Source organism: Streptomyces sp. NPDC029159, assembly GCF_055564055.1.
The window spans coordinates 1,570-42,332 of sequence record NZ_JBVHWT010000026.1; the positions used below are offsets into that span (position 1 = coordinate 1,570).

The following is a 40,763-nucleotide window of genomic DNA, read 5'->3' on the forward strand; positions in this document are numbered from 1 at the left end:
GCCGGGGGCGGGCCTGCGGGCGGGGCGAAGGCGGGTGCGGCCGGTGCGGGCGCGGGGGGGGGGGGGGGGGCCCCCCCCCCCCCCCCCCCCCCCCCCCAACCCCCCCCCCCCCCCCCCCCCCCCCCCCCCCCCCCCCCCCCCCCCCCGGCCCGGTGCCGTCTCAGCCGCCCAGCAGCCCCCGCGCGTACGCCGCCTGCCCCACGTGCTGGAGGTCGTCACAGATCACGCTGATCAGCCGGGTGGCGAGCGTGACCGGCGGGTCCCAGGACCGGTCGATCACCTGCGTCAGGTCCTTGACCTGGAGATCCTCGACGAAGCGGAGAGTCACCGCGTACACCGCGTCGTGGTAGCCCAGCAGTTGGAGCGCCGTCAGGTCGTGGACCGCCGCCACCTCCCGCCGGGAGTGGCCGTAGCCGGTGTCGTGTGCGGGCAGCGTCAGCCCGAAGCGGTGCGCCCAGCCCTGCGCCGTCCACACCTGTTCGGTGCCGGCCGCATCGGCGATGTGGTCGTCCTGCACCCGGGTGAGGTGCCACACCAGCCAGCCCACCGGATTGCCGCCGCCGGGGGACGCGGCCAGCTCCTTGGGGCTCAGCCCGGTGACCACCTCCTCGACGGACTCCCGGATCCGGCCGAAGGCATCGATGAGCAGGTCCGTTCCGGCGCTCATACGCGGCTCCTGAAGGAAGGGCGGGACCGGGCACGGCGCCGGGCCCCGCAGGGTCGGCCCGTTCCATGATGCGCGGGCCCCGCCGGGCCCACCACCGGGGGAACGCCACCACCCGGTCGCGCACGTAGCGTGCCCCTCGGGTTACCACGTGTGGCGGGGCCCGGCGCCCGCCCATAGCGTCGCCTCATGGTGAAACGACAACTGACAGCAACCGGCTGCCTGGTCACGACGCTGATCACCGGAGTGGCCGCCGCCCCGCCCGGCCAGGCCGACTCCTGGCACACCGTCCACCCGGGCGAATCGATCCAGAAGGCCGTGGACGCCGCGAAGCCCGGCGACACCATCCGCCTCGCCCCCGGCACGTACCGCGAGAGCGTCCGCATCGACAAGCCGGGCCTGACGCTGCGCGGTGCGGGCGAGCGCACCGTGCTGCGGCCCGCCGCCACCCGCGCCGCGAACGACTGCGGCAAGGACGGCAACGGCATCTGTGTCCTGGGCAGCCCCGGCCACCGCGTCGCCGACGTCGCCCTGCGCTCCCTGACCGTCGAGGGCTTCCGCAAGAGCGGCATCTGGGCCTCGGGCACCGACCGGCTCAGCGTCCGCGGCGTCACCGCCCGCGACATGGGCCAGTGGGGCATCGCCCAGCAGGAGTCCGTCCGGTCCTCGGTCCGCGGCAACACCGCCACCGGCAACGGCGACGCCGGGATCTTCCTCGCCAACACCGTGGACGAGGAGGGCGGCGCCCTCGACACCCTCGGCACCGACATCCGCGGCAACACCGTCACCGGCAACCGCATCGGCGTCACCGCCCGCCGCGTCCGCCACCTCGACATCGCCCTCAACGACATCACCGGCAACTGCAGCGGCGTCTTCGTCGTCGGCGACGAGTCCCGCCCCCGCGGCGGCGATCTGACCGTCCGCGACAACAACGTCTCCGAGAACACCAAAAAGTGCGCCGCCACCAAGCGCCTGCCCGCCCTCCAGGGCGTCGGCATCGTGCTCACCGGCGCCGAGGGCACCCAGGTCACCGGCAATCTCGTACGCGACAACGTCGGCGAGTCCCCGCTGGCCGGCGGCGTCGTCCTCTTCCACAGCTTCGTCGGCGTCCGCAACGAACGGAACGAGGTCAGCGGCAACATCCTGTCCGGCAACAAGCCCGACCTCGCCAACCGTGACACCGCCACCAGCAACCACTTCACCCGCAACACGTGCCGCACCTCGCAGCCCGCGGGGCTGTGCTGACCCGCGCGCCCCACCTCACCAGGAGAGACGAGACTCCATGACCACCGTCAGCGCCCGACCCCAGCCCCCGGCGGAGCAGCCGCCCGCACCGCCGGCGGCGATGCGGCTCCGGGAGATCATCTTCGGTGCCGCGCCCGCCGCCGCCGTCCGCGCCGCCGCCCGGCTCGGCGTCGCCGACGCACTGGGCGACACCCCGGCCACCGCCGAGGAACTCGCCGCCGCCGTCCGCACCGAACCCCGGCCCCTCGCCCGCCTGCTGCGCGCCCTGACCTGCTACGGCATCTTCACCGAGACGGACGAGAACACCTTCGCCCACACCGACATGTCCCGCCTGCTGCGCGACGACACCGCGCACAGCCTCCGCCACATCTCCCTGTGGTGCACCGAACCGTGGACCTGGCAGGCATGGCCCCTGCTCGACCAGGCGGTCCGCTCCGGCCGCGACGTCTTCGACACCCTCTACGGCAAGGACTTCTTCACCTACCTCCACCAGGACGCCCGCGACTCCGCGCAGATCTTCGACCGGGCCATGACCACCTCCAGCCGGCAGTCGGCCCAGGACGTCGCAGCCCTCCTCGACCTCTCCGACGCCACCACCGTCGCCGACATCGGCGGCGGCCAGGGCCATGTCCTCGCCGCCCTCCTGGAGAAGCACCCGCACCTGGAAGGCACCCTCGTCGACCTGCCCGCGGTCGTCGCCGGCGCCGACCCGCGGCTGCGCGACGGCGGACCGCTCGCCGACCGCGCCACCGTCGTCCCCGGCGACTGCCGCACCGCCATCCCGGTCCGCGCCGACGCCTACCTCATCAAGAACATCCTGGAGTGGGATGACGAGTCCACCCGCCGCACCCTGCGGAACGTCATGGACGCCGCCGCCCCCGGCGCCCGCGTCGTCGTCATCGAGAACCTCGTCGACGACAGCCCGTCGATGAAGTTCACCACCGCCATGGACCTGCTGCTCCTCCTCAACGTCGGCGGCGCCAAGCACACCAAGGACAGCCTGGTCCACCGGGTGACCGAGGCCGGGCTGGTCCTCCACGACATCCTGGAGGTCAACCCGTATCTGCACGCCTTCGAATGCACCGTCCCGCACTGACGCGGCCGCGCCGCCGCCACGACAACGGGCCGCCCGCCGGGGAACTACCCCGGCGGGCGGCCCGTTGTCGTGACGGCCGGTCAGCCCCGGCCCTCCCGCTCCCACCGGTAGAACTGATGGGCCATCGCATCCTTCGGCCCGCGCCAGGTCTCGGGGTCGTACGGGCTGACGAACGACGACAGCCGGTCGCTGATGGCACGGAACTCCGGGTGCGAGGTCACCTTGGCGATCTCCGGTCCGGGCGGCTGCTCCGACTCGATGAGGTGCAGATACACGTCGCCGAACTGGAACAGCGTCCGCCGGGTGACGCCGACCAGATGCGGCAGCTCCGTCCGGTCGGACGCGGCGAACACATCCGCGATCTTCGGCGCCGACTCCGGGGACATCCGGGCGACGATCAGTGCGTGGTGCATCGGTCAGACACCTTTCCCGCCGCCCCGAAGGCGGCGTGGCGAACGGGGGACGGCGGTCCGTCAGTTGGCGGGGACGGCGCCGCGCAGCTCCCGGGCGCGCTGCTCGATCTTGTCCCGGATCAGCTCCAGCTGGACGCGGGAGTTGCGGTTGATGTGGTCGGTCATGCCCTGGTCGTCGACGGGCGCCTGCGGCTTCATCGCGAAGTCCTGCGTCCAGTGCATGGTCGTGCCGGTCTTGTTCGGCGCGTACGTCCAGTGGATGTCCATGAACTCGAACGGACCGGTCTCGACGCGGCGCGCCCGCACACTCAGCGCCTCGCGGTCGGCGGTCCGCTCCGACACCCAGCTCCAGACCTTGCCGTTGTCGTCCGGATGCATCGTCAGCCGGAAGGTCGTGCTGTTGCCCTCCCGGGAGAGGATCTCGACCGACGCGTACTCGCTGAAGAGCTGCGGCCAGTTCTCCAGGTCGTTGGTCATCTCCCAGACCAGGTCGAGCGGGGCGGCGATGGTGATGGCGTTCTCGGTGTGGCCGGGCATGTCAGGCTCCTGTCGGGGATGCGGTGTTGACGAGGTCGAGGAAGTCACGGGGCGAGCGGCAGCGCTCGGCGTCCTCCGGCAGAGGGCGCTCGTAGCGGTTCTCCAGCTCACCCACGATGCCGAGCAGGCCGAGCGAGTCGAGACCCAGCTCGGCGAAGAGGACGTCGGGGTGGGCCGCCAGCTCCTTCGGATCGGCGGTCACCCCCGCGGCCGACTTCATCAGCGCGGCGAGTTCGTCGAAGGTCAGTCGGTCGGTCATGGCAGTTCTCCTTCTCATGAGGGGGAGCCGTCGGCCCGCCGCAGCACCAGCGCCGCGTTGGAACCCATCAGCCCCCGGCTCAGGACGAGCGCGGTGCGCAGTTCGGCGGGGCGCGCCCGGCCGGTCACCACGTCCAGGTCGTGGCAGACGTCCACGACGTTCGGCGTCGGCGGCACCACCTGGTGCTCCAGGGACAGCACCGCCGCCGCCGTGTCCAGGACCGGAGCGCCGCAGTACGCCCGCCCCGTCCCGGTCTTCGGCGCGGTCACCGGCGTCCGCGCCGCGTGTCGGCCGAGCGCGTCGGCGAGTGCCAGCGCCTCGGCGCGGTCGGCCGCCGGAACGCCCAGTGCGTCGGCGAAGACCACATCGATCTCCTCCGGCGCACAATCGGCCTCCGCCAGCGCGACCTCGATGGCCCGCGCCAGACCGGCCCGGGACTCGGCCCACCGGGACGCGCCGGTGAACGTCGCCCCGTGCCCGGCCACCACGGCACGCACCGCGGCGCCGCGCTCCCGCGCCGTCCGCTCCTCCTCGACGACGAGCATCGCGCCGCCCTCGGCAGGCACGAACCCGCAGGCCCGGGAGGTGAACGGCCGGTAGGCGCGGTCCGGGTCGGGCACCAGGCTGAGATCTTCGTACCCGAGCTGGCAGACGATCGAGTACGGCGCGAGCGGCGCCTCCGCGGCGCCCACGACCACGGCGTCGGTGCCGCGCGCGAGGGTGCGGGCGGCGTGCGCCAGCGCGTCCAGACCGCCGGCCTCGTCGCTCGCCACCACCCCGCACGGCCCCTTGAAGCCGCCGCGGATGGAGACCTGACCGGTGCTCGCCGCGTAGAACCACGCGATCGACTGGTACGGGCCCACATGGCGCGGGCTCTTGCCCCACAGCTGCTGGAGCTCCCGCTGGCCGAACTCGCCGCCGCCGGAGCCCGCGGCGGTCACCACACCCACCGCGAACGGCGAGCGGTCGTCGTCGGGCACCAGACCGGCGTCCTCCAGGGCGAGGTCCGCCGCCGCCATCGCGAAGTGCGTGAAGCGGTCCGTCTGGATCAGGAACCGCTCCTCCACCAGCCCGCCGGGGTCGAAGTCCCGGACCTCGCCGGCCACCTTCAGCGGCAGCTGCCCGCACCCTTCGCGGGTGACGCGGTCCAGGACGCTGATGCCCTCCCGGGTCGCCTTCCAGAACGGTTCGGTGCCGGTGCCGTTGGGGGCCACCACACCGATTCCAGTGACGGCGCAGCGGCGTCGCTCACCTGCGCTCATGACGCTCTCCCTCCCGGGTCGGTCAGGACCACGGCGGACTGGAAGCCGCCGAATCCGCTGCCGACCGACAGCACGGACCGCAGCCGGGCCTCCCGGGCGGTCCGCGGGACGTAGTCCAGGTCGCACTCCGGGTCCGGCGTCTCGTAGTTGGCGGTGGGCGGCACCACCTGATGGGTCAGCGCCAGCACCGACGCGACGATCTCGATCGCGCCGATCGCGCCCAGCGAATGGCCCACCATCGACTTGATGGAGCTCATCGGCACCTTGCGGGCGTGCGCCCCCAGGGACCGTTTGACCGCGGCGGTCTCGTGCCGGTCGTTCTGCTTGGTGCCCGACCCGTGCGCGTTGACGTAGTCGACCGCCGAGGCGTCGAGCCGGGCGTGGTCGAGGGCGTGGTTGATCGCCTCGGCCATCTCCAGGCCCTCCTGGGTCAGCCCCGTCATGTGGTACGCGTTCCCGAAGGTCGCGTAGCCGCCGATGACGCAGTGCACGGTGGCGCCGCGGGCCCGCGCATGCTCCAGCTCCTCCAGGACGAGGACGGCGCCGCCCTCACCCATCACGAAGCCGTCGCGGTGCGCGTCGAACGGCCGGGAGGCGTGCTCGGGGTCGTCGTTGTTGGCCGAGGTCGCCTTGATCGCGTCGAAGCACGCCACCGTGATCGGGGAGATGGGGGAGTCCGACGCGCCCGCGACGCACACATCGGCCCGGCCCTCCTCGATCGTGTGGAACGCGTACCCGATCGCGTCCAGACCGGAGGTGCACCCCGTCGACACGGTCTGCACCGGCCCGTGGGCGCCCACCTCCTCGGCCACCGCGGACGCCAGCGAACTGGGCGCGAACGCCCGCTCCAGGTACCGCCCGGACGGCCGGTGGTCGACGTCCCAGCGGGAGCCCGCGGCGCTGACCGCCACGTAGTCGTTCTCCAGCCGGGTGGTGCCGCCGACCGCGGTGCCCAGCGACACCCCGACCCGCCACGGGTCCTGCGCCGCCATGTCCAGACCGGCGTCGCGCAGCGCCTCGGCGGCCGCGACCAGCGCGAACTGGATGTACCGGTCCGAGCGGGCGATCTGCTCGCCGCTCAGGCCGAGCGCCACCGGGTCGAAGTCGCACTCGGCGGCGATCCGGGAACGGAACCCCGTCGCGTCGAAGAGCGAGATCGCCCGGGTCGCCGTGCGCCCGGCGGACAGCAGGTCCCAGAAGGCCGGGACCCCCACACCGCCCGGCGCCACGATCCCCATGCCGGTGACCGCGACACGGCGGCTCATGAAATCGCCTCCGTTCGTTCGGGTGGGCCCGCCTGCGCGGCCGCGCCGGTCACCTCCGTGACCTCCGTGACCTCGGTGTCCACGTGGCCCAGCTCCGGACGCGGCGCCAGCGGGCCCAGATGGAACACCATCCGCGCCTGGACGTCCCCGACGTTGCGGAAGCGGTGCCGCATCCCGAGGGGGATCAGCAGCGCCTGGTCCGGCACCAGCGAGAACGTCTCGTCGTCCAGATCGACCTCCAGGGCGCCGTCCACGACGTAGACGAACTCCTCGGAGTAGGGGTGGTAGTGCTCGCCGATGCGCTCGCCCGGCTCGACGAGGGCCATGCCCATGAAGCCGCTGGTGGCGCCGACCGCGCTGGGCGTCAGCATCGCCCGCAGGTCACCTCCGCGCCGGCGGTTGGGCTGCGTCTCGCCGAGGTCCACGATGCGTGGGCGGTGGGTGCTCATGGCTGTCTTCCTCCAGATGGGTGCGGGATGGTGTGGGGGCCGCCCCGCCGCGCGGCGGCGGGCGGCGGGCCGGTGCGGTCAGGACCGCGGGGACCGGCGGTCGGTGATGAGCCGCATGTCGCAGCGGGCGAGGAACCGGGCCAGCTCGCGGTCGTCGGACAGGTCACCGGCCTCCCCGGTGTCCAGCAGCCGCCGCAGCACATCGGTCTTACGGGGGCCGCGCACCCCGAGCACCGCCGCCGGATCGCGCTCCGGGGGAGCGGTCAGGTCGACGAGGCGGACGACGACGTCGTCCCGCTGGAAGACGGTGGAGGCGGCGACGGGGCTCGCCGGGTCGCCGGCCGCCGCCTCGTCCTGCTGCGCCAGCAGCCGCGCCAGCGCCATCCCGCAGCCCTCCCGGGCCGGGTAGAACAGCGCATGGCGGGAGACGTCGGCGGGCGTCGCGGCGCCGGCCGCCACATGGTGCACGGCGGGCAGCGCGGCGCGGGTGAAGAACATCCGCGCCGAGTTCGGGTCCGACAGATCCCGGTCCTGCTCCAGATACGGGTTGATCGCCTCCTCGACCCGCCGGATCTCCGGCTGCTGGGCGATGTACCGCAGTGCGGCGACCAGGTCGCCCTGTACCTCGACGGCCCGCACCACGCGGTTGCCGTGCAGGAAGAGGGTGGTGCGCAGCAGCCGGGTGGTGTCGTCGACCCGCGCCTCGGGCGAGGTGTAGCCCGCCAGGATCTCCGCGACCTTCGGTTCGCTGCCCGGCTTGACGGTGAAGGTCAGGGCGTGACGGACGATGCCGTCGCCGACGCGGGGGGAGGCCGGGAAATTGCCCTTGACGGGCTCGGGGGTGGAGTCCGCGCCGTGTGCCGTCTCCCGCATCACGCTGAACCGCAGCGAACGGGTGTCACGGACACAGCCGTGCAGCGGCTGCACCATCTCGACGTGTTCCTCGCTGTTGACCCAGGCGAGGAACGGCGGGGCGCTCTCCCATTCACTGGTGATCAGCCACTGCGAGGGGTTCTCGATGGACTGGCACAGCTGGTCGGAGAGGTGGCCGGGGACGGAGGCGACCTGATTGCAGAGGTGTTCGTACGCTTCCAGGAATCGCTGCTGGGCACCGTCGTGAAGGTCCAGGAGGAGAACGACCCGCAGGCGCGAGCCGTCGAAGGCGGACTGAGATATTCGTTCCGACAGCATGGTCATCGCTGTGCAACTCCTTGCGGCAGATCGTGTGACGGGCCCTCAGGCCCAGGTGCACCGGGGCGTCGTGCCCAGCGGTCGCCGACGGCACCGCGCCTGGGGTGGCCGTCTTGTCGATCGTGGAGGGGGTGCGCGAGGTCCGCGAGATCTGTGACCCATGCGGGTGAAGCATGATCGAATCGCCTGTCATCAGGGGAAATCCAGCTCCGTACGCGTCGCCGTAGGAGCTGGAGCACGCAATGAAATCAACGGCAACCGTCAGGGTTCCGGTCCTGGTCGTCGGCGGATCCCTGGTGGGTCTGTCGGCGTCGCTGTTCCTGGGACGTCTGGGCGTCGAACACCTCCTGGTGGAGCGGCACTCGGACACCTCGCGCCATCCACGCGGACGCGGCAACAACGTCCGCACCATGGAGCTGTACCGCACCGCGGGGGTCGAGGGCCGCATCCGCGAGGCGGCCTCCGTCCTCGCCGACAACCACGGCATCCTTCAGGCACCCTCCCTGACGGGTGAGGAGCAGCAGTGGCTGTTCCGGGAGATGGACCCGGGTGGCGGACTGGCCCGCTTCAGCCCCGCCGGCTGGTGCCTGTGCAGCCAGAACGACCTGGAGCCGGTCCTGGTGCGCGCCGCCCGCGAACTCGGCGGCGATCTGCGCTTCTCCCACGAGCTGCTCTCCTTCGACCAGGACCCCGACGGGGTGACGGCGCTGGTCAAGAGCAGCGAGACCGGTGAGCACCTGACCGTCCGTGCCGACTACGTCATCGCCGCCGACGGCCCCCGCAGCCCCGCCCGTGACCGCCTCGGCATCGAGATGGCCGGGCCGGGCGCCCTCTTCCACAACGTCAGCATCACCTTCCGCGCCCCGGGCCTGGCCGAGGTCGTCGGCGACCGCCACTTCATCGCCTGCTATCTCACCGACCCGGACGCCGACGGCGCCCTGCTGCCCGTCGACAACCACACCCACTGGGTCTTCCACGCCCCCTGGCACCCCGACCGTGGCGAGACCCTGGAGGACTTCACCGACGAACGCTGCGCCGACCACATCCGCCGCGCCACCGGCGCACTCGACCTGGACATCGAGATCACCGGCAAGGCCCCCTGGCACGCCGCCGAACGGGTCGCCGAACGGTACGGCTCCGGCCGGGTCTTCCTCGCCGGGGACTCCGCCCACGAGATGTCACCCACCGGCGCGTTCGGCTCCAACACCGGCATCCAGGACGCCCACAACCTCGCCTGGAAACTCGCCGCCGTCCTCGACGGCTCGGCCGGACCCGGCCTGCTGGAGAGCTACGAGGCGGAGCGCCGCCCCGTCGCACAGGCGACCAGCGCCCGCGCCTCGGCCCGCTCCGCCGAACACGCCCACCCCGGCTACGATCCGGCGCCCGCGGCCACCGGCGCCCGCCAGAAGGGCGTCCTGACCGTCGCCCTGGGCTACGCCTACCCCCGCGGCGCCGTGGTGGGCGCCGCCCCTGACCTGCCCGTCGTCCCCGACCGGATGCAGCTCACCGGCGCCCCCGGCACCCGCGCCCCGCACCTGTGGCTGCGCTCCGGCGCCACCCGCCGCTCCACCCTCGACCTCTACGAGCGCTCCTTCGTGCTGCTCACCGGCTCCGCGGGCACCGCCTGGCGGATCGCCGCCGCCGCGGTCGCCGCCGAGTGGTCGCTCCCGCTGGACTGCTACGCCGTCGGCGACGACCCCGGGGACGACTTCGCCCCCGAGGACGGCGCCGACTGGGCCGAGGCCCACGGCACGACTCCCGCCGGCGCCGTCCTCGTACGCCCGGACGGCTTCGTGGCCTGGCGCGCCCCCGGCCCGGTGGACGATCCGGAGGCGGTGCTCCGCGACGCCCTGGGACAGCTCCTCCACCGCACCTGACGGCGCCCGCCCGCGCCCGCACCCCACGGCGCCCGCCACGGTCCACCCGGCCGCGGCGGGCGCCGTCACGTGCGGACCGCCGCAGGGAGGCGTCCAACGCATCTTTGCGAAAAAGAATATGACGTAGCATCAGGTTGGTGATTCCGAGGGGCCGGTGCGCGGCGGGACGGCGCCGGAGGCCCGCACCGGGCCCGGAACGGGGCCCGATTCCCCCCGGGTGAGCGGGGGTTGCTCCACTGCGGTGACGTGCGGCGACGTCCGATGCCGTCCAACGGGTGAGGAACGGGCCCCGGACCACTCGATGAGCCCACGGTGTCGCTCGAATGCGGCCCTCTCCGGTGGTGCGCCCCCGGATTTCGGATGACGGTGATCACGTCGCCACCGCGAATCCGATGCGCCGACGACCTGTCTGCCTTCGCGGTGCCGTACGTGAAAGGACACACGTTTTCATGCGCACTTCCCGCACCCTGTTCGCCTCGGCCGCCATCAGCGCGGTCCTCGCCATCACGACTCCCGCCGCGTACGCCCTCACCGTCACGGGCGACGACGGCGGCTCCTCCCACTCCAGCAGCGAAAGCCGCGACAACGACCACGACAAGGGCGACCGTGGGGACCGCGGTGACCGCGGTGACCGCGGCGACCGTGGGGACCGGGGCGACCGCGGTGACCGCGGCGACCGGGGCCACGGCGACCGCGGTGGCCGCCACCACCACGGCGACCGCGGCGACCGCGGCGACCGCGGCGACCGCGGCGACCGCGGCGACCGCGGCGACCGCGGCGACCGCGGCGACCGCGGCGACCGCGGCGACCGCGGTGACCGTGAAGACGGCCCGCGCGGCGGTATGCACACCGGCGGTGGCTTCCTCGCCAAGGTGACGGGCGACGAGGGCAACGACCGCGGCGACCGTGGGGACCGCGGCGACCGCGGTGACCGTGGGGACCGCGGCGACCGTGGGGACCGCGGCGGCCGTGGGGACCACGGTGACCGTGGGGACCGCGGCGGTCGCGGCGACCACGGCGGCCGTGGCGACCGCCCGCACGGTGGTATGCACACCGGTGGTGGCTTCCTCGCCAAGGTGATGGGCGACGACGAGGGCTCCGGCCGCGACCACGACAAGGGCGACAAGGGCGACCGCGGTGACCGCGGTGACCGCGGCGACCGTGGGGACCGGGGCGACCGCGGCGACCGTGGGGACCGTGGGGACCGGGGCGACCGCGGTGACCGCGGCGACCGGGGCCACGGCGACCGCGGCGGCCGCCACCACCACGGCGACCGCGGCGGTCGCGGCGACCGCGGCGACCGCGAGGGCGGCCCGCGCGGCGGTATGCACACCGGCGGTGGCGCCCTTGCCAGCGTCGTCGCCAACGAGTGGGGCCAGGGCAACGACTCCGGCCGCGACCACGACAAGGGCGACAAGGGTGACCGGGGCGACCGCGGTGACCGCGGTGACCGTGGGGACCGCGGCGACCGCGGCGACCGCGGCGACCGCGGCGGCCGTGGGGACCGCGGTGACCGCGGCGGCCGTGGGGACCACGGTGACCGTGGGGACCGCGGCGGTCGCGGCGACCACGGCGACCGCGAGGGCGGCCCGCGCGGTGGTATGCACACCGGTGGTGGCGGCACGGCCCTCTCCGGCAGCGGCCTCGCCGCCGGTTCGGTCCTGCTCCTCGGTGGCCTCGGCGCCGGCGCGTACGTCCTGCGGCGCCGCAACTCCGGTGCGGCCGCCTGACCCCTCCCGCCCGGCGTAGATCGCTGAGCTGTCGCGGCCACCGTCCTCACCGGCGGTGGTCGCGGCGCTTGCGTTGCGCCCCGATGGCCACCCGTACGCGCGACGGACGCCCCGGCCCCCCGGTGCGCCGCCCGTACGCGGGCCGGAACAGCTCACCTCGTGTGGAAGAAAGGCACGTCCGATGGCTCCCGCGACTCCTCCCCGGCATCAGCCTCCGTCGACCCCGCGTCAGACCGGCGCCGCTCCCCGCCCGTTCGCCCGGGCCCTGATGTGGCCGGCGGCGGCCGTGGGCGTGGGGGCCCTGCTCGTCTTCAACTCCCTCGACACCTCGGCCGACTCCAAACCGCCCGTCCCGCCCGCGGCTCAGGCACCCGTGGCGCCGGACATCGCCGCGCCGACGACCGCGCCGAAGACCTCCGCGGAGCTGCCCCGCTCCGCCCCGACCCGCATCCGCATCCCCCAGATCGGCGTCGACGCGCCGTTCACCCCGCTCTCCCTCGGCTCCACCGGCCAGCTCAACGCCCCACCGCCGAACAACAGCAACCTCGCCGGCTGGTACAAGGACGGCGCCACCCCCGGCGAGAACGGCGCCGCCATCGTCGCCGGCCATGTCGACACCAAGACCGGTCCGGCCGTCTTCCTCGAACTCGACTCCCTCAAAAAGGGCAACACCATCGACATCACCCGCGCCGACAAGACCGTCGCGACCTTCACCGTCGACGGCGTCGAAACCTTCAACAAGGCCCAGTTCCCCAGCGACCGGGTCTACAACGACACCGCCAACCCGCAGCTCCGGGTGATCACCTGCGGCGGCGCCTACGACAAGGCCGCCAAGGACTACACGGCCAACGTCGTGGTCTTCGCCCACCTCTCCTCGTCCAAGAAGGCGTCCTGAACCGGCCCGGCACCGGATGACCCGACCGGTACGGAGGGCGGGCGGACCCCACGGCCCGCCCGCCCTCCGCCCGTAGGCCCCGCCGAACGGGTGGCCCGCCCGCAGCAGCTCACTCCGGTGCCCCGCCCCACTCCGGGCCGACCCGCTCCCACCCGCGCTCCCACTGCGCATCGCGCCGCCGGTCCAGCAGCAGCCGGACACCGCGCGCCGCCCCGAGGAGCAGCAGCGCGCCGGACGCGGCGGTCATCACCCCCACGGCGATGCTCTCCGCCGCCGCCCGCGCCGGGTCCGCCGGGCCGTGCAGCAATCGGCCCGAACCGTCCAGCCGGGCCGTGGTGTGCGCCCCCGCCCGCGCCGAGGCCGGAACCGCGACCCGGCCGCGGTGGACCGAACCGTCGGGCGCGGTCCACCGCACCGCCGTGGAGACCCGCACCCCCGCGACGGCCGCCGCATCCACCCCGATACGTGCCGGGGGATCCTCGATCAGCACCGCCCGGACGCTCTGCGTACCCCGGGCGAGCGGGGCCCGGGCCTGCACCGCGTACGCCGCCGCGACGCCCGCGGCCGGGGCACCCACCGCGATCAGCACCGCGGTCACCGGCGCCAACCAGAACTCCGCGACATCCGTCCCGCGCCGCAGCGGTCCCCGCCGCACCCGCCCGAAGCGCCCCGCGCCCCGCATGGTCCACCTCGCCCACGTCGCCCGGCCCCCCACGGCCGACGGTCGCACACCACCGCCCCGCCCGGATCCCCCGAACGGCCCCGCCGCCCTTCCGCGCCGCACCGCCGGAGGTGTCCGAACCGTGTACGAGCGCGGAGTCCGCGCCGTGCGGGAGCCGTGTACGGCGCGGGCGCGGGGGCACGGGCCGGCCCCGATACGGCGGTGACCGGCAGGGATGCCGTCCCTCCGGGAAGCTCTCCGCCCCTACCGCTCAGGCCGACGCATCCGCCCACCCGTACACCGTCGGGCGGCGGGCCGGGGGAGGTGGTGCCCCGACTCCGGCCAGATCCCGGTCGGCCTCCCGCAGCAGCCGTCCGGCGAGGTCCTTCAGGGCCCGCCCGGACGCCAGCTCGTCGCCGATCTCGGGGATGTCCACGTCCTCGGGGTTGCAGTGGGCCGCGCCCCGGCCCGTGAGCGTGGCCGAGCCGGTGTCGAGCACCGCCCGCGCCTTCGTCGTCCCGTCCTCCTCGAAGACCACGATCCGCACCGTCCATTCGGTGGTTCGCGTCATGACGCACCTCCGCTTCTCGGATCATCCGCCGGACGACGGTGGGGTGCGCGCCCGGCCGGGTGACATCACTCGTGCGGGACGACCGCCACCGGGCACGGCGCGTGGTGCAGCGCCGCCTGGCAGAGGTGGCCGATCCGCGACGGGATTCGGGGCCGGCGGTGGCGGCGGCCGACGACCAGCAGCCCGGCCCGCCCGGCCTCGTCCAGCAGCGCCTGCGCCGGGCTCTCCAGATCCACCCGCTCCGCCACCTGCACCGCGGGATACCGCGACCGCCAGGGCCGCAGCGCCTCGGCCAGTTCCTTCCGGGCGTCCTGCGCGGTCTGCTCCACCACGTACGGCTCCACCCCGCCGCCCCGGTTGTAGGCGTGCGCGGGCAGATGCCGCCCGTGCACCGCGCGCAGGGTGACACCGCGCCGGGCGGCGGTCGCGAAGGCGAAGTCCAACATCGCCGCGCAGGGCTCGTGCAGGCTCACCCCGACCACCACGTCGCCCTTCCGCCCGTCCCCGGCGGCGCCCTGCCGGGCCCGGACCAGCACCGTCGGCACATTCACCCGCGTCACCAGCTTCAACGCCACATCGCCCAGCACATACCGGGCCACCGGGCCCAGATTCCGGGAGCCGAGCACCAGCAGGTCCGAACGGTCCGCCGCCCCGGACAGCGTCTCCAGCGGGTCGCCCGGCACCAGCTCCTCGTCCACCGGAAGATCCGGGTGGCGGGTCTGCACCGCGGCGCGTGCCTGGTCGACGATCCGGTGGGACCACTTGTTCTGCTCCGCCGCCCGGGACTTCCGGCCCGGGCGGATCCGGCGCAGCGACGCCCCGGCCGGCTGCCGGGGTTCCGGCCCCGGAGCCTCCGCGGCCGCTTCCGCGCCCGGCTCCGGCTGCTCCGGCGCGAGCATCGTCCAGGCGTGCACCAGTCGCAGCCGTGCGCCGCGTACCTCGGCCTCGTCCGCCGCCCACACCACGGCCGCCAGCGACTCGGCGCTCCCGTCCAGCCCGACCGTCACGGTGCCCGCCGCGGCGGTCGCCCCCGTCACGGCGCCGCTCCGCATCCGGCGGCGGGGCCACCCGGCCGCGACCGCACCGCTCCCCGGCGCCTGGGGCCGCCTCGTGTACGGCTCTGCATCACGGCACTCCCTTCCGGACGGCGTCCTCCCGGCGGAGCGACGCACTCTCTCCCTTCCAGGGTGGCCGGATCCGCCGCTTCCGGCATGTGCCCACCGGACGTGGCGCCCCGAAGGGGCACAGGGAGGGGCCGGGGACGGCGGGTGGCCCGCCGTCCCCGGCCCGTCGCAGTGCGCGCCTCAGCTGTCGAAGTCGACCGTCAGCTCCTCGGACACCGGGAAGCTCTGGCAGGTCAGGACGTACCCGGCGGACACCTCGGCCTCCTCCAGCGCGTAATTGCGCCGCATGTCCGCCGTGCCGTCGGTGACCAGCGCCCGGCAGGTGCCGCAGACCCCGCCCTTGCAGGCGAACGGGGTGTCCGGGCGGACCCGCGCGGCGCCGTCCAGGATCGTGGTGTCGCGGGGGAGCGGGGCGGTGGTGGAGCGGCCGTCCAGGACCAGCGTGACCCGGCTGACCGGGCCCTCGGCGGGCGCGTCCTCGTGGCGGACCGCACGGATCGGCTCGTCGTCGGCGAAGAACAGCTCCTGGTGGACCCGCTCCCCGGGGACCCCGAGATCCGCCAGCACCCGCTGGGCGTCGCGGACCATGCCGTGCGGACCGCACAGCCACCAGTGGTCGGCCGACGGGACGTCCACCAGCCCGCCGATCAGCGCGGCCAGCCGCTCCGCGTCCAGCCGGCCCGACAGCAGCTCCGCCTCGCGGGGCTCCCGGGAGAGCACATGGCCCAGCTGGAACCGCGCCGGATGCAGATCCTTCAGATCGGCCAGCTCATCGGCGAACATCACCGAATCCGTCCGGCGGTTGCCGTAGAAGAGGGTGACCTGCGAGCGGTCGTCGGCGGCGAGCACCGACTCCGCGATCGAGACCATCGGAGTGATACCGGAGCCCGCCGCGATCAGCACATGGTGGCCGGGGTGCGCCAGATCCGGGGTGAACGCGCCCGTCGGCGCCATCACCTCGACGGTGTCCCCGGGCCGGACCTCGTGCACCAGCCACGAGGAGAACAGCCCGCCGGGCACCACCCGCACCCCGATCCGCGGACGGGAGCCCACCGGCGCGCAGATCGAGTACGAGCGCCGCTCGTCGCGCCCCTCGACCTCCCGGCGCAGCGTCAGCGACTGACCGGGACGGAACGCGAACTCCGCCGCCAGCTCCTCGGGCACCTCGAAGCCGATCGCCGCGGCGTCGTCGCACAGCGGCTCGACCTCCGCGACACGCAGCCGGTGGAAGACGGGGCGCCGCCGCCGCGGGAGGGCGCCGGGCCGCTCGGCCGCCGGCGCCTCCGGCGGCGTCGCCTCGGTCAGCTCGGACGAGGTCGGGGCCATCAGATCTCCTTGACGTACTCGAAAGGCTCGCGGCAGCTCCCGCACCGCCACAGGGACTTGCAGGAGGTCGCGCCGAAACGGGAGGTCTCCCGGGTCTGAGCCGATCCGCAGTGCGGGCACCGCACCGCGCGCCGCACCCCGGACAGCTCCAGCGGAACCGGCCCCGAGGTGCGCCGGGGCGCGGGCCCCGGCGGGGCGATGCCGTGCTCGGCGAGCTTGCGGCGGCCCTCGGCGGTGATCCAGTCGGTGGTCCACGCCGGCTCCAGGGCCGTACGGATCGTGACCTCGGGGAACCCGGCGGCCCGCAGCCGTGCCGCGACCGCGGCGCGCATCTCCGCCATCGCCGGGCACCCCGAGTACGTCGGCGTGAGCGTGGCCGTGACCGCGCCGTCCGCGGCGACCTCCACGCCCCGCAGCACCCCGAGATCGGCGAGGGTCAGCATCGGCAGCTCCGGGTCCGGCACCTCCGCCGCGACCCGCCGGGCCAGCGCGGTGTCGAGACCGGTGACGGTCGCCATGGTCACCACACTCCCTCCGGATGGGCCCGCGCCACGCTCTGCAACTCCTCCAGCAGCGGCGCCAGATGGTCGGTATGGTCTCCGTCGCGGCCGCTGCCGGGCAGCGGCTCCGCGTCCGGCAGCTCCAGCCCCGCCGCGTCACAGACCTGCCGCAGCACGCCGGTCACCTCGTCCCGGAGGTCCGCCGGGGCGACCCCGCACACGGGGGCGCCGGTGAACAGCTCACCGGTGTACGGGGCGATCGCGGCGAGCGCCGCGCCCATCCGGCGGTGCGACTCCTCGGTGCCGTCGCCCAGCCGCACCGCCCAGTCCGCGGCGTACTGACGGTGGTACGTCAGCTCCTTGACGCCCTTGTCGGCGACGGCGGCCACCACCGGGTCCGGCGTGCCGTGCGCGAGCCGGGTGAAGAGCGCGAGCCGCCAGCTCGACAGCCACAGCAGCCGTACGACGGAGAACGCGAAGTCGCCGTTGGGGAGTTCGGCCAGCCGGAGGCTGCGGAAGGCGTCGGCGTCGCGGAAGTAGGCGAAGGAGTCCTCGGCCCGGCCGGAGCCGTCGGCCTGCCCTGCGCGGGTGTAGAGCAGCCGGGCCTGACCCAGCAGGTCGAGACCGATGTTGGCGAGCGCCACCTCCTCCTCCAGCTCCGGGGCGCGGGTGCACCATTCGGCCAGCCGCTGCGCGCCGACCAGCGCGTCGTCGGCGAGGGCCGCGCAGTCGGCGGCGAGGTGCGCCGCGTCCACCCCGGCGGGCACGGCCGTCTCCACGCCGTGCAGCGGGTCCTCGAAGCCGGTGCCGAACGCCCAGCGGGCGTCGCCGTCGCCGTGCTCCTCGGCCAGGGACAGGTAGATGTGGTCGTCGTCGGTGTCGGCCATGTCCAGCTCCTCTCCGGCCTCAGATGTGCGGGACGTCATCGGGTATGTCGTAGAAGGTGGGATGGCGGTAGATCTTGTCGGCGCTGGGCGCGAAGAACGGGTCCTTCTCGTCGCGGGTGGAGGCCGTGATGTGGGAGGAGGGGACCACCCAGATGCTGACCCCCTCGTTGCGCCGGGTGTACAGATCGCGGGCGTGGGTGAGGGCCATCCGGTCGTCGGCGGCGTGCAGCGAGCCGACGTGGACGTGGTTGAGACCGCGCTTGCCGCGGATGAACACCTCGTACAGCGGCCAGCCGGCCTTCGGGTCGTCGGTGTCGCTCATGCCGCCGTTCCTTCCTCGGTGTGGGACCCGCGCGGGCCGCGGGCCGCCTGCTTGGCCGCGTGGGCGGTGGCCGCCTCGCGCACCCAGGCGCCGTCCTCGTGTGCCGTCCGGCGGCGTGTCATCCGCTCGGCGTTGCAGGGCCCGTCACCCTTGATGACGCGCTGGAGTTCGGACCAGTCGGGGGTGCCGAAGTCATGGCGTCCGCGCTCGGGGTTCCAGCGCAGCTCGGGGTCGGGCAGGGTCACGCCGAGCCGCTCCGCCTGCGGGACGGTCATGTCGACGAACCGGCTGCGCAGCTCGTCGTTGGTGTGCCGCTTGATCTTCCAGGCCATCGAGGCCGCGGAGTTGGGGGAGTCGCCGTCGGGCGGGCCGAACATCATCAGCGACGGCCACCACCAGCGGTCCACCGCGTCCTGGACCATCTGCCGCTGCTCCTCGGTGCCGCGCATCATCGTCATCAGCAGCTCGTAGCCCTGCCGCTGGTGGAACGACTCCTCCTTGCAGATCCGCACCATCGCACGGGCGTAGGGGCCGTACGAACTGCGGCACAGCGGCACCTGGTTGCAGATCGCGGCGCCGTCCACGAACCAGCCGATGACGCCGACGTCGGCGAAGGTCGGCGTGGGGTAGTTGAAGATCGAGGAGTACTTCTGGCGGCCCGAGATCAGCCGCTCGGTCAGCTCGGTGCGCTCGGCGCCCAGCGTCTCGGCCGCGGAGTACAGATACAGGCCGTGCCCCGCCTCGTCCTGGACCTTGGCGAAGAGGATCGCCTTGCGGCGCAGCGAGGGCGCCCGGGTGATCCATGCACCCTCGGGCTGCATCCCGATGATCTCGGAGTGCGCGTGCTGCGCGATCTGCCGGACCAGGGTCTTGCGGTAACCGTCGGGCATCCAGTCGCGGGGCTCGATGCGCCGGTCCTTGGCGATCGAGGTGTCGAACCGCTCCTGCAGCTCCTGCTCGGCGCCGCCGGTGGCCGACGGGGCGGAGTCTGTCGTGGTCATCGATACCAACTTCCCTACCGACCATTCGTTCGGTTCATATTCTGACGAGTTTCCCCGGCGCGGGCAAGCCCTTGGCGGGGGAGGCGGCGGACGCCGGGCCCGCCGTGGGCGCCGGCGCCGGACGAGCCGGACGCCCGGCCTCCCCGGAGCCGCCCGCAGCCGTACGGGCCGGACGGCCCCGGCGCCCGCGGGCCGCCCGTCACTCCCAGCTGTAGAACCCCTGGCCCGCCTTCCGCCCCAGCTCGCCCCGCGCCACCTTGGCGCGCAGCAGCTCCGGCGGGGCGAAGCGCTCGCCGAGGGTGGCGTGCAGATGCTCGGCGATGGCCAGCCGGACATCCAGCCCGACCAGGTCCGTCAGACGCAGCGGCCCCATCGGGTGGCGGTAGCCGAGCGTCATCGCATCGTCGATGGCTTCCGGGGCGGCCACGCCCTCCTCCACCATCCGGATCGCCTCCAGGCCCAGCGCCACCCCCAGGCGGCTGCTGGCGAACCCGGGGGAGTCCTTGACCACGACGTCCTTCTTGCCCAGTGCCCGCGTCCAGCCCAGCGCCCGCTCGACCGTCGCCTCCTCGGTGGCCGGGCCGACGACGATCTCCACCAGCGCGGAGGCCGGAACGGGATTGAAGAAGTGCATGCCCAGGAAGCGGCCGGGGCGGTCGAGCGCCGCCGCCAGCTCGGTGACCGGCAGGGAGGAGGTGTTGGTGGCCAGCACCGCCCCCGCGCCGACCGCCCGCTCCGCGGCGGCCAGCACCTCCGCCTTGAGCCGCGCGTCCTCCGGCACCGCCTCGACGACCAGCGCGGCCTCCGGCGGCAGCGCCCCGACCGACGCCACGGTGGCCACCCGGCCGAGCACCTCCTCGACCGGCTCCGCGAGCTTGCCGCGCTCGGCGGCGCGCCGCAGCCCCGTGGCGACCCGCTCCACGGCGGCGGCCGCCGCCCGCTCGTCGCTCTCCACGACCGTCACCGACGCCCCGGCGGCCGCGAACGACTGCGCGATCCCCGCGCCCATCCGGCCGCCGCCGATCACCCCGACGACGTCCGGCGCCGATGCCTCGGCAGCTGTGCTGGTCATGCCCGTCTCCTTAGCTCCGCACCCTGTGTCACCCGGGCCTGCCCGGGGCCTTTTCGTACGCCGCTCACACCCGCTCCACGAGCATCGCCACGCCCTGGCCGACGCCCACGCACAGCGTGGCGAGCCCGCGCCGGGCGCCCTCCCGCTCCAGCCGCCCCAGCAGCGTCAGCAGGATCCGGGCGCCCGAGCACCCCAGCGGATGGCCCAGCGCCAGCGCCCCGCCGTCCGCGTTGACCCGCGCCTCGTCCAGCTCCAGCCGCCGGATCACCGCCAGCGCCTGCGCGGCGAACGCCTCGTTCAGCTCGACCGCGTCCAGCTGCGCCGTCCGCCACCCCGTCCGGGCCAGCGCCTTCTCGGTGGCCGGCACCGGGCCCAGGCCCATCAGCTGCGGCGCCACCCCGGCCGCCGCCGAGGTGACGATCCGGGCGCGCGGCGTCAGCCCGTACCGCTCGACGGCGGCGGCGCCCGCCACCACCAGCGCGGCCGCGCCGTCCGAGAGCGGCGAGGCGGAACCGGCCGTCACCACGCCCCCGGCGCGGAAGAGCGGACGCAGCGCCGCGAGCTTCTCCGCCGTCGTCGACGGGCGCGGTCCCTCGTCCCGCGTCACCACACCGTCCGCCGTCTCCACCGGCACGATCTCCCGGTCGAAGCGGCCCGCCTCCTGGGCGGCGACCGCCCGCCGGTGGCTGCGCAGCGCGAAGGCGTCGGACGCGGTGCGGTCGATGGCGTCGAGCCGTGCGACCTCCTCCGCCGTCTCGCCCATCGACAGCGTCACCCGCATCTCCTCGGGCCCCGCGTCCGCCGCCACCGCACGATCGGCCGCCGCGAAGCGCGGATTGGTGAACCGCCAGCCCAGGGAGGTGTCCCGGATCTCGCCGGGCTTCGCCCACGGCGTCCCCGGCTTCTCCATGACCCACGGGGCGCGGGTCATCGACTCCAGGCCGCCCGCCACGACCAGCTCGGCCTCGCCCGCCCGCACCGCCTGGGCCGCGGAGGCGACCGCGGTCAGCCCCGAGGCGCACAGCCGGTTGACGGTGTGGCCGGGCACCGTGTGCGGCAGACCCGCCAGCAGCACGGCCATCCGCGCCACGTTGCGGTTGTCCTCGCCCGCCTGATTGGCGGCGCCGAGGATCACCTCGTCCACCGCCTCGCCCGGTATCCCCGCGCGCCGCACCGCCTCGCCGACCACCAGGGCCGCGAGATCGTCCGGCCGCACGGAGGACAGCGCGCCGCCGAAGCGGCCCTGCGGGGTGCGGGCACCGTCGATGAGATAGACCTCGTCAGCCACGGCCGGCCTCCTTCGCACAGCGGGCGCCGCCCGGGAGGCGCACCGCTCCCGGCACGCGGTGCGCGGCGGCCGCGGCCGGCCCCTGCGGCGGGCGGCGGCGGGCGGGGGAGCCGGGGCTTCCCGGGGCGTACTGGGGCATGCGTTCCACCTCTTGACAGGCAGTGCTGATGCTTGATTATTTGACTGGGCCGCACGCTAACCGAATGTTCGGTCGGTACACAAGATGCGGAGAGGAGCTGTGGACAGGTGAGGCAGACCGCTGACGCCGCCCCCGGCCCGGTCGAGCGCATGCTCGCCGCGGACCAGGCGTCCCGCGCCATGGGTATCGAATTGCTGACGCACGGCGAAGGGCACGCCCTGCTGCGGATGACGGTGACCGCGACGATGGTCAACGGCCACGGCACCGCACACGGGGGCTGTCTCTTCCTGCTCGCCGACACCGCGTTCGCCTGCGCCTGCAACAGCCACGGCCCGGTCACCGTCGCGGCCGCCGCCGACATCGACTTCATCGCCCCCGCGCACGAAGGCGACGTCCTGCACGCGACCGCGGTCGAACGCACCCGCTTCGGCCGCAGCGGCCTCTACGACGTGACCATCCGCCGTGGTGACGAGGTGATCGCGGAATTCCGCGGCCGCAGCCGCAGCATCCGCAGAACGACGACGAAGGAGCCGCGATGAGCAGCGAACCGACGGCCCGGGCCACCGACAGCCCCCGTCTCGGGGAGCCCCTGCCGGACGCCCTGCTGGACGACGGCGAGCGGATGACCCGCGAGGAGCTGCGCGCCGTCCAGCTCCGCCGGCTGCGCGCGACGCTGCGCCACGCGTACGACAACGTCGAGCTGTACCGCACCAAGTTCGACCGCGCCGGGGTCCGCCCCGAGGACTGCCGCACCCTGGAGGACCTGACCCGCTTCCCGTTCACCACCAAGGCGGACCTGCGGGACACCTACCCCTTCGGGATGTTCGCCGTCCCGATGGACCGGGTGCGCCGCGTCCACGCCTCCAGCGGCACCACCGGCCGCCCCACCGTCGTCGGCTACACCGACAACGACCTCTCCATGTGGTCCGACGTCGTCGCCCGCTCCCTGCGCGCCGCGGGCGCCCGCCCCGGCGACAAGGTCCACATCTCCTACGGCTACGGCCTCTTCACCGGCGGTCTCGGCGCCCACTACGGCGCCGAGCGGGCCGGCTGTACGGTCATCCCGGCATCCGGCGGGATGACCGCCCGTCAGGTGCAGATCATCCAGGACTTCCGCCCCGATATCATCATGGTCACCCCGTCCTACATGCTCACCCTCCTCGACGAGTTCGAGCGGCAGGGCATCGATCCGCGCACCACCTCGCTGCGCGTCGGAGTCTTCGGCGCCGAGCCGTGGACGGAGGGCATGCGGCGCGAGATCGAGGAGCGGATGGACCTCCACGCCGTCGACATCTACGGCCTCTCCGAGGTCTGCGGCCCCGGCATCGCCCAGGAGTGTGTCGAGACCAAGGACGGTCTGCACGTCTGGGAGGACCACTTCTACCCGGAGATCGTCGACCCCGTCACCGGTGAACCGGTGCCCGACGGCGGCGACGGCGAGCTGACCTTCACCTCCCTGACCAAGGAGGCGCTGCCGATCATCCGCTACCGCACCCACGACCTGACCCGCCTGCTGCCCGGCACCGCCCGCCCGGCCTTCCGCCGCATTGAGAAGATCACCGGCCGCTGCGACGACATGATCATCCTGCGCGGGGTCAACGTCTTCCCCAGCCAGATCGAGGAGATCGTCCTCGCCGCCCCCGGCGTCGCCCCGCACTTCCAGATACGACTCAGCCGCCGCGGCCGGATGGACCACATGGCCGTCCTCGTCGAGGCCCGGCCGGACGCCACCCCCGAGGCATGCACCGCGGCCGCCGCGCAGATCGCCAAGGGCGTCAAGGACGGCGTCGGCGTCACGGTCGAGGTGACGATCGTCGCCCCGGAGACCCTGGAGCGCTCGGTCGGCAAGATCCGCCGCATCAAGGACCTCCGGGGCCACGAAGGCTGAGCCCCGCCCGCCCGGCACCGTGGCCGCACGGCGCCGGGCGGACGTGCGGACCGGAGCGCCGTACGGGCCGGTCCGGCACACCGCGACGCACCGGACCCGCACCTCCCCGGCGGGTCCGGAACCGCCTGCGCCCGGCGGGTCGTACCGCGCGCCGCCGGACCGCCGCCTCAGCCCGCGTCCGCGAGGATCATCTCCGCCGCCTTCTCCCCGACCATGATCGTGGGGGCGTTGGTGTTCCCGGACGGCACCGACGGCATCACCGACGCGTCCGCCACCCGCAGCCCCGCCACGCCGTACACCCGCAGCGACGGATCGACCACCGCCTCCGCGCCCCGCCCCATCCGGCAGGTGCCCACCTGGTGGTGGTACGTCCCCACCGCCCGCCGCACATAGGCCCGCAGGTCGTCCCGGGTACGGGCCTCCGGCCCCGGCGCCACCTCCGCCTTGCGCCAGACGTCGAACGCCCGCTGCCCGCCGATCTCCCGGCTCAGCTCCACCGCATCGACCAGCGCCTCCAGGTCGTACGGATCGTCCAGGACGTTCGGATCGATCAGCGGCACCGCCTCCGGGTCCGCGGAGGCCAACCGCAGCGTGCCGCGCGAGCGGGGCCGGACGAGCCCCGGCGCGATCGTGTAACCGTGTTCGGGCGCCGGATAGGACTCCGCCGGATACACCAGGTGCATGAAGAGCGGCTGGAGGTCGGGCCCGGGCAGCGTCGGGTCGGACGAGGCGAACAGCTGCGCCTCCAGCAGGTTCGCGGTACCGGCCGGCAGCGGCCCGGTGGCCTCGTAGACGTTGCTCACCAGCAGATGGTCGTGGAGGTTGGCCCCCACGCCCGGCAGGTCCACCACCGCCTCCACCCCGACCGCGCCCAGTGCGTCCGCCGGGCCGATGCCGGAGTGCAGCAGCGTCTGCGGCGACCCGAGCACCCCGCCGCAGAGCAGCACCTCCCGCGCGGCGCGCGCCCGGTGCAGCCGCCCGTCGGCCGCGTACTCCACGCCGACGGCCCGGCCCTTCTCCAGCACCACCCGGTGCACCCGCGCACCGGTCGTCACCGTCAGATCCGGGCTGCCCAGGACGGGCGCGGCAAAGCTCTGCCAGGCGCTCATCCGCAGCCCGCCGCGGACCGTGACGTGGTTGTAGCCGACGCCGGTCATCCGCGCGCCGTTGAAGTCGTCCGTGACGGGGTGGCCGAGACCGGCCGCCGCCTCGACGAACGCGGCGGCCGTCGGGTGCGGTTCGGTGATCCGGCCGACCGGCAGCGGCCCGCCCGCGCCGTGCCAGTCACCCGCGCCGTCCACATGGTCCTCGGACCGTTTGAACAGCGGCAGCACGCTGTCCCAGTCCCATCCCGGGCAGCCGTCGGCGGCCCAACCGTCGTAGTCGCTGCGGTGTCCGCGCATGTAGATCATGCCGTTGAGGGAGCTGGAGCCGCCGAGCACCTTCCCGCGCGGCCAGGCCAGCCTCCGGTTGCCGGCGTGCCGCTGCGGGACGGACACCGCTGCCCAGTCCAGCGCCGACCCGAGCAGCGCGGGCCACCCCTGCGGACTGTGCACCAGTGCGTCGTCGTCCGGCGGCCCGGCCTCCAGCACCTGCACGGAGTACCCCTGGTCCAGCAGTCTGCGGGTCAGCACACTCCCGGCCGAACCGGCTCCCACCACAAGGAAGTCGTGCTCCGTACGCGTCGGCGCCATGGCAGCCCTCTCTCGTCCCGCGACCGGCCCGGCGGGCCCGAAGTCGTCGCTCCCCAGGGACGGTAGAGGCCGCGCGCGCCCCACGGGGACGGAACACCGAGGACGGCCGGGAACGGAGGCGGTACGAGGCGGGGCCCGGGCGGCGCGGGCAGCGGCCACCGGCCCCGGGCGCGCCGTACCGCCCGGCCGGACCGACCGGGCGGTACGGTGCGGACGCTACCGCTGCCGCTCGAAGAGCCGCTGCAACTCCCGCTCCGCGTCCTCGCCGCCGCGCACCGCCTCCACCACCGCCTGGTGGAAGCTGCGGCTGTCCTCCTCGGAGAAACAGGGGACGGGACTGCCGACCATCGTGAACCAGTCCGCGGAACCGGTGTACTGCACCGTCACATCCGCCTGCTTCTCCGACCAGGTCGTATGGATGGTCACATCGCCGTTGAGGTCACGCCCCTCCACGGTGTGGACGGTGCCCGGCCGTGCATGGATGCCGACGGTGGTCCAGGAAGCCCAGGTCATGAATTCCCCCTCGGGTGACGGGGGCACCGGCCGGCGGCCGGGCGCAGTTCCTCAAGTCTGGCACCGGCGGCCGGTCGCCGCAGGGCGGCCCGGCGCCCCTGGGAACGGCGGCGTTCACTCCGGTGGCCGTACCCGTGCGGACAGCCGCCGGATTCCGGGGCACAGGAGGAACATGAGCAGTCACTCCGCACCGCACGACGCCGACCGGCCCGGCCCGGACGCCGCCCACCGCAGGCCCGAGGGGGTCGGCGACGCCACGGTCCGGGCGCTGGGCACCCTCTCGGAAGCCCTGGAGACCGTCGAACGGGCCCGCGGCCATCTCTACGCCTTCCACCAGCTCACCGGAGGCGCCGACCGCACGGTGGGGGAGAGCGTCCACCAGCTGCGGGCGGCCGGCCACCTCGAACTGGCCGATCTCGTCGAGCGCGAGATCGTCGGCCGGAACGTCCTCCCGGGCCGCTGGACGTTCCAGGTGGTCGAGGAGTTCAACGCCACCTACTACCGGCCCTTCACCGCGATCGAGGCGCAGGTACGCGGCGAGCTCGTCGCAGGCCGCGAACACCTCAACGAAGCAGAACTCAAGGAGATCCGCCGCACCCACGGCCACCCCGACCACACCGCCACGCCCTGACCCGGCGCCGGTGTCAGCCGGTGGCCGGGCCTGCCGCGCTCGGGGGGCGGCTGCCGATCCGCATCCCGGGGCGGCGGCGGTGCACGGTGAGGTACGACAGGCCCGCCGCGCCCGCCACGAGGGCGCGGGTGGAGCCGTGCGGCAGCCACACCAGCCCGCCCGCGGCCAGCGGCTCGTCCGGACCGGCGGACTCCAGGGTGCCGTCCCCGGCCAGGACGAGGAGGAGAACGTCCAGATCCGGTTCGGTGTGGGCGGCCACGCGCTGCCCGGCCGTCAGATGGACGACATTGGCGTCGAGCTGGCGCCCGGACTCGGCCAGCTTCCACCGCACCGCGGCACCGCCCGAGGCGTCCGCGGCGAGCGCGCCGACATCGCACAGCACGCTCGGAACTGGAGATTCCACCCTGCTCACCTTTCCCTGGGCCGTGGAACCGCATTCTTCCATCGCACGCCACCGGCCGAGCGCGTCGAGGCGGCCGGGGCCGTACGGAGAACGGGGGCGGGGGCGTGCGGCGGGGGAGCGCGCGGTTGACGGTGCGCGGGGTGTCCCCGGCAGCGGCGCCGAAATGCGGCGGGCCCGGCGGGACTTCTCCAGTCTCTCCGGCGGTGGGGGCCGCTGTCACCGTCCCCGAAGGTGATCTTTGCCGCCGGTCGCGCCCGTAGCGTGGTGCCACCACCGCCACCCTCACGCCACGATCGCGGCCGGCCACCGCAGGCCGCCGCGCACCCGTCGGCGCGGTGTGCCGTGCCCGGCGCGTACGAGCGCGCCGTCACCGTGATCACCCAGCCCGAGGAGCTTTACGCCCATGCCTTCTTCCCCCGTCGACGAGCTGCGTGCCGAACTGATCGCCATGGCCGAGGACGACGCACGGACCGGACCGTGCGCCAACAGCGAGGACCCCGCCGAACGGCTGGCCTGGCACCGTCTCACCGCGGAGCACGGGGACCGGCTGCGCCGCATCATGGACGAGTTCGGCTGGCCCACCGCGGACCGGGTCGGTCCGGCGGCCGCCCGCGCCGCCTGGCTGCTGGCGCAGCACGCGGACCGCCAGCTCGATGTGCAGCGCCGGGCGCTGGAGCTGCTGGAACAGGCGGTGGCCGATGGCGCCGCCGGGCCCCGGGAACTGGCTTTCCTACGTGACCGGGTGCGGGTGAACGAGGGGCGCGAGCAGCTCTGCGCCACCCAGATCGCCGGGGTCCGTGACGGGGCGCCGGTGCCCTGGCCCTGTGCGGAGCCCGACCGCGTCGACGCGCTGCGCGCCGAGGCCGGGATCGAGCCGTACGAGGAGTACCTCGCGCAGTTCACGGCCGGCTGACGGCCGGACCGGCGCGCCGCCCGACGCGGATCCGCCCCGCTCCTCCCGGGAGCGGGGCGGCGACGGGCCCTGGAGAGGAGGGGCCGGGCGGCGGATCAGGCGTCGACAGTGTTGACCACGATGTTCTCGGCCTGCGGGCCCTTGTGGCCCTCGGTGACGTCGAAGGAGACGAGCTGGCCCTCCCGCAGCTCCCGGAAACCGGTGGCGTTGATGTGGGAGTAATGGGCGAAGACGTCGGGGCCGCCGCCGTCCTGCTGGATGAAGCCGTACCCCTTCTCCGCGTTGAACCACTTCACGATGCCGCTCTTCATATGCCCTCCACGGGAACTCGTAAGACCTCCCGCACCGTGCGGGAGGCCGCGACAGACGACGGATGACTGACAAGTGGTGACCGACCGCACCGGACCGGAACTCGGAGGTCACCCTTCGACGTTACACAGAGAGTGACTTAATGGCCACAAAGGGTGGGTGTTTGGGGTGGGTTTCGTGTGCTCTGCGTGTCGGTGGAGGGGTACGGAGCGTGAAAGCGCACCGGAGGGGCGCTGCCGCGCGGCGCGGCGTGGGCGGCGGGCCGCGGACAGGAACGGGCCCGGCCCCTGGAGCAGGAGCCGGGCCCGGAGTCCCGTCGGCGACCGGTCAGCCGACCGTGTCGTGACCGAGGTCGATGTCCAACTCGGTGTGTCCGTCGGTGTCCACCCGCAGCGGCGTGGCGACCGGCGGATAGCCGCTGGCGATCACCGTGTAGGTGCCCTGGTCGAGGTCGGTGAAGACGTATGCGCCGTCACCGCCGGTCGTCGCCGTCCCCACGACGTTGCCCGCCGGGTCCAGCAGCGTCACCCGGGCGTCGCCCAGCGGCCCGTGGTGCGCGGACCGCACCGTGCCCCGGATGCGGGCGCCGGGCGTCAGCCGGATCTCGTAGCGGTTGCGGCCGCCGGAGGTGACCTCCACCGGGAGGGCGGCCGGGCGGTGGCCCTCGGCGCTGACCGCGAGGGTGTATCCGCCCTGCGCCAGTTCCCCGAAGGCGAAGCCGCCGTCCGCACCGGCGATACCGGACGCCACGACCTCACCGCGGACATCCGTGGCGACGACCAGCGCGCCCGGCAGCGGAGCGCTGTCCAGATCCGCGACGACCTCGCCGGAGAGCCCGGCCGCACCGCCGAGCGCCATGTCGAACCGCACCGGCTCATCCGCCACCACGACCGTCGCCGCCTGCGGCTGCCGAGCACCCGCCGAGCCGATCAGGACATACGTCCCGGCGCCCGGCGCGGCCAGCGCGAAGCGGCCGTCGTCCCCGGTGGCGGTCCGGCCCAACTGCCGTCCGCCGACATCGATCAGCGTGACCACGGCCTGCGCCACCGGGGCGCCGCCGCCGTCGTGCACGGTGCCGGTGACACCGGGGCCCGACAGGTCCACGGGCGCGGGCGGCACGGCCTCGGCCGGCGCCGCCTCCGCGGTGGTGACCTCGGCCTGCGCCACGGCGCCCGCGTCCGCACCGGCCTCACCGGCGGCTCCGGCGGCCTCCGCGTCGGCCTGGGCGCGCGCCTGCAGACCGGAGATCTGCCGCAGCGGCACCTCCTTGACGAACAGCACCAGCAGGAACGCCACCGCGACGACGATCGCGCCCATCAGGAAGACCGTGTGCATCGAGTCGGCGAAGCCGCGCTTGAACGGCTCGGCCAGCCGCGGGTCCAGATGCTGGATGAACGACGAGTCGCTGAGCACACCGGAGGAGTTCCCGCCGCCCCCGGGCGCCTTGAGCATGTCCAGGACCGGCTTGTTGGCCGGGTCCTGGAGGACCTTCGGATCGTGCAGCGCCGCCTGGAAACGCTCGGTGCGCACGGCCGAGCCGAACGCGTCCGCGATCTTGTCGCCGACGGTGCTGAACAGCACCGACAGGAAGATCGCGGTACCGGCGGTGGCACCCATCTGCCGGAAGAACGTCGACGACGCGGTCGCCACGCCCATGTCCCGCGGCGGCACGGCGTTCTGCACCGCCAGCACCAGCGTCTGCATGCAACCGCCCAGCCCCAGGCCGAAGACGAGCATGTAGATCATGGTCTCCCACAGTGCCGTGTCCCACTGGACCCGGAAGTGGAAGAGCAGCATCGCCGCGACCATCAGCGCCGTACCGAAGATCGGGAAGATCTTGTAGCGGCCGGTCTTCGCGGTGATCTGACCGCAGGCGACGGAGGCGATCAGCATGCCCGCCATCAGCGGCAGCATCTCCAGGCCAGAGCGGGTGGGGCTCGCGCCCTTCACGATCTGGAGGTACTGCGGGATCATCAGCATCCCGCCGAACATCCCCATACCGATCAGCACGGACAGCAGGCTCGTCATGCTGAACGTGCTGTTGCGGAAGAGCCGCATCGGGATCAGCGCATCGTCCCCGATCCACCGCTCGACGAAGATCCACGCGATGATGCCGAGGCCGCCGATGACATAACAGGCGATCGAGGTGTTCGACCCCCAGCCCCACTCGCGGCCCTGTTCGGCGACGAGCAGCAGCGGGACGACACCGATCGCGATGGTCAGCGCGCCCCACCAGTCGATGCGGTGGTCGCGCCGGGTGTGCGGGATGTTGAGGACCTTCGCGACGACGAACAGCGCGACGATGCCGATCGGCACGTTCACCAGGAACACCCAGCGCCAGCCGGTGATCCCCAGCAGATGCTCCTGACCGGCCAGCGCGCCGCCGATCAGCGGGCCCGCCACGCTGGAGGTGGCGAAGGTGCCCAGCATGTAGCCCTGGTAGCGGGCCCGTTCGCGGGGCGGGACGATGTCACCGATGATGGCCAGCGCCAGCGACATCAGACCGCCGGCGCCCAGGCCCTGCACCGCGCGGAACGCCGCGAGTTCGGTCATCGAGGTGGAGAAGGTGCAGGCCACCGAGCCGACGACGAAGACGCTGATCGCCGTCAGGTAGTACGGCTTCCGTCCGTGCAGGTCGGACAGCTTGCCGTACAGCGGAGTCGAGATCGTCGAGGTGATCAGATAAGCGGTGGTCGCCCACGCCTGCTGGCTCAGGCCGTGCAGGTCGTCGGCGATGGTCCGGATCGACGTACTGACAATGGTCTGGTCGAGCGCCGCCAGAAACATCCCCAGCATGAGGCCGCTGAGGATGGTCAATATCTGACGGTGGGTGAGGACACCTGTCCCCGGTATCGCCTTGGCCCCCGCCGTGGGTGGGGAGGTGGATGTGCTCATGCGCGGTGCTCTCCCTGTTGCGCGGCGCTGCCCTGGTCTCCCCCGGAGCACGGTCGCGCGTGTTGGTGTTCCACCAAGTCGTTGTTGAGGCGGCCCAGCAGCCGGATCAGGTCCGCCCGGTCCTGCGGCGTCCATGGCTCCAGCAGCCTGGCCAGTTCGGCGTCGCGCTGACGCCGGTAGTGCTCGAAGGTGTCCCGGCCGGACGGGGTGGCGCTCAGCAGGGTGACCCGCCCGTCGTCCGGGTCGGGGCGCCGCTCGACCAGACCCCGGTCGACCAGCGCCCGTACCTGACGGCTGACCGTCGACAGGTCCAGGAACGCGTCGGCGGCCAGGTCGGTCGCCCGTCGGTCGCCGCCGATCACCAGCCGGGCCAGCAACACCCGGTCGGCGGCGCTCGCGTCGTTCTTCGCGCGCTGTTTCCACGCCGCGATCAGCCGCGTGAACCGCACGATTTCCGACCCCAGTCCGGTGGCGGCCTCGTCCAGTCCGGAGACGGCGGTGACCCGCTGGTCCGGGTGGCCGACAGGGGGGACCGTCCCCTTGCTCATGATGAATCCTTGCGAAAGTGCGTCGGCGCACGTCGGCCGACCCGGCATATTGCTTGTATCCAGCAAGTCTAGCCGCTCGCGGCACCCGCCGATCACCGTTCGGCGACCTCGCCGGGCCGAACGCCGTTGTCAGACCCCGGCGTTACGGTCGGGAGCATGACTGACGAAGCCGTCCACGAGGTGACGCGCCGGGCTCGCCGCGGCCGCCGGCTGCTCGCGGCTGTGCGCCGACGTGGGGCGCGGTGGGCGGGCGCCGCGGACCCGGCGGCTCGCCGCGGTGCGGGGAACTGCCGAGAGGCGGGGGCCCGCCGGTCCGCGGGCCCCCGCCTCGTCACCTGCCTCCGGCCGGCCGGGCGCCTCCTGCCGACCGGACGTCTCCTCCCCGGCGCCCGCCCGGGGCCCGGGGCCGTGTGTTCACGCCTGCTGGGCCGTCACCTTCCGGGCCGCCGCCTCCAGCGCCGCCGCGATCCGGGCCACATCCGCCTCACCGGTACGCCAGTTGCTGAACGCCGCCCGCAGCGCGGGGGTGCCGTCGTACACCGTCGGCGTCATGAACGCCTCGGGGGAGACCGCGTCCGCGAGCGCCCGCAGCGACTGCTCCGTCGGTTCGCCGGCCAGCGTGAAGCAGACGACGTTCAGCCGCACCGGCGCCAGCAACCGCAGCTCCGGCGCCGCCTCCACCGCCCGCCCCAGGGCCCGGGCCCCGGCCACACATCGCTCGACGATCTCCCGGTACCCCTCCCGCCCGTAGGCCCGCAGGGTGAACCACGCGGCGAGCGCCCGCAGCCGGTGCGAGTTCTCCGGCGTCAGATGGACGAGGTCCGGGTCCGCGCCCAGCGGCCCCAGGTACGCCGCGGCGCTGCGGAACACCTCCGCCTGCAGATCCGGCCGCCGGGTGAACTGCACCGCGCTGTCGTACGGCACATTGAGCCACTTGTGCAGGTCCACGCAGACCGAGTCCGCCAGATCCAGCCCGGCCACCAGAGGCGCCGACGCGGGGGAGAGGGCGGCGAACGCGCCGAACGCGGCGTCGACGTGCAGCCAGAATCCGTAGCGGTCGCGCAGCGCGGCGATGGCCGTCAGATCGTCGAAGTCGACGGTGTTGACCGTCCCGGCGTTCGCCACCACGATGCACGGCCCGTCGTGCGCGGCCAACTCCCGCTCCAGCGCCGCGAGATCGACGGCCTCCCGCCCCGGCAGCGTCCCCACCGCCACCAGCGCGTCGTGCCCGAGCCCCAGCACCGACAGCCCCTTGGTCACGCTCGCGTGCGCGGCCCCCGACAGCACCCGTACGGGACCGAGCGCCGCCACCCCGCTGCGCGCCGGGGAGACACCGCGCCGCTCGCCGAGCCATTCGCGGGCCACCGCGAGGCCGACGGTGTTCGACATCGTCGCCCCGCTCACGAACGTCCCCGCGTGCGCGTCCGACAGACCGAACAGCTGCCGCAGCCAGGCCACCGTCCGCCGCTCCAGCACCTGGCCCGTGCCGTCCAGCGAGGTGTTGGAGTTCTGGTCGGCGGTGGCGGTCAGCCAGTCACCGGCCAGCGCCGCGGGCGTCGCCCCGCCCGTCACGAACCCCAGGTACCGAGGCCCCGCGCTCCCCGACAGGCCAGGCTCCCAGTGGTCACCGAACTCCGCCAGCGCCGCCCGCAGCCCCGCCCCGGACTCCGGCAGCGGGACCTCCGGCGGCGGCTGCCAGGCCGGGATCACCGGCCGCTCGGCCACTCCGTCCAGGAAGGTCACGGCGCGTTCCCGCGCGGCGTCCAGCAGGGCGGGCAGGTCGGCGAGATCGTCGGCGAGACGAGGGTGCATGGGGGCTCCATTCTCCGGTTCGCCGTCACGCTAGGCCGGTGCGCGCGGCCGCGGCCCGGTCCACCTGCGCACAACTGGACCGATTCCGGGGCCCGTACGCCACCCGCGCGGGCGGCGGCCTCCCGTCGTGCGGACCTCCGCGCCGCCCTCGTAACCTCGGACCATGACCGATGCCCAGTCCCCGCCCGACTCCGACGACGTACGCCGTATCGCGCTCTCGTTCCCCGGTACGGAGGAGCGGCTGGCGTGGGGGATGCCGACCTTTCGGGTCGCCGGGAAGATGTTCGTCACCGTGCCGGACGACGAGACGTCGTTCGCCGTCCGCTGCCCGATGCACGAGCGCGCGGAGCTGATCGCGGCGGAGCCGGAGAAGTTCTGGGTCCCGCCGCACGAGGCCGGCTCCCACTGGGTGCGCGTCCGCCTCGCCGCCCTGGACGACGAGGCGGAGCTCCGCGACATCCTGACCGACTCCTGGCAACAGGCCGCACCACCCCGCCTGTTGGAGACCTTCCGCCCGTAGCGGACGCCGCTCCGGGCGGGCCCGGACCAGGCCCGTACGGGCACGAGCGGGCGGCCCGCGCGGGTGGGGCGGACCGGCGAACGCGACGGGCCCGGCCGGGGCCTCCGCGCCACCGCCCCGTATACACCGGTGGCGGCCCCGCGGCCGGGACGCGGGCCGCCACCGGGCCTTCTCTCCGGTTCTCGCGACGGTCGGCGACGCGGCCGCATAGGCTCGGCGTATGCCCGCCCCGGAAGCCGTCGCCCGCCGTGACCGCGCCGCCCGCCGCCGTGCCACCGCCCTCGACATCCTCGGCACGCTCGGCCTGGTCGACCGCTGGCGGCCCCTCGGACGGCCGGTGGTGGTCGGGTCGGTGGCGCTGGATCTCGTCGTCGAACCGGACATCGATCTGGAGATCTACTCCCCGGTCCCGTCCGCCGCCCGGGGCTTCGCCGCCCTCGCGCCCTGCGCCGAGCTGCCGGGCGTACGCCGGTTGCGGTTCACCAACGCCCTCGACCTGCCCGACCAGGGGCTGTACTGGCGCCTGGACTACGAGGCGGAGTCCGGCGACACCTGGCAGATCGACATGTGGTGGCTGGCCGACGACCACCCGGGCCCCCGGGCCGCCGACCTGGTCGAGCCGCTGCGCGCGGCGCTGACCGAGGAGACGCGGGACGCGATCCTCGCGATCAAGGAGGCGGCGGCAGCCGAGGGCGAGCCGCTGCCGGGCGTCTGGGTCTACCGTGCGGTCGTCGCCGACGGGGTCCGCGGCTATCCCGCCTTCACCGCCTGGCGCGCCCGCACCGCCACCGACCGGCTGACGTCCTGGCGTCCCGCCACCACTCCGCCGCACTGAGTCACGGCGGCCGCCGGGAACGGGGGCGTGGCGCCCGGCACCCCGTCGGCCTGGGATGATCGGGGCATGGCTGAACGCGTAATCGCCGCGTGTGACGGGGCGTCGAAGGGAAATCCGGGACCGGCGGGCTGGGCCTGGGTCATCGCCGACGAGGCCGGCGACCCGGCCGTCTGGGAGGCCGGACCGCTGGGCACGGCGACCAACAACGTCGCCGAGCTGACCGCTCTGGAGCGGCTGCTGACCCACGCCGACCCGCAGATCCCGCTGGAAATCCGGATGGACTCGCAGTACGCGATGAAGGCGGTCACGACCTGGTTGCCCGGCTGGAAGCGCAAGGGGTGGAAGACCGCCGCGGGCAAGCCGGTCGCCAACCAGGAGCTGGTGGTGCGCATCGACGCACTGCTGACCGACCGCTCCGTCACGTTCCAGTACGTCCCCGCACACCAGGTGGACGGTGACCCGCTCAACGACTTCGCCGACCGCGCCGCGAGCCGCGCCGCGACCGACCAGGAGCCCGCGAGCAGCGCCCAGGGCTCCCCGGAACCGCCGCCCTCCTCGCCCACCGCCGCCCGCGCCAAGCCGGTCCGCCGCAACGGCGGCGCCGCCACGCGTACGCGCGGTGCCGGGGGCGGCTCGTCCCGGACGCTGAAGGCGAAGTTCCCCGGCCGCTGCCGCTGCGGCCGCTCGTACGCCGCGGGTGAATCCATCGCGAAGAACCCGGACGGCTGGGGCCACCCGGACTGCCGCACCTCCGTGAACGGCGCGGCGTAGCGGACCCCGCCGAGGCGCGAAAACCGAAGGCCGGGAGCCGAAGGCCGAGCAGGGAGGGCCGGAGCCGGTGACGGGACGTTGTGCGTCCGTCGCGCGGGCTCCGGCCCTCGGCCGTACCGGGGCGGCGGCGCGGAGAAAACCGCCTGCGTCGGCCCGGTGGTGCGTGGCAGGGTGCCCGCCATGGACACGGCAGAGGTACTGCTCATCGGCGGGCGCGCGGGCGTGGGGAAGACCACGGTGGGCTGGGAGGTCTCGGCGCAGCTGCGGGCCGCGGCGGTCCGGCACTGCATCATCGACGGCGACTACCTGGGCCAGGCCCACCCCGCGCCGGACGGCGACCCGCACCGCACCGCGCTCACCACACACAATCTCGCGGCCGTCTGGTCGAACTACGCGGCCCTGGGGTACCGCCGCCTGATCTACACCAACACCGTCAGCGTGCTGCCGGAGAGCGCCGCGATGTTCCGGCACGCCATGGGCGACGACGTCCGACTCGTACGGGTGCTGCTCACCGCCACAGATGCCACGACCGGGGAACGGCTGACCGCACGGGAGATCGGCTCGGAGCTGGCCGCCGCACTTGCGGGCAGCGCCCGCAAGGCACGCCTTCTGGACGTGCGGGCGCCCGAGGACACCGTGCGGTTGGCGACGGACGGGCGCACCGTGATCGCTCTTGCGCAGGAGGCCGTGCGGGCGACGGGATGGGTGGCGCCGCCCGCCGTACGGCCTCCCGGGCATCCGGCCTGATCGGGGCGCGGGCCCCGCCGGGTGCCGCCACCGCCCGCACCTCACGCCCCGCCGCGCCCGTCCGTCCCCGGCGCCCGTCCACCTCCGCGCTCCCTCCGCGCGCGCCCCTCGCGCCGGTGCCGATCGCGCCAAGAGGGACGCGATCACGTCGTTGACCAGCGCAGTTACCCGGATCCGCCCTCGCCCCGGGCGGCCGTCCAGGAGAGTACGGACGGAGATCGACCGCGTACACAACGTAAGAAAAGGCGAGGAGGGCTTGGCCTTGAGGGGCGGAGACATCACCCAGGCGTTGACCATGCTGCACACCACGGTCGTGCACACCGGGAACGACGTGCGGGACACCCTGGGCAAGGGGGTGGAGCGTCTGGCGAACGGACAGGAGCTGGCGCACCAGGAGGTGCTGGCCAAGCTGGACGGCGTGGCGCAGGGGGAGGCCACGCAGAAGGCGCTGTCCGGTGTGCGCGAGGAACTGCGCGCCGTCGTACGGAACGTCGGCTCCCTGAAGACGAAGGCCGAAGGGGCGGACCCGTCCCCGAAGGCCGATGTGCGGGGGGAGGTGACGGCCGCCCTCGGCTCGTTGGGAGAGGATGTGAAGGGGCTGGCGGGGCTGCTCGTCGATCTTCGCGAGGAGTTGGTGAAGCTGCGGGAGGCCGAGCCGCGACGCTCCGAGGAGGCCGCTCCGCCGGAAGAGGTCGAGGGTCGGTCAGCCGATCCGGACGCTGGAGACGCTGGGGGAGACGGGGGTGCCGAGGCCGGTACCAGCGTCGGCGCCGGGCGCCCGAACGCCGGTCACGGGCTCGCCGATCTCCCTGGCGAGCGGGCGGCCGTCTCCATGGCCGCTCGCGATGAGAAGGCCGTATCCGCGGCGACCTCGGAGCCGCCCGCCATGAGCACGGCCCCGCTCCCTCCCGCCACGGTCTCCGCCTCGGCGCCGCCCGGCGCGGCCATCCTTCAGGAAGCCTCCCTGATCCCTTCCCAGCGCACCTCCCTCACCGAGGCGCTCAAGGAGGCGGTGGCGCCCCTGCGCGACGAACTCGCCCGCGCGCGTGCGGAACGACAGGAACGGCAGGAGCACGGAGAGGAAGAGGAACTCGCGCGGAAATACGGCGAGTTGGCGAACGAGGTGGCTTCCCTGCGGCAGGTCGTGGTCGACATCGCCGCGCGCACGGAGGGGGAGGAGGCGTCACCCGAGGAGGCCCTGGCAGGGGGCGAGCCCTCGGTGGCCGAAGGCGAACCGGTCGCCCTCGCTCCCGTCGACGGGACGGCGCACCGGCGTCTGCTGCTCCAGGCGGCGCGGGTGTCGTCGACCGTGCTCATCTGCCACCGCGACGTATGGGAGTTCGTGTCCGCCACCGCCGGGCGGCACCGTCATTTCCGGATGCCGCCGGAGGTCGTCGACGAGGGGGCGGGGCGGGTCTCGGCCGCGCTGTCGGGGCGTTCCCTGATCGCGATCCTGATCAGCCTGCACCGGATCCGGACCGCCGATGACGACGGTGACGGGGACCTGCCGCTCGCCACGACGCTCTACCTCCGCATCGAACAGGCCCTGACCGCCCTCGCGTCCGACGGGACGCCGCTGACCATCGTCCTCGACGACCGCGGGGCCCCGGACCTGCGGGAAGTGGCCGCCAGCGGCGCCCGGCACCGGCGCGACCCGGATGGTACGGAGGGCGGCCGACCCCCGGGGCAGGGCAGCGGCGGCGAGTCGTCCCGGTCATCGGAGGGCGACGGCGAGGCCCTGGCCGGCTGACCCGAGAGGCACCCCGCACGCCGGACCGGCTCCCCGGGAGGGGGCCGGTCCGGCCTCTACCGGTGCGGGTGCCGGGCCCGCGCCGCCATGCAGGCCCGCGCTGCCCACCAGGACCCGTCGGTCGCCCGCGCCGACGGCCCGGCGCGGCGCACCCTCGCCGGGCGCCCCCACCGCCCCTCCCGTCACGCCTCCGCCTCGGCGGCCTTCGTCTCCGCAGGTCGCGCCGCCTTCTCCTCCGCGTCCGCGAGCCAGAACAGCAAGGGGGAGAGGGCGAGTTCGAGGCAGCCGAGTGCCGTCTGGAACCAGTGCGGCCACCCGGTCACGGCGACCGAGAGCACCCGGCCGAGCGCACCCAGCAGGAACACGCCGGTCAGCAGGCGGACCGAGGACGCCGGGATCGGCGTCTGCCGGGTCGCCCGCAGCCAGGCCAGGCCGTAACCGGTGAAGATCGCGCCGAAGAACCGGCCGAGGCTGTCGATCGTCGCGCCCGCGCGGGAGGCGCCGGGGATCGCGGCGTTCCCGCCCAGGACATGGAAGAGGCCGATCGCCGCGCAGCCGTACCCCATCGTGAGGGCCAGCAGGCGGAGTGCCTTCGCCCGGGTCATGTCCCACCATCTCCTCCGTCGAGGCGGTACCGGCGCACGCCTTCGGCACCTGGCATCCGAGCGCCGTCACGGTCGGCCGGGTCCGCGTAGTAGACACGTGTATATCAGCGTCACCCCTTACTAGATACGTGTCAAGTAAGGTGGCTCCATGTCGCCCCGTCAGCGCCTCAGCCCCGCCGAGCGCCGTGCCCAACTCCTCGCCGTCGCGGCCCAGCTGTTCGCCGCGCAGCCGTACGACGAGGTGCGGATGGAGGGCGTCGCCGAGCGGGCGGGCGTCTCCCGTGCCCTGCTCTATCAGCACTTTTCCAGCAAACGCGCGCTCTTCGCGGCGCTCTACCGGCAGGCCGCCGGGCAGCTGCTCGCCCGGTCGCGGGTCGATCCCGCCGACACCCTCGTGGAACAGCTGACCGAGGGCCTCGATGCCCACATCGCGTACTTCGCGGAGAACCGCAACACCGTGCTGGCGGCCAACCGGGTCCTCGCCGGGGACCGGCTGATCCAGACGATCATCGCCGACGAACTCGACGCGCTGCGCGAGCGGTTGCTCGCCGTGCTGCCGTACGCCGAGGGCCGGCGGGAGGCCGTCTCGGGGGTGCTCAAGAGCTGGCTGGTCTTCGTCCAGGTGCTCTGCGTCGACTGGCTCACCGAGGAGACCTGCACCCGTACCGAACTGCGGGATGTGTGCATCGGGGCGGTGCTGGGCGGGTTGCGTCCACTGCTCGACGAGGACCCCGCGCCGGAGTGGCCCCGCTGACGCGTGACCCGTGTGCCGGAGGGGACGGATGAAGCGCTTCTGTTGCCCGGCTTAAGAAATGATCGATGGACGCGGCGCCCGTCGGACGGCAGATTGTGAGGCGTCCGGCCACGGGCGGTCGCGGTCTCCGCGTTCGCCGCCGTGTGCCGGTTTTTCCTGCCCGGATCCGCCGCTCCACGGTGCGCCCGGGCCCGTCGTCGGCACAGGAGGCGCCTCGGTGAAAGCGCTGGTCAAGAAGGTGGCTGAGCCCGGGTTGTGGCTGCGGGACGTCCCGGAGCCGGCCTTTGGGCCCGGCGAGGTGCTGATCAAGGTGTTGCGCACCGGTATCTGCGGCACCGATCTGCACATCCGTGACTGGGACGGCTGGGCGCAGCAGGCCGTCGCCGCGCCGCTGATCGTCGGCCACGAGTTCGTCGGCGAGGTCGTGGAGACCGGCCGGGACGTCACCGACATCGCCGTCGGCGACCGGGTCAGCGGCGAGGGCCACCTGGTGTGCGGCAAGTGCCGCAACTGTCTGGCCGGCCGTCGCCACCTGTGCCGCGCCACCGTCGGGCTGGGCGTCGGCCGGGACGGCGCGTTCGCCGAGTACGTCGCGCTGCCCGCCTCGAACGTCTGGGTGCACCGGGTCCCCGTCGACCTCGATGTCGCCGCGATCTTCGACCCGTTCGGCAACGCCGTGCACACCGCGCTGTCGTTCCCGCTGGTCGGCGAGGACGTACTGATCACCGGCGCCGGGCCGATCGGGCTGATGGCGGCGGCCGTCGCCCGGCATGCCGGGGCCCGTAACGTCGTGATCACCGACGTCAGCGAGGAGCGCCTGGAGCTGGCCCGCAAGATCGGCGTCAGCCTCGCGCTCAATGTGGCCGGCGCGACGATAGCCGACGGTCAGCGGGAGATCGGGCTGCGCGAGGGCTTCGACATCGGCCTGGAGATGTCCGGCCGCCCCGAGGCGCTGCGCGACATGATCGCCAACATGACCCACGGCGGCCGCATCGCCATGCTCGGCCTGCCCGCCGCCGAGTTCCCCGTCGACTGGGCCCGCATCGTCACCTCGATGATCACGCTCAAGGGCATCTACGGCCGCGAGATGTTCGAGACCTGGTACGCGATGTCGGTGCTGCTCGAAGGCGGACTCGACCTCGCGCCGGTGATCACCGGCCGGTACGGCCACCGCGACCACGAGGCGGCCTTCGCCGACGCGGCGAGCGGCCGCGGCGGCAAGGTCATCCTCGACTGGACCGGCTGACCTCCCGTTCTCCCCGCGGGGGGGGGGGGGGGGGGGGGGGGGGGGGGGGGGGGGGGGGGAAGGGGAGGGGGGGGGGGGGGGGGGGGGGGGGGGGGGGGGGGGGGGGGGGGGGGGGGGGGGGGGGGGGGGCGACGCGGAGGAGCTCTCTCCCTCCT

Annotated in this window: 43 protein-coding genes; 16 read left to right on the forward strand and 27 right to left on the reverse strand. The window is 73.9% G+C overall.

Translation table 11 applies throughout. From position 1 onward, the window contains the following. Window positions 1-160: 160 nt before the first annotated feature. The gene (locus tag ACZ4U4_RS30275) at window positions 161-667 is read right to left on the reverse strand and encodes a mycothiol transferase (RefSeq protein WP_467880962.1); all 507 of its coding nucleotides are present in this window, start codon (window positions 665-667) and stop codon (window positions 161-163) included. A gap of 186 nt (window positions 668-853) precedes the next feature. On the opposite strand from ACZ4U4_RS30275, the gene ACZ4U4_RS30280 reads away from it, so the two are divergent. Further along, a complete protein-coding gene (locus ACZ4U4_RS30280; protein ID WP_467880965.1) occupies window positions 854-1,909 on the forward strand; it encodes a right-handed parallel beta-helix repeat-containing protein in 1,056 nt (351 codons plus the stop codon). A gap of 37 nt (window positions 1,910-1,946) precedes the next feature. Further along, window positions 1,947-3,005: a methyltransferase gene (locus tag ACZ4U4_RS30285; RefSeq protein WP_467880968.1), complete on the forward strand. Its 1,059-nt coding sequence runs from the start codon at window positions 1,947-1,949 to the stop codon at window positions 3,003-3,005. Window positions 3,006-3,085: 80 nt separating this feature from the next. Here the strand turns inward: ACZ4U4_RS30285 and ACZ4U4_RS30290 are convergent, their stop codons facing one another. The 7 genes from ACZ4U4_RS30290 to ACZ4U4_RS30320 form a co-directional block, all read right to left on the reverse strand. After that, a complete protein-coding gene (locus tag ACZ4U4_RS30290; RefSeq protein WP_467880970.1) occupies window positions 3,086-3,418 on the reverse strand; it encodes a TcmI family type II polyketide cyclase in 333 nt (110 codons plus the stop codon). A 60-nt stretch (window positions 3,419-3,478) separates the two neighbouring features. Beyond that, on the reverse strand, window positions 3,479-3,955 hold the full coding sequence (locus ACZ4U4_RS30295; protein WP_467880972.1) for an SRPBCC family protein: 477 nt from the start codon (window positions 3,953-3,955) through the stop codon (window positions 3,479-3,481). A 1-nt stretch (window position 3,956) separates the two neighbouring features. After that, entirely contained in the window at window positions 3,957-4,214 is a 258-nt protein-coding gene (locus ACZ4U4_RS30300; protein ID WP_467880975.1) for a phosphopantetheine-binding protein, read from the reverse strand. A 14-nt stretch (window positions 4,215-4,228) separates the two neighbouring features. Beyond that, window positions 4,229-5,476, reverse strand: coding sequence for a beta-ketoacyl synthase N-terminal-like domain-containing protein (locus ACZ4U4_RS30305; protein WP_467880977.1), 1,248 nt, complete (start codon window positions 5,474-5,476; stop codon window positions 4,229-4,231). After that, the gene (locus ACZ4U4_RS30310; RefSeq protein WP_467880979.1) at window positions 5,473-6,741 is read right to left on the reverse strand and encodes a beta-ketoacyl-[acyl-carrier-protein] synthase family protein; all 1,269 of its coding nucleotides are present in this window, start codon (window positions 6,739-6,741) and stop codon (window positions 5,473-5,475) included. The genes ACZ4U4_RS30305 and ACZ4U4_RS30310 overlap by 4 nt, the downstream gene beginning before the upstream one ends. Then, the gene (locus ACZ4U4_RS30315) at window positions 6,738-7,190 is read right to left on the reverse strand and encodes a cupin domain-containing protein (protein WP_467880982.1); all 453 of its coding nucleotides are present in this window, start codon (window positions 7,188-7,190) and stop codon (window positions 6,738-6,740) included. Before ACZ4U4_RS30315 ends, ACZ4U4_RS30310 begins: the two co-directional genes overlap by 4 nt. A 78-nt stretch (window positions 7,191-7,268) precedes the next feature. Further along, a complete protein-coding gene (locus ACZ4U4_RS30320; protein WP_467880985.1) occupies window positions 7,269-8,387 on the reverse strand; it encodes a SchA/CurD-like domain-containing protein in 1,119 nt (372 codons plus the stop codon). A gap of 236 nt (window positions 8,388-8,623) precedes the next feature. Between ACZ4U4_RS30320 and ACZ4U4_RS30325 the strand changes: the two genes are divergently transcribed. From ACZ4U4_RS30325 to ACZ4U4_RS30335, 3 genes are all read left to right on the forward strand, one after another. Next, a complete protein-coding gene (locus ACZ4U4_RS30325) occupies window positions 8,624-10,258 on the forward strand; it encodes an FAD-dependent oxidoreductase (RefSeq protein ID WP_467880987.1) in 1,635 nt (544 codons plus the stop codon). Window positions 10,259-10,707: 449 nt separating this feature from the next. Next, on the forward strand, window positions 10,708-11,988 hold the full coding sequence (locus ACZ4U4_RS30330) for a hypothetical protein (RefSeq protein WP_467880990.1): 1,281 nt from the start codon (window positions 10,708-10,710) through the stop codon (window positions 11,986-11,988). A 181-nt stretch (window positions 11,989-12,169) separates the two neighbouring features. After that, the gene (locus ACZ4U4_RS30335; RefSeq protein ID WP_467880993.1) at window positions 12,170-12,883 is read left to right on the forward strand and encodes a class F sortase; all 714 of its coding nucleotides are present in this window, start codon (window positions 12,170-12,172) and stop codon (window positions 12,881-12,883) included. A gap of 109 nt (window positions 12,884-12,992) precedes the next feature. Here the strand turns inward: ACZ4U4_RS30335 and ACZ4U4_RS30340 are convergent, their stop codons facing one another. The 10 genes from ACZ4U4_RS30340 to ACZ4U4_RS30385 form a co-directional block, all read right to left on the reverse strand. Then, entirely contained in the window at window positions 12,993-13,565 is a 573-nt protein-coding gene (locus ACZ4U4_RS30340) for an Rv1733c family protein (protein ID WP_467880995.1), read from the reverse strand. 250 nt (window positions 13,566-13,815) lie between these two features. Then, window positions 13,816-14,115 carry a DUF1876 domain-containing protein gene (locus tag ACZ4U4_RS30345; protein ID WP_467880998.1) on the reverse strand — a complete coding sequence of 100 codons (300 nt, stop codon included), beginning with the start codon at window positions 14,113-14,115 and terminating at the stop codon, window positions 13,816-13,818. A gap of 65 nt (window positions 14,116-14,180) precedes the next feature. Continuing rightward, window positions 14,181-15,152 carry a universal stress protein gene (locus tag ACZ4U4_RS30350; protein WP_467881001.1) on the reverse strand — a complete coding sequence of 324 codons (972 nt, stop codon included), beginning with the start codon at window positions 15,150-15,152 and terminating at the stop codon, window positions 14,181-14,183. A 267-nt stretch (window positions 15,153-15,419) separates the two neighbouring features. Further along, a complete protein-coding gene (paaE, locus tag ACZ4U4_RS30355) occupies window positions 15,420-16,565 on the reverse strand; it encodes a 1,2-phenylacetyl-CoA epoxidase subunit PaaE (RefSeq protein WP_467881004.1) in 1,146 nt (381 codons plus the stop codon). Beyond that, window positions 16,565-17,083, reverse strand: coding sequence for a 1,2-phenylacetyl-CoA epoxidase subunit PaaD (paaD, locus tag ACZ4U4_RS30360; protein WP_467881007.1), 519 nt, complete (start codon window positions 17,081-17,083; stop codon window positions 16,565-16,567). Before paaD ends, paaE begins: the two co-directional genes overlap by 1 nt. Before the next feature lie 2 nt (window positions 17,084-17,085). Then, on the reverse strand, window positions 17,086-17,952 hold the full coding sequence (paaC, locus tag ACZ4U4_RS30365; protein ID WP_467881010.1) for a 1,2-phenylacetyl-CoA epoxidase subunit PaaC: 867 nt from the start codon (window positions 17,950-17,952) through the stop codon (window positions 17,086-17,088). A 19-nt stretch (window positions 17,953-17,971) separates the two neighbouring features. Then, window positions 17,972-18,274, reverse strand: coding sequence for a 1,2-phenylacetyl-CoA epoxidase subunit PaaB (gene paaB, locus ACZ4U4_RS30370; protein ID WP_467881013.1), 303 nt, complete (start codon window positions 18,272-18,274; stop codon window positions 17,972-17,974). Continuing rightward, window positions 18,271-19,275 (reverse strand): 1,2-phenylacetyl-CoA epoxidase subunit PaaA, encoded by a 1,005-nt coding sequence (gene paaA / locus ACZ4U4_RS30375; RefSeq protein ID WP_467881016.1) that lies wholly within the window; start codon window positions 19,273-19,275, stop codon window positions 18,271-18,273. Before paaA ends, paaB begins: the two co-directional genes overlap by 4 nt. Before the next feature lie 199 nt (window positions 19,276-19,474). Further along, the gene (locus tag ACZ4U4_RS30380) at window positions 19,475-20,347 is read right to left on the reverse strand and encodes a 3-hydroxyacyl-CoA dehydrogenase family protein (RefSeq protein WP_467881019.1); all 873 of its coding nucleotides are present in this window, start codon (window positions 20,345-20,347) and stop codon (window positions 19,475-19,477) included. Window positions 20,348-20,411: 64 nt separating this feature from the next. Next, window positions 20,412-21,635 carry a thiolase family protein gene (locus tag ACZ4U4_RS30385; protein ID WP_467881022.1) on the reverse strand — a complete coding sequence of 408 codons (1,224 nt, stop codon included), beginning with the start codon at window positions 21,633-21,635 and terminating at the stop codon, window positions 20,412-20,414. 288 nt (window positions 21,636-21,923) lie between these two features. Between ACZ4U4_RS30385 and paaI the strand changes: the two genes are divergently transcribed. Beyond that, window positions 21,924-22,313, forward strand: coding sequence for a hydroxyphenylacetyl-CoA thioesterase PaaI (paaI, locus tag ACZ4U4_RS30390; protein WP_467881073.1), 390 nt, complete (start codon window positions 21,924-21,926; stop codon window positions 22,311-22,313). Continuing rightward, complete coding sequence (gene paaK / locus ACZ4U4_RS30395) at window positions 22,310-23,662, forward strand: phenylacetate--CoA ligase PaaK (protein WP_467881025.1); 1,353 nt, start codon at window positions 22,310-22,312, stop codon at window positions 23,660-23,662. Before paaI ends, paaK begins: the two co-directional genes overlap by 4 nt. 167 nt (window positions 23,663-23,829) lie before the next feature. On the opposite strand, the gene ACZ4U4_RS30400 is transcribed toward paaK, so the two are convergent. Together ACZ4U4_RS30400 and ACZ4U4_RS30405 are read right to left on the reverse strand one after the other, a co-directional pair. After that, a complete protein-coding gene (locus ACZ4U4_RS30400) occupies window positions 23,830-25,356 on the reverse strand; it encodes a GMC family oxidoreductase (protein ID WP_467881028.1) in 1,527 nt (508 codons plus the stop codon). 216 nt (window positions 25,357-25,572) lie between these two features. Further along, window positions 25,573-25,869 (reverse strand): hypothetical protein, encoded by a 297-nt coding sequence (locus ACZ4U4_RS30405; protein ID WP_467881031.1) that lies wholly within the window; start codon window positions 25,867-25,869, stop codon window positions 25,573-25,575. Between the two features lie 172 nt (window positions 25,870-26,041). On the opposite strand from ACZ4U4_RS30405, the gene ACZ4U4_RS30410 reads away from it, so the two are divergent. Further along, on the forward strand, window positions 26,042-26,500 hold the full coding sequence (locus ACZ4U4_RS30410) for a hypothetical protein (protein ID WP_467881034.1): 459 nt from the start codon (window positions 26,042-26,044) through the stop codon (window positions 26,498-26,500). 13 nt (window positions 26,501-26,513) lie between these two features. Here the strand turns inward: ACZ4U4_RS30410 and ACZ4U4_RS30415 are convergent, their stop codons facing one another. Then, window positions 26,514-26,903, reverse strand: a complete 390-nt coding sequence (locus ACZ4U4_RS30415) for a hypothetical protein (RefSeq protein WP_467881037.1) — start codon at window positions 26,901-26,903, stop codon at window positions 26,514-26,516. A gap of 282 nt (window positions 26,904-27,185) precedes the next feature. Beyond that, window positions 27,186-27,308 carry a hypothetical protein gene (locus tag ACZ4U4_RS30420; RefSeq protein ID WP_467881040.1) on the reverse strand — a complete coding sequence of 41 codons (123 nt, stop codon included), beginning with the start codon at window positions 27,306-27,308 and terminating at the stop codon, window positions 27,186-27,188. On the opposite strand from ACZ4U4_RS30420, the gene ACZ4U4_RS30425 reads away from it, so the two are divergent. Further along, complete coding sequence (locus ACZ4U4_RS30425; protein WP_467881043.1) at window positions 27,307-27,816, forward strand: DUF6624 domain-containing protein; 510 nt, start codon at window positions 27,307-27,309, stop codon at window positions 27,814-27,816. The genes ACZ4U4_RS30420 and ACZ4U4_RS30425 overlap by 2 nt on opposite strands. A 95-nt stretch (window positions 27,817-27,911) precedes the next feature. Here the strand turns inward: ACZ4U4_RS30425 and ACZ4U4_RS30430 are convergent, their stop codons facing one another. The 4 genes from ACZ4U4_RS30430 to ACZ4U4_RS30445 all read right to left on the reverse strand — a co-directional run bounded on the left by ACZ4U4_RS30430 (window position 27,912) and on the right by ACZ4U4_RS30445 (window position 33,380). Beyond that, window positions 27,912-28,127 carry a cold-shock protein gene (locus tag ACZ4U4_RS30430; protein WP_030282575.1) on the reverse strand — a complete coding sequence of 72 codons (216 nt, stop codon included), beginning with the start codon at window positions 28,125-28,127 and terminating at the stop codon, window positions 27,912-27,914. Between the two features lie 325 nt (window positions 28,128-28,452). Beyond that, a complete protein-coding gene (locus ACZ4U4_RS30435) occupies window positions 28,453-31,020 on the reverse strand; it encodes an MFS transporter (protein ID WP_467881046.1) in 2,568 nt (855 codons plus the stop codon). Then, complete coding sequence (locus tag ACZ4U4_RS30440) at window positions 31,017-31,568, reverse strand: MarR family winged helix-turn-helix transcriptional regulator (RefSeq protein WP_467881048.1); 552 nt, start codon at window positions 31,566-31,568, stop codon at window positions 31,017-31,019. Before ACZ4U4_RS30440 ends, ACZ4U4_RS30435 begins: the two co-directional genes overlap by 4 nt. Window positions 31,569-31,982: 414 nt before the next feature. Continuing rightward, a complete protein-coding gene (locus ACZ4U4_RS30445) occupies window positions 31,983-33,380 on the reverse strand; it encodes a pyridoxal phosphate-dependent decarboxylase family protein (RefSeq protein WP_467881051.1) in 1,398 nt (465 codons plus the stop codon). A gap of 163 nt (window positions 33,381-33,543) precedes the next feature. On the opposite strand from ACZ4U4_RS30445, the gene ACZ4U4_RS30450 reads away from it, so the two are divergent. From ACZ4U4_RS30450 to ACZ4U4_RS30470, 5 genes are all read left to right on the forward strand, one after another. Beyond that, window positions 33,544-33,900: an MmcQ/YjbR family DNA-binding protein gene (locus ACZ4U4_RS30450; RefSeq protein ID WP_467881053.1), complete on the forward strand. Its 357-nt coding sequence runs from the start codon at window positions 33,544-33,546 to the stop codon at window positions 33,898-33,900. Between the two features lie 220 nt (window positions 33,901-34,120). After that, window positions 34,121-34,735, forward strand: coding sequence for a hypothetical protein (locus ACZ4U4_RS30455; RefSeq protein WP_467881056.1), 615 nt, complete (start codon window positions 34,121-34,123; stop codon window positions 34,733-34,735). A 66-nt stretch (window positions 34,736-34,801) separates the two neighbouring features. Beyond that, entirely contained in the window at window positions 34,802-35,506 is a 705-nt protein-coding gene (locus ACZ4U4_RS30460) for a ribonuclease H family protein (RefSeq protein ID WP_467881059.1), read from the forward strand. Window positions 35,507-35,686: 180 nt separating this feature from the next. After that, a complete protein-coding gene (locus ACZ4U4_RS30465) occupies window positions 35,687-36,253 on the forward strand; it encodes a nucleoside/nucleotide kinase family protein (RefSeq protein WP_467881062.1) in 567 nt (188 codons plus the stop codon). Window positions 36,254-36,515: 262 nt separating this feature from the next. Beyond that, a complete protein-coding gene (locus tag ACZ4U4_RS30470) occupies window positions 36,516-38,003 on the forward strand; it encodes a hypothetical protein (protein WP_467881065.1) in 1,488 nt (495 codons plus the stop codon). 182 nt (window positions 38,004-38,185) lie between these two features. Here the strand turns inward: ACZ4U4_RS30470 and ACZ4U4_RS30475 are convergent, their stop codons facing one another. Next, entirely contained in the window at window positions 38,186-38,608 is a 423-nt protein-coding gene (locus tag ACZ4U4_RS30475; protein ID WP_467881067.1) for a DUF4345 domain-containing protein, read from the reverse strand. Between the two features lie 148 nt (window positions 38,609-38,756). Here ACZ4U4_RS30475 and ACZ4U4_RS30480 point away from each other — a divergent pair, with 148 nt between their 5' ends. Both ACZ4U4_RS30480 and tdh read left to right on the forward strand, forming a co-directional pair. Beyond that, the gene (locus ACZ4U4_RS30480; protein WP_467881069.1) at window positions 38,757-39,362 is read left to right on the forward strand and encodes a TetR/AcrR family transcriptional regulator; all 606 of its coding nucleotides are present in this window, start codon (window positions 38,757-38,759) and stop codon (window positions 39,360-39,362) included. A gap of 217 nt (window positions 39,363-39,579) precedes the next feature. Continuing rightward, window positions 39,580-40,608 (forward strand): L-threonine 3-dehydrogenase, encoded by a 1,029-nt coding sequence (gene tdh / locus ACZ4U4_RS30485; RefSeq protein ID WP_467881071.1) that lies wholly within the window; start codon window positions 39,580-39,582, stop codon window positions 40,606-40,608. Window positions 40,609-40,763 lie beyond the last annotated feature (155 nt).

Excerpts from the sequence above, each read along its gene's own strand:
- ACZ4U4_RS30480 (WP_467881069.1), top strand. The coding sequence starts at position 38,757 with ATGTCGCCCCGTCAGCGCCTCAGCCCCGCCGAGCGCCGTGCCCAACTC.
- ACZ4U4_RS30430 (WP_030282575.1), bottom strand. The coding sequence starts at position 28,127 with ATGAAGAGCGGCATCGTGAAGTGGTTCAACGCGGAGAAGGGGTACGGC.
- ACZ4U4_RS30455 (WP_467881056.1), top strand. The coding sequence starts at position 34,121 with ATGCCCGCCCCGGAAGCCGTCGCCCGCCGTGACCGCGCCGCCCGCCGC.
- ACZ4U4_RS30310 (WP_467880979.1), bottom strand. The coding sequence starts at position 6,741 with ATGAGCCGCCGTGTCGCGGTCACCGGCATGGGGATCGTGGCGCCGGGC.
- ACZ4U4_RS30410 (WP_467881034.1), top strand. The coding sequence starts at position 26,042 with ATGAGCAGTCACTCCGCACCGCACGACGCCGACCGGCCCGGCCCGGAC.
- ACZ4U4_RS30320 (WP_467880985.1), bottom strand. The coding sequence starts at position 8,387 with ATGACCATGCTGTCGGAACGAATATCTCAGTCCGCCTTCGACGGCTCG.
- ACZ4U4_RS30335 (WP_467880993.1), top strand. The coding sequence starts at position 12,170 with ATGGCTCCCGCGACTCCTCCCCGGCATCAGCCTCCGTCGACCCCGCGT.
- ACZ4U4_RS30285 (WP_467880968.1), top strand. The coding sequence starts at position 1,947 with ATGACCACCGTCAGCGCCCGACCCCAGCCCCCGGCGGAGCAGCCGCCC.
- ACZ4U4_RS30475 (WP_467881067.1), bottom strand. The coding sequence starts at position 38,608 with ATGACCCGGGCGAAGGCACTCCGCCTGCTGGCCCTCACGATGGGGTAC.
- ACZ4U4_RS30405 (WP_467881031.1), bottom strand. The coding sequence starts at position 25,869 with ATGACCTGGGCTTCCTGGACCACCGTCGGCATCCATGCACGGCCGGGC.
- ACZ4U4_RS30445 (WP_467881051.1), bottom strand. The coding sequence starts at position 33,380 with ATGCACCCTCGTCTCGCCGACGATCTCGCCGACCTGCCCGCCCTGCTG.
- paaA (WP_467881016.1), bottom strand. The coding sequence starts at position 19,275 with ATGACCACGACAGACTCCGCCCCGTCGGCCACCGGCGGCGCCGAGCAG.
- ACZ4U4_RS30400 (WP_467881028.1), bottom strand. The coding sequence starts at position 25,356 with ATGGCGCCGACGCGTACGGAGCACGACTTCCTTGTGGTGGGAGCCGGT.
- ACZ4U4_RS30290 (WP_467880970.1), bottom strand. The coding sequence starts at position 3,418 with ATGCACCACGCACTGATCGTCGCCCGGATGTCCCCGGAGTCGGCGCCG.
- ACZ4U4_RS30325 (WP_467880987.1), top strand. The coding sequence starts at position 8,624 with ATGAAATCAACGGCAACCGTCAGGGTTCCGGTCCTGGTCGTCGGCGGA.
- paaI (WP_467881073.1), top strand. The coding sequence starts at position 21,924 with ATGCTCGCCGCGGACCAGGCGTCCCGCGCCATGGGTATCGAATTGCTG.
- ACZ4U4_RS30305 (WP_467880977.1), bottom strand. The coding sequence starts at position 5,476 with ATGAGCGCAGGTGAGCGACGCCGCTGCGCCGTCACTGGAATCGGTGTG.
- ACZ4U4_RS30275 (WP_467880962.1), bottom strand. The coding sequence starts at position 667 with ATGAGCGCCGGAACGGACCTGCTCATCGATGCCTTCGGCCGGATCCGG.
- paaD (WP_467881007.1), bottom strand. The coding sequence starts at position 17,083 with ATGGCGACCGTCACCGGTCTCGACACCGCGCTGGCCCGGCGGGTCGCG.
- ACZ4U4_RS30315 (WP_467880982.1), bottom strand. The coding sequence starts at position 7,190 with ATGAGCACCCACCGCCCACGCATCGTGGACCTCGGCGAGACGCAGCCC.
- ACZ4U4_RS30460 (WP_467881059.1), top strand. The coding sequence starts at position 34,802 with ATGGCTGAACGCGTAATCGCCGCGTGTGACGGGGCGTCGAAGGGAAAT.
- ACZ4U4_RS30280 (WP_467880965.1), top strand. The coding sequence starts at position 854 with ATGGTGAAACGACAACTGACAGCAACCGGCTGCCTGGTCACGACGCTG.
- ACZ4U4_RS30435 (WP_467881046.1), bottom strand. The coding sequence starts at position 31,020 with ATGAGCACATCCACCTCCCCACCCACGGCGGGGGCCAAGGCGATACCG.
- paaK (WP_467881025.1), top strand. The coding sequence starts at position 22,310 with ATGAGCAGCGAACCGACGGCCCGGGCCACCGACAGCCCCCGTCTCGGG.
- ACZ4U4_RS30440 (WP_467881048.1), bottom strand. The coding sequence starts at position 31,568 with ATGAGCAAGGGGACGGTCCCCCCTGTCGGCCACCCGGACCAGCGGGTC.
- ACZ4U4_RS30300 (WP_467880975.1), bottom strand. The coding sequence starts at position 4,214 with ATGACCGACCGACTGACCTTCGACGAACTCGCCGCGCTGATGAAGTCG.
- ACZ4U4_RS30425 (WP_467881043.1), top strand. The coding sequence starts at position 27,307 with ATGCCTTCTTCCCCCGTCGACGAGCTGCGTGCCGAACTGATCGCCATG.
- ACZ4U4_RS30295 (WP_467880972.1), bottom strand. The coding sequence starts at position 3,955 with ATGCCCGGCCACACCGAGAACGCCATCACCATCGCCGCCCCGCTCGAC.
- ACZ4U4_RS30380 (WP_467881019.1), bottom strand. The coding sequence starts at position 20,347 with ATGACCAGCACAGCTGCCGAGGCATCGGCGCCGGACGTCGTCGGGGTG.
- paaC (WP_467881010.1), bottom strand. The coding sequence starts at position 17,952 with ATGGCCGACACCGACGACGACCACATCTACCTGTCCCTGGCCGAGGAG.
- ACZ4U4_RS30340 (WP_467880995.1), bottom strand. The coding sequence starts at position 13,565 with ATGCGGGGCGCGGGGCGCTTCGGGCGGGTGCGGCGGGGACCGCTGCGG.
- ACZ4U4_RS30345 (WP_467880998.1), bottom strand. The coding sequence starts at position 14,115 with ATGACGCGAACCACCGAATGGACGGTGCGGATCGTGGTCTTCGAGGAG.
- ACZ4U4_RS30420 (WP_467881040.1), bottom strand. The coding sequence starts at position 27,308 with ATGGGCGTAAAGCTCCTCGGGCTGGGTGATCACGGTGACGGCGCGCTC.
- ACZ4U4_RS30465 (WP_467881062.1), top strand. The coding sequence starts at position 35,687 with ATGGACACGGCAGAGGTACTGCTCATCGGCGGGCGCGCGGGCGTGGGG.
- paaB (WP_467881013.1), bottom strand. The coding sequence starts at position 18,274 with ATGAGCGACACCGACGACCCGAAGGCCGGCTGGCCGCTGTACGAGGTG.
- paaE (WP_467881004.1), bottom strand. The coding sequence starts at position 16,565 with ATGGCCCCGACCTCGTCCGAGCTGACCGAGGCGACGCCGCCGGAGGCG.
- ACZ4U4_RS30330 (WP_467880990.1), top strand. The coding sequence starts at position 10,708 with ATGCGCACTTCCCGCACCCTGTTCGCCTCGGCCGCCATCAGCGCGGTC.
- ACZ4U4_RS30450 (WP_467881053.1), top strand. The coding sequence starts at position 33,544 with ATGACCGATGCCCAGTCCCCGCCCGACTCCGACGACGTACGCCGTATC.